The organism is Amycolatopsis vancoresmycina, from assembly GCF_000716785.1.
Classification (GTDB): Bacteria; Actinomycetota; Actinomycetes; order Mycobacteriales; family Pseudonocardiaceae; genus Amycolatopsis; species Amycolatopsis vancoresmycina.
Window position 1 is genome coordinate 562,538 of record NZ_JNYY01000006.1, and the last position, 56,132, is coordinate 618,669.

At 71.5% G+C, this 56,132-nt stretch carries 54 protein-coding genes, 1 tRNA gene and 1 other RNA gene (2 of these 56 running past the window's edge); 19 read left to right on the forward strand and 37 right to left on the reverse strand.

What is annotated here, in order from left to right; translation table 11 throughout:
* From OO60_RS17710 to OO60_RS17745, 8 genes are all read right to left on the reverse strand, one after another.
* Positions 1 to 836: the 5' portion of an ABC transporter permease gene (locus OO60_RS17710; RefSeq protein WP_033261670.1), read on the reverse strand. 166 nt of this gene lie to the left of the window's left edge; 836 of the gene's 1,002 nt are visible here — the first part of the coding sequence; it begins with the start codon at positions 834 to 836; its stop codon lies off the left edge, out of view.
* 88 nt (positions 837 to 924) lie between these two features.
* Positions 925 to 2,604 carry an ABC transporter substrate-binding protein gene (locus tag OO60_RS17715; RefSeq protein ID WP_240490871.1) on the reverse strand — a complete coding sequence of 560 codons (1,680 nt, stop codon included), beginning with the start codon at positions 2,602 to 2,604 and terminating at the stop codon, positions 925 to 927.
* A gap of 328 nt (positions 2,605 to 2,932) precedes the next feature.
* A complete protein-coding gene (locus OO60_RS17720; RefSeq protein WP_240490873.1) occupies positions 2,933 to 3,436 on the reverse strand; it encodes a uridine kinase family protein in 504 nt (167 codons plus the stop codon).
* A gap of 37 nt (positions 3,437 to 3,473) precedes the next feature.
* Positions 3,474 to 3,908, reverse strand: coding sequence for a DUF2304 domain-containing protein (locus OO60_RS17725; RefSeq protein ID WP_004559734.1), 435 nt, complete (start codon positions 3,906 to 3,908; stop codon positions 3,474 to 3,476).
* Between the two features lie 14 nt (positions 3,909 to 3,922).
* Positions 3,923 to 4,624: a glycosyltransferase family 2 protein gene (locus OO60_RS17730; RefSeq protein WP_051767716.1), complete on the reverse strand. Its 702-nt coding sequence runs from the start codon at positions 4,622 to 4,624 to the stop codon at positions 3,923 to 3,925.
* Between the two features lie 59 nt (positions 4,625 to 4,683).
* A complete protein-coding gene (locus tag OO60_RS17735) occupies positions 4,684 to 6,663 on the reverse strand; it encodes a DUF6541 family protein (RefSeq protein ID WP_004559736.1) in 1,980 nt (659 codons plus the stop codon).
* A 61-nt stretch (positions 6,664 to 6,724) separates the two neighbouring features.
* Positions 6,725 to 8,020, reverse strand: a complete 1,296-nt coding sequence (locus tag OO60_RS17740; protein WP_004559737.1) for a lipopolysaccharide biosynthesis protein — start codon at positions 8,018 to 8,020, stop codon at positions 6,725 to 6,727.
* The gene (locus OO60_RS17745) at positions 8,017 to 9,048 is read right to left on the reverse strand and encodes a glycosyltransferase family 2 protein (protein WP_033261672.1); all 1,032 of its coding nucleotides are present in this window, start codon (positions 9,046 to 9,048) and stop codon (positions 8,017 to 8,019) included. Before OO60_RS17745 ends, OO60_RS17740 begins: the two co-directional genes overlap by 4 nt.
* A 71-nt stretch (positions 9,049 to 9,119) precedes the next feature.
* Here OO60_RS17745 and OO60_RS17750 point away from each other — a divergent pair, with 71 nt between their 5' ends.
* Both OO60_RS17750 and OO60_RS17755 read left to right on the forward strand, forming a co-directional pair.
* Positions 9,120 to 10,229, forward strand: a complete 1,110-nt coding sequence (locus OO60_RS17750) for a UDP-N-acetylglucosamine 2-epimerase (protein ID WP_004558723.1) — start codon at positions 9,120 to 9,122, stop codon at positions 10,227 to 10,229.
* Between the two features lie 56 nt (positions 10,230 to 10,285).
* Positions 10,286 to 10,840, forward strand: a complete 555-nt coding sequence (locus OO60_RS17755; RefSeq protein ID WP_004558724.1) for a glucosaminidase domain-containing protein — start codon at positions 10,286 to 10,288, stop codon at positions 10,838 to 10,840.
* Positions 10,841 to 10,882: 42 nt separating this feature from the next.
* Here OO60_RS17755 and recR read toward each other — a convergent pair whose 3' ends face one another.
* Positions 10,883 to 11,479 carry a recombination mediator RecR gene (gene recR, locus OO60_RS17760; RefSeq protein ID WP_004558725.1) on the reverse strand — a complete coding sequence of 199 codons (597 nt, stop codon included), beginning with the start codon at positions 11,477 to 11,479 and terminating at the stop codon, positions 10,883 to 10,885.
* A 5-nt stretch (positions 11,480 to 11,484) separates the two neighbouring features.
* Positions 11,485 to 11,844, reverse strand: coding sequence for a YbaB/EbfC family nucleoid-associated protein (locus OO60_RS17765; protein WP_004558726.1), 360 nt, complete (start codon positions 11,842 to 11,844; stop codon positions 11,485 to 11,487).
* A 78-nt stretch (positions 11,845 to 11,922) separates the two neighbouring features.
* On the opposite strand from OO60_RS17765, the gene OO60_RS17770 reads away from it, so the two are divergent.
* Both OO60_RS17770 and OO60_RS17775 read left to right on the forward strand, forming a co-directional pair.
* Entirely contained in the window at positions 11,923 to 12,774 is an 852-nt protein-coding gene (locus tag OO60_RS17770; protein WP_205624243.1) for an N-acetylmuramoyl-L-alanine amidase, read from the forward strand.
* Between the two features lie 10 nt (positions 12,775 to 12,784).
* Positions 12,785 to 13,216, forward strand: a complete 432-nt coding sequence (locus OO60_RS17775; RefSeq protein WP_004558728.1) for a TIGR03618 family F420-dependent PPOX class oxidoreductase — start codon at positions 12,785 to 12,787, stop codon at positions 13,214 to 13,216.
* Between the two features lie 103 nt (positions 13,217 to 13,319).
* Here the strand turns inward: OO60_RS17775 and OO60_RS17780 are convergent, their stop codons facing one another.
* Positions 13,320 to 15,551 carry a DNA polymerase III subunit gamma and tau gene (locus OO60_RS17780; RefSeq protein ID WP_033261673.1) on the reverse strand — a complete coding sequence of 744 codons (2,232 nt, stop codon included), beginning with the start codon at positions 15,549 to 15,551 and terminating at the stop codon, positions 13,320 to 13,322.
* 43 nt (positions 15,552 to 15,594) lie between these two features.
* Complete coding sequence (locus tag OO60_RS44640; RefSeq protein WP_156081309.1) at positions 15,595 to 17,157, reverse strand: ALF repeat-containing protein; 1,563 nt, start codon at positions 17,155 to 17,157, stop codon at positions 15,595 to 15,597.
* On the opposite strand from OO60_RS44640, the gene OO60_RS17790 reads away from it, so the two are divergent.
* A complete protein-coding gene (locus OO60_RS17790) occupies positions 17,138 to 18,088 on the forward strand; it encodes a spermidine synthase (protein ID WP_240490597.1) in 951 nt (316 codons plus the stop codon). The genes OO60_RS44640 and OO60_RS17790 overlap by 20 nt on opposite strands.
* Positions 18,089 to 18,096: 8 nt before the next feature.
* Here OO60_RS17790 and ffs read toward each other — a convergent pair.
* From ffs to OO60_RS17825, 8 genes are all read right to left on the reverse strand, one after another.
* Positions 18,097 to 18,191, reverse strand: an RNA gene (ffs, locus tag OO60_RS45445) — signal recognition particle sRNA small type.
* Positions 18,192 to 18,212: 21 nt separating this feature from the next.
* Positions 18,213 to 18,806: a GTP-binding protein gene (locus OO60_RS17795; protein ID WP_003061346.1), complete on the reverse strand. Its 594-nt coding sequence runs from the start codon at positions 18,804 to 18,806 to the stop codon at positions 18,213 to 18,215.
* A complete protein-coding gene (locus OO60_RS17800; RefSeq protein ID WP_033261675.1) occupies positions 18,784 to 19,131 on the reverse strand; it encodes a DUF742 domain-containing protein in 348 nt (115 codons plus the stop codon). Before OO60_RS17800 ends, OO60_RS17795 begins: the two co-directional genes overlap by 23 nt.
* Entirely contained in the window at positions 19,131 to 19,565 is a 435-nt protein-coding gene (locus OO60_RS17805) for a roadblock/LC7 domain-containing protein (protein WP_003061341.1), read from the reverse strand. Before OO60_RS17805 ends, OO60_RS17800 begins: the two co-directional genes overlap by 1 nt.
* Entirely contained in the window at positions 19,562 to 22,366 is a 2,805-nt protein-coding gene (locus OO60_RS17810) for a sensor histidine kinase (protein WP_033261676.1), read from the reverse strand. Before OO60_RS17810 ends, OO60_RS17805 begins: the two co-directional genes overlap by 4 nt.
* A 25-nt stretch (positions 22,367 to 22,391) precedes the next feature.
* Complete coding sequence (locus OO60_RS17815; RefSeq protein WP_003061336.1) at positions 22,392 to 23,180, reverse strand: ABC transporter ATP-binding protein; 789 nt, start codon at positions 23,178 to 23,180, stop codon at positions 22,392 to 22,394.
* Positions 23,177 to 24,115, reverse strand: coding sequence for an ABC transporter permease (locus OO60_RS17820; protein WP_033261677.1), 939 nt, complete (start codon positions 24,113 to 24,115; stop codon positions 23,177 to 23,179). The genes OO60_RS17815 and OO60_RS17820 overlap by 4 nt, the downstream gene beginning before the upstream one ends.
* Positions 24,112 to 25,125 carry an ABC transporter substrate-binding protein gene (locus OO60_RS17825; protein ID WP_033261678.1) on the reverse strand — a complete coding sequence of 338 codons (1,014 nt, stop codon included), beginning with the start codon at positions 25,123 to 25,125 and terminating at the stop codon, positions 24,112 to 24,114. Before OO60_RS17825 ends, OO60_RS17820 begins: the two co-directional genes overlap by 4 nt.
* 344 nt (positions 25,126 to 25,469) lie before the next feature.
* On the opposite strand from OO60_RS17825, the gene OO60_RS46485 reads away from it, so the two are divergent.
* Positions 25,470 to 25,724 carry a hypothetical protein gene (locus OO60_RS46485; protein WP_156081310.1) on the forward strand — a complete coding sequence of 85 codons (255 nt, stop codon included), beginning with the start codon at positions 25,470 to 25,472 and terminating at the stop codon, positions 25,722 to 25,724.
* A gap of 53 nt (positions 25,725 to 25,777) precedes the next feature.
* On the opposite strand, the gene OO60_RS17830 is transcribed toward OO60_RS46485, so the two are convergent.
* The 3 genes from OO60_RS17830 to OO60_RS17840 all read right to left on the reverse strand — a co-directional run bounded on the left by OO60_RS17830 (position 25,778) and on the right by OO60_RS17840 (position 30,003).
* On the reverse strand, positions 25,778 to 27,640 hold the full coding sequence (locus OO60_RS17830; RefSeq protein ID WP_244885530.1) for a glycosyltransferase family 39 protein: 1,863 nt from the start codon (positions 27,638 to 27,640) through the stop codon (positions 25,778 to 25,780).
* Positions 27,641 to 27,773: 133 nt separating this feature from the next.
* Positions 27,774 to 29,276, reverse strand: a complete 1,503-nt coding sequence (locus tag OO60_RS17835) for a sensor histidine kinase (RefSeq protein ID WP_209441387.1) — start codon at positions 29,274 to 29,276, stop codon at positions 27,774 to 27,776.
* Complete coding sequence (locus tag OO60_RS17840; protein WP_033261680.1) at positions 29,254 to 30,003, reverse strand: response regulator transcription factor; 750 nt, start codon at positions 30,001 to 30,003, stop codon at positions 29,254 to 29,256. The genes OO60_RS17835 and OO60_RS17840 overlap by 23 nt, the downstream gene beginning before the upstream one ends.
* A gap of 167 nt (positions 30,004 to 30,170) precedes the next feature.
* Between OO60_RS17840 and OO60_RS17845 the strand changes: the two genes are divergently transcribed.
* Positions 30,171 to 30,806, forward strand: coding sequence for a hypothetical protein (locus OO60_RS17845; RefSeq protein WP_033261681.1), 636 nt, complete (start codon positions 30,171 to 30,173; stop codon positions 30,804 to 30,806).
* A gap of 64 nt (positions 30,807 to 30,870) precedes the next feature.
* On the opposite strand, the gene OO60_RS17850 is transcribed toward OO60_RS17845, so the two are convergent.
* Positions 30,871 to 31,524 carry a response regulator gene (locus tag OO60_RS17850; RefSeq protein WP_033261682.1) on the reverse strand — a complete coding sequence of 218 codons (654 nt, stop codon included), beginning with the start codon at positions 31,522 to 31,524 and terminating at the stop codon, positions 30,871 to 30,873.
* The gene (locus tag OO60_RS17855) at positions 31,521 to 32,675 is read right to left on the reverse strand and encodes a sensor histidine kinase (protein ID WP_033261683.1); all 1,155 of its coding nucleotides are present in this window, start codon (positions 32,673 to 32,675) and stop codon (positions 31,521 to 31,523) included. Before OO60_RS17855 ends, OO60_RS17850 begins: the two co-directional genes overlap by 4 nt.
* Before the next feature lie 70 nt (positions 32,676 to 32,745).
* Here OO60_RS17855 and OO60_RS17860 point away from each other — a divergent pair, with 70 nt between their 5' ends.
* Positions 32,746 to 32,943, forward strand: a complete 198-nt coding sequence (locus OO60_RS17860; protein WP_033261684.1) for a hypothetical protein — start codon at positions 32,746 to 32,748, stop codon at positions 32,941 to 32,943.
* Here OO60_RS17860 and OO60_RS17865 read toward each other — a convergent pair.
* The gene (locus OO60_RS17865; protein WP_033261685.1) at positions 32,933 to 33,379 is read right to left on the reverse strand and encodes a nitroreductase family deazaflavin-dependent oxidoreductase; all 447 of its coding nucleotides are present in this window, start codon (positions 33,377 to 33,379) and stop codon (positions 32,933 to 32,935) included. The genes OO60_RS17860 and OO60_RS17865 overlap by 11 nt on opposite strands.
* 126 nt (positions 33,380 to 33,505) lie before the next feature.
* Here OO60_RS17865 and OO60_RS17870 point away from each other — a divergent pair, with 126 nt between their 5' ends.
* Together OO60_RS17870 and OO60_RS17875 are read left to right on the forward strand one after the other, a co-directional pair.
* Positions 33,506 to 34,174 carry a TetR/AcrR family transcriptional regulator gene (locus tag OO60_RS17870; protein ID WP_033261686.1) on the forward strand — a complete coding sequence of 223 codons (669 nt, stop codon included), beginning with the start codon at positions 33,506 to 33,508 and terminating at the stop codon, positions 34,172 to 34,174.
* Positions 34,175 to 34,220: 46 nt separating this feature from the next.
* Positions 34,221 to 35,735 carry a 3-hydroxyacyl-CoA dehydrogenase gene (locus tag OO60_RS17875; RefSeq protein WP_033261687.1) on the forward strand — a complete coding sequence of 505 codons (1,515 nt, stop codon included), beginning with the start codon at positions 34,221 to 34,223 and terminating at the stop codon, positions 35,733 to 35,735.
* Positions 35,736 to 35,790: 55 nt separating this feature from the next.
* Here the strand turns inward: OO60_RS17875 and OO60_RS17880 are convergent, their stop codons facing one another.
* Positions 35,791 to 38,619, reverse strand: a complete 2,829-nt coding sequence (locus OO60_RS17880; protein WP_033261688.1) for a PQQ-dependent sugar dehydrogenase — start codon at positions 38,617 to 38,619, stop codon at positions 35,791 to 35,793.
* Positions 38,620 to 38,730: 111 nt separating this feature from the next.
* Positions 38,731 to 39,390: a L,D-transpeptidase gene (locus OO60_RS17885; RefSeq protein WP_033261689.1), complete on the reverse strand. Its 660-nt coding sequence runs from the start codon at positions 39,388 to 39,390 to the stop codon at positions 38,731 to 38,733.
* Between the two features lie 216 nt (positions 39,391 to 39,606).
* Between OO60_RS17885 and OO60_RS17890 the strand changes: the two genes are divergently transcribed.
* Positions 39,607 to 40,113 (forward strand): hypothetical protein, encoded by a 507-nt coding sequence (locus tag OO60_RS17890; RefSeq protein WP_003056190.1) that lies wholly within the window; start codon positions 39,607 to 39,609, stop codon positions 40,111 to 40,113.
* Here the strand turns inward: OO60_RS17890 and OO60_RS17895 are convergent.
* Positions 40,103 to 40,993 (reverse strand): serine/threonine-protein kinase, encoded by an 891-nt coding sequence (locus OO60_RS17895; protein ID WP_003056187.1) that lies wholly within the window; start codon positions 40,991 to 40,993, stop codon positions 40,103 to 40,105. The genes OO60_RS17890 and OO60_RS17895 overlap by 11 nt on opposite strands.
* Positions 40,994 to 41,001: 8 nt before the next feature.
* Positions 41,002 to 42,696 carry an HsdM family class I SAM-dependent methyltransferase gene (locus OO60_RS17900; protein ID WP_003056184.1) on the reverse strand — a complete coding sequence of 565 codons (1,695 nt, stop codon included), beginning with the start codon at positions 42,694 to 42,696 and terminating at the stop codon, positions 41,002 to 41,004.
* Positions 42,697 to 42,773: 77 nt separating this feature from the next.
* Here OO60_RS17900 and OO60_RS17905 point away from each other — a divergent pair, with 77 nt between their 5' ends.
* From OO60_RS17905 to OO60_RS17935, 7 genes are all read left to right on the forward strand, one after another.
* Complete coding sequence (locus OO60_RS17905; RefSeq protein ID WP_003056181.1) at positions 42,774 to 43,517, forward strand: PP2C family protein-serine/threonine phosphatase; 744 nt, start codon at positions 42,774 to 42,776, stop codon at positions 43,515 to 43,517.
* A gap of 44 nt (positions 43,518 to 43,561) precedes the next feature.
* Positions 43,562 to 43,646, forward strand: a tRNA-Ser gene (locus tag OO60_RS17910).
* 313 nt (positions 43,647 to 43,959) lie between these two features.
* Positions 43,960 to 44,643 (forward strand): hypothetical protein, encoded by a 684-nt coding sequence (locus OO60_RS17915; protein ID WP_003056179.1) that lies wholly within the window; start codon positions 43,960 to 43,962, stop codon positions 44,641 to 44,643.
* 618 nt (positions 44,644 to 45,261) lie between these two features.
* Positions 45,262 to 45,522, forward strand: a complete 261-nt coding sequence (locus tag OO60_RS17920) for a hypothetical protein (protein WP_003056176.1) — start codon at positions 45,262 to 45,264, stop codon at positions 45,520 to 45,522.
* Positions 45,523 to 45,527: 5 nt separating this feature from the next.
* Complete coding sequence (locus OO60_RS17925; protein ID WP_003056173.1) at positions 45,528 to 45,773, forward strand: hypothetical protein; 246 nt, start codon at positions 45,528 to 45,530, stop codon at positions 45,771 to 45,773.
* A 34-nt stretch (positions 45,774 to 45,807) separates the two neighbouring features.
* Positions 45,808 to 48,537, forward strand: coding sequence for an FtsK/SpoIIIE domain-containing protein (locus tag OO60_RS17930; RefSeq protein WP_003056164.1), 2,730 nt, complete (start codon positions 45,808 to 45,810; stop codon positions 48,535 to 48,537).
* Positions 48,534 to 48,941: a hypothetical protein gene (locus OO60_RS17935; RefSeq protein ID WP_003056161.1), complete on the forward strand. Its 408-nt coding sequence runs from the start codon at positions 48,534 to 48,536 to the stop codon at positions 48,939 to 48,941. Before OO60_RS17930 ends, OO60_RS17935 begins: the two co-directional genes overlap by 4 nt.
* On the opposite strand, the gene OO60_RS17940 is transcribed toward OO60_RS17935, so the two are convergent.
* The 6 genes from OO60_RS17940 to OO60_RS17965 all read right to left on the reverse strand — a co-directional run bounded on the left by OO60_RS17940 (position 48,938) and on the right by OO60_RS17965 (position 54,521).
* A complete protein-coding gene (locus tag OO60_RS17940) occupies positions 48,938 to 49,327 on the reverse strand; it encodes a hypothetical protein (protein ID WP_003056160.1) in 390 nt (129 codons plus the stop codon). The two genes, OO60_RS17935 and OO60_RS17940, sit on opposite strands and share 4 nt — an antisense overlap.
* Complete coding sequence (locus tag OO60_RS17945; RefSeq protein ID WP_003056156.1) at positions 49,324 to 49,644, reverse strand: hypothetical protein; 321 nt, start codon at positions 49,642 to 49,644, stop codon at positions 49,324 to 49,326. The genes OO60_RS17940 and OO60_RS17945 overlap by 4 nt, the downstream gene beginning before the upstream one ends.
* Entirely contained in the window at positions 49,641 to 50,216 is a 576-nt protein-coding gene (locus tag OO60_RS17950) for a hypothetical protein (protein WP_240490565.1), read from the reverse strand. Before OO60_RS17950 ends, OO60_RS17945 begins: the two co-directional genes overlap by 4 nt.
* Positions 50,216 to 51,418: a putative T7SS-secreted protein gene (locus OO60_RS17955; protein WP_003056151.1), complete on the reverse strand. Its 1,203-nt coding sequence runs from the start codon at positions 51,416 to 51,418 to the stop codon at positions 50,216 to 50,218. The genes OO60_RS17950 and OO60_RS17955 overlap by 1 nt, the downstream gene beginning before the upstream one ends.
* Positions 51,415 to 51,921 carry a hypothetical protein gene (locus OO60_RS17960; RefSeq protein WP_003056148.1) on the reverse strand — a complete coding sequence of 169 codons (507 nt, stop codon included), beginning with the start codon at positions 51,919 to 51,921 and terminating at the stop codon, positions 51,415 to 51,417. The genes OO60_RS17955 and OO60_RS17960 overlap by 4 nt, the downstream gene beginning before the upstream one ends.
* Positions 51,922 to 52,055: 134 nt before the next feature.
* A complete protein-coding gene (locus tag OO60_RS17965) occupies positions 52,056 to 54,521 on the reverse strand; it encodes an endonuclease/exonuclease/phosphatase family protein (RefSeq protein ID WP_003056146.1) in 2,466 nt (821 codons plus the stop codon).
* Between the two features lie 126 nt (positions 54,522 to 54,647).
* Here OO60_RS17965 and OO60_RS17970 point away from each other — a divergent pair, with 126 nt between their 5' ends.
* Positions 54,648 to 55,568: a CapA family protein gene (locus tag OO60_RS17970; protein ID WP_003056143.1), complete on the forward strand. Its 921-nt coding sequence runs from the start codon at positions 54,648 to 54,650 to the stop codon at positions 55,566 to 55,568.
* A 291-nt stretch (positions 55,569 to 55,859) separates the two neighbouring features.
* On the opposite strand, the gene OO60_RS17975 is transcribed toward OO60_RS17970, so the two are convergent.
* Positions 55,860 to 56,132, reverse strand: partial view of a limonene-1,2-epoxide hydrolase family protein gene (locus OO60_RS17975; RefSeq protein WP_205624086.1) — the 3' portion only. Its footprint extends 174 nt past the window's final position; the window shows 273 of its 447 coding nt (coding positions 175-447); its start codon lies off the right edge, out of view; it ends in the stop codon at positions 55,860 to 55,862.

The window sequence follows — 56,132 nt, forward strand, 5'->3', positions numbered from 1 at the left end:
ACGCGCTCGGTGAGCACCGCGCCGCCGAGCAGCGCGCCGGTCTGCAGGCCGATGGTGGTGACCACCGGCAGCAGGCCGTTGCGCAGCACGTGCCGGCGGCGGACCACCGGCTGCGTGAGGCCCTTCGAGTTGGCCGTGCGGATGAAGTCCTCGTTGAGCACTTCGAGCACCGACGCGCGGGTGATCCGGGTGATCACCGCGAGCGGGATGGTGGCGAGCGCGAACGCCGGGAGGATCAGGTGCTTGATCGCGTCCCAGACGGCGTCCCACTCGCTCGTCAGGATGCCGTCGAGGACGGCGAAGTTCGTGACGGCGGTGGCGTCGAGCCCGGCGGTCTGCCGGCCCTGCGACGGCAGGCCCAGCGGCCCGGCGAGCAGGTCCTGCATCATGTAGCCGAGGAAGAAGACCGGGACCGCGACACCGATCAGCGTCAGCACGATGATCACGTTGTCGGCGGCGCCACCACGGTAGCGGGCCGACAGGTAGCCCGCCGGGACGCCGATGAGCACCGCGATGATCATCGCGGAGATGCCCAGCTCGATGGTGGCGGGCAGGAACGTGCCGATCTCCGACATCACCGGCTGGGTGGACACCAGCGAGGCGCCGAAGTCACCGGTGATCGCGCGGCCGAGGAACTTGAAGTACTGGATGATGACCGGCTGGTCGAGCCCCAGCACGTGGTTGAGGTTGGCGATCTTCTCCGGCGTTGCCTTGTCGCCGAGGAGGGCGGCCGCGGGCCCTCCGGGCAGCGACCGCAGCCAGGCGAAGACCAGGATGGACAGGATGAGCAGCGTCGGGATCGCTTGTAGCAGCCGACGCACGAGAAAACGGAGCACTTGCAGTCCTTAGGGGGCAGCCCGCTGAGTACGGAACATGGGGTGGGCGCGGTAGCACCCACCCCATGCGCCTCGCGGCGTAAAACCGTCAGTTAACGGTCACGGTGTTGAACCGCTCATCGGTCAGCGGGCTGGCGACCAGACCCTTGACCTTCGGGCCGACCACGATCGCGGGCGGGCCGTAGGAGATCGGGATGGCCGGCAGGTAGTCCATGATCTGCTTGTTCACGTCCTGGTACGCCTTGGCGTGCGCGTCGCCGGCGGGCGAAGCGTCCGCGGCGGCCAGCGCCTGGAACAGCTGCGGGTTGTCGAAGCCGAACTCCTTCTTCGTGCGGCCGAAGAAGGTGCCGACGAAGTTCCCGGCGTCGTTGTAGTCACCGGTCCAGCCGAGCAGGTGGAGGTCCTGCTTGCCGAACTTCTGGACGTCGTCCTTGTAGCCACCGTTCCACGGCTTGGCGACCGGCTCGATCTTGATGCCGATGGCCTTCAGGTCCTCCGAGATCGAGGTGAAGACGTCCGCCGGGTTCGGCATGTACGGCCGGGTGACCTCGGTCGGGTAGTAGAACTTCAGCGTCAGGTTCGTCGCGCCGGCTTCCTGCAGCAGCTGCCGCGCCTTCGCCTGGTCGAACGGGTACTTGGTGACGTCGTCGGTGTAGCCGGAGATCGTCTTGGGCACGAACTCGCTGGCCACCTCGGCACCCTCGGGCAGCTTGCTCTTGACGAACTGCTCGCGGTTGATGCCGTAGGCGAGCGCCTGGCGGACCTTGACGTCCTTCAGCTTGTCGCCGGCCGGGCCGGACTGGTTGATGCCCAGGTAGAGCACGTTGAACGGCGGGCGCACCAGCACCTGCTCGCCCTCGTTGCGCAGCAGGCCGTAGTCCGCGGGCGCCGGGTAGTCGTAGCCCTGGATGTCGCCGGCCTTGAGCGCCTGCTTGCGGGCGTTCTCGTCCGGGATCACCTTGAAGATGAGCTTGTCGAGCTTGGCCGTCTGGGTCGGGCTCTGGTCGTTCTTGGACAGGGTGATCTCACCCTTGCCCTGGTCCCAGCCGTCGAACTTGAACGGGCCGGTGCCGACCGGGTGCTTGTTCGCGTACTCGCTGTAGGTGAACGAGTCACCGGACTGGGTGACTTCGTCGGCCTTGTACTGCTTGAGCGCGGCCGGGCTCTGCATCGCGAACGACGGCAGCGTGAAGGCCGCCGGGAACGCGCCCTTCGCCTTGTTCAGGTTCACGACGGCGGTGGCCGGGTCCTTGGCTTCGCAGCTCTTGTAGACCGGGTCGCTGTAGTCGGTGCTCTCGTTCTTGGCGAACCCGCCGAAGACGTCGGCGTAGTAGATCATCTGGCTCTGGGCGGCGGCGCCCTTCATGTTGTACCAGCGGTCGAAGTTGAAGCAGACCGCGGTCGCGTCGAACGGGGTGCCGTCGGAGAACTTCACGCCCTGCTTGAGCGAGAAGGTCCAGGTCTTGCCGTCGTTGCTGGGCTCCCACTTCTCGGCGAGGGAGGGCTCCAGGTCCGCGGTGCCCGGCTTGTTCTGGATCAGCGTGTCGAAGATCTGGCGCGTGATCCGGAAGGTCTCGCCCTCGTCGTTGAAGATCGGGTCGAACAACTTCGGGTTACCGGCCGCGCCGAAGATCATCGTGCCCCCGGAACCACCCCCTGCGCCCTCGTCACGCTTGGATTCCGCACAGGCGGACAGCGAAACCGCGAGCGCGCCGCTCAGCCCGATCAGGGCCACGCGGCGTGTTCGGGTCAGCCGCAATTGCTGCATCTGGCACCCCTTGGGAGATGTTTCGGGTTCAAAGTCACCGTCCGGTCGGTCAGGAACTCGACGGACGATCGGTGTGCCCCGCGACACTAGCGGGAACTTGGCCCAGGCTTAAGTACGTGAGGTTACGATCGCGCTACGTGGGCACCGATTTGACCGCAATGTGTCCATAAAACGCGACAGAATGTGACCGTTTGTGCGCAACGGCTGCGCGCGGTGCCGGATCACTAACTCAGATGGCGGTACCGAGATTAGTCCGCTCGTGTTGCAGCCGCTCGTCGACTTGATCGATCCGGAACGGGTCGGGCACGCAGGGTGACCGCCTGGACCCCTACGAAAGTCGGGTTCCGGCCGCCCCGGGAGTGCCGTCGACGGCGAACCAGCCGCGCTCGAACCGTTGCCAGCGGCCCAGTTCGTTCCGTGCGGCCTCGCCGTCCCTGGCGACGGTCCTGGCCAGCCGACCGGCCGCCGAGCCGCCCTGGACCCAGCAGAGGTGCGAAAGCAGGGGTCTTGCCGAAGCGCGGCCGCTGGAAACGCCCTCCAGCACCAGGACGTCCGGCACGGCCACCCGGACGAGCTCTCCCGGCCGGGGCACCCCGGTGGTCCAGTCCATCTGCCGGTAGGCACCGGGCCGGCCGTCCGCCAGGGGCCGCAGGACGCCGTCGGCGAGCCGCGGCCACCACGCGACCGGGTCGTCCCAGGTGGCGAAGGCGTCGGTGCTCACCAGCTCGGTGCGGCGCCCGCGGGCCCGGAGCCCGGCGACGACCCGAGCGGCCAGGGTGGATTTCCCCGCGCCCGACGGACCGTCGATGGCCAGCACCCGCACCCCGCCCAGCCGCGCGGGGGCGGCGAGCAGGGCTTCGATCAGGGCGTCACTTGCTGACGCGCTCGACCTCGGGAAGTCCTTTGACGTCGTCGGGCGCCGCCGTCTTCGCCTCCAGTTCGGCGATCCGGCCGGTCAGCTCGCGGCGGGTGTCCTCGAGCTCGCAGCGCAGCAGCGCGATCTCCTCGATCGACGTGCGCACCTCTTCCTCGAGGTGCCCGACCTCGGTGGACAGGTGCAGCGACACGAGCGCCAGCACGACGCCGGCGAGGAGGAAGACGAAGTTCGACGGCGTCTGCACGCCGGTGTGCTTGGCGAGGAACTCGGCCGCCTGCGGCAGCACCGCGAGGACGACCACGCCGACCGCGACGACCAGCCACACGCCCGCGTACTTCTCGCGCAGCTTCCGCCGCCGCATCATCTCGATGACGACGAAGAGCACGACGCCGGCGACGACGATGCTGAGGATGCGCCAACCGTCCATGTTCTGCATTCCCCTTACGCCGAGTCGGACGAGTCGACCGCCGGGCGGCGGCGCACCAGCGCCAGCAGCAGCGCCAGCCCGGCCCGGCTCAGGTAGACGGCCGACTTCACGGGCGAGTGGCTGGGCGTGCCGCCCGCCCGCTCCCGCATGACGACCGGGATCTCCTTGATGGTCAGCTTGGCCCGGATGGCCATGACCAGCGACTCCACGGTGTCGCCGAGGTACTCTGCCGGGTAGTAGCCGGCGAAGAGCCGGATCGCGCGCGGCCCCATCGCCTTGAAGCCCGAAGTGACGTCGGTGAGCTTGGTCTTCGCCAGCCGCGAGAACACCAGCGAGAGCGCGACCATGGCGTACTTGCGCGGCCCGCTCGCCTTGTAGGAACCCTTGCCGGCGAACCGGGAGCCGATCACGATGTCCGCGTCGTCCAGGCCGCGCAGCAGGGCGTCGAGCTCGTCGGGGTCGTGCTGGCCGTCCGCGTCCACCTGCACGACGACGTCGTAGCCGCGGGCGGCGGCGTACCGGAAGCCGGTGCGCATCGCCCCGCCGACGCCGAGGTTCACGGCGAGCCGGGCCACCTCGGCCCCGGCCGCGCGGGCGAGCCGGGCGGTGTCGTCGACCGAGCCGTCGTCGACGACGAGCAGGTCGCCGTCCGGCAGGGCGCGTTTCACCTGCTCGATGACCGACGCGACACTCGCCGACTCGTTCAGCGCGGGCATCACGATCAGCACCCGGCGGCTGGTCACGGACGTCCTTGACACGCGATCACTCTAGCCCTTCACTTCCCGTGACCGGCCGCGGACCCTGGCGCCGCACCCGCCGTGACGACGCCCTGCTGGCCCTCGATCTCGTAGACCGACGCGCCGGGGTTGCGGAACACGAGCTTGAAGCCGGGGTCGGACTCCAGGTGGTCGAGGCCGACGCCGTTCTTCGTCGTCGCCGTGACGTGGCCGGAGCCGACGAACACGTACCGGACCTTGAGGTTCGTCAGTTCCTGGCGCACCCGCGGGTACTTGTTGATGTCGTTGAGGAACACGCCGAGGTACCCGGCCGGGGTGTTGGATTCGGCGCCGTAGAAGGTCCATTCGACCGGCTGGACGCCGTTGAGCGCGTACATCCACACCGAGCCGTCGGCCTTGCCGTTCATCACCCGCTCGCCCGGCGCGACGTGCGCGGCGAGCCAGCCGAACGCCTGGCGCTCGTCGTTGCTGACCGTCGGCCCGCCGCTGTAGTTGAGCTGCAGGCGGGCGGCGTTGCGGCCGATGTAGCCGCCGCGGCTCAGGCCGCCGACGACGACGGCGAGCAGCACGACGCCGACCGCGATGAGCGTGGCGGGGCGGACGTTCGGGAGCCGGGAGCCGGCCTTGCCCGCGAACCAGCGGGCCGCGGTGTCGGTGAACTCGCCGAACGCGACCGCGCCGGCCAGCGGGACGAGCGCGCCGATCCGCCAGTGGTCGTTGTAGAAGATGCCGGTCAGGGTGTGGATGAGCGGCGTCTCCAGCGACACGGTGGCCGCGAACAGCCCGCCGAACACGACGTACGCCGCGACCATCCACACCATCCGCCGGTGCTTGGCCAGCAGGAAGATGCCGATGATGGCCGGCACGCCGATCCACCACTGCGGGAACGCCGCCATCGGCGAGAACGTGATCGTCTCGCCGAGGCCGCCGCTGACCGTCGCGTCCGAGGCCCAGAACGCGCTCGTCACGCCGCCCGCGTTGTAGAGCGAAGGCAGCGCCAGCGGCAGCCCGCAGACCACGGCGAGCACCACGGTCGCGGCCAGCGAGGGCGCGGACCGGCGCCAGTCGATGCGCTCGAACTTCAGCAGCACGGCGAACAGGATCAGCAGGAAGTACACGACGACGACGAACGCGACGCTGGTGTGCAGCCCGATCAGGCCCGCGACGGCGACCCCGATCGCCACCGGCCCGGCGAGACCCCGCGGCTCCAGCAGCAGGCGGGCCAGCGCGAGCGCGGCCGGGATCAGCGCGACCCCGGCGACGTACGGCCACAGCGGCCCGCGCCACAGCGAGTCATACGGGAAGTTGGTGAAGGACGCCGAAACGGCCGCGGCGGCGGCGACCGCGAGCGGCGGCATCCGCCACACGTGGCACATCGCGGCGACGCCGATCGGCACGCACAGGATGACGGTGAGCGCCGCCATGTTCAGCGTCGGCATCATCGCCAGGCCGGCCTTGTCGAAGACCAGCGCGAGCAGGGCGTGGTAGGTGTCCGGGTAGAAGTAGTTCGTCTGGCCCGGCAGGTTCGCGATCGTGCCGACGGTCGACGGCCGGGCGTCGCCGTGCTCGGCGATCCAGCGCACCAGGTTGGCGTGGAACGGCGCGTCCCAGCCCTGCTGGACCTGGTTGAGGCCCCGCGCGCCACGCAGGAACGTGACGATGCCGATCAGGCTGCCGACCAGGACACCCGCGCCCATCAGCAGGTGGTCGCGCAGCGACCGGGCGGGCGAGGCCGCGGCGGCGTCCTTTTCGGCCCAGTCCGGGTGCCGTCGCGCGGTGAACCGCAGCACGAGGAACGACAGCCCGAAGCCGACGGCGGACAGGACGAGCGTCCACAGTGCGACGTCGAGGACGTTCCAGCGAATCCCGAGGCCGCCGAGCACCGGCACGGCGAGGCTCACGACGCCGAACGTCAGCAGCGGCGCGGCCGCGGCGAGCAGCCAGCCGCGCAGGCGGATCGCCGCCCCGAAGACGAGGCCAGGCAGCCAGAAGGCGAGCACGACCAGAAGTACGTTCATGGTTTTCCGCTAACCAACCTCACCGGCGTTTCACGCCGACCTGTCCGGGGTACGGCCGGGGTCACCCTACTGGGACGTCCGGAGCGGCCTGCACGTTGCCCGGCCGTCGCAGCACGAACACCAGCACGACCACCAGGCCCAGCGTGGGACCCCCGGCCAGGCCGGCGACGGCCTTGAGGATCGGGTCACCGGGCACGAGCAGCAGGGTCGCCGCGGTGGAGACCGCGACCACCGCCCACGTGACGAGCACCTTGTTCGCCTCTTTGCGGGCCACGAGCACGGCCGTCATCAGCTGCAACGCCGTGAGCAGCACCGCACCCCACACCATCCACGCCACCCACCAGCCCTGGGCGACGAAGTCCCGGCCGTAGAGCAGCGACACCAGCCACGGCCCGATCAGCCAGCCGACCAGGGCGCCGACCGCGCCGAGCACGACCGTGCCGAGCGCGCCGGCCGCGAGCAGCTTCCGCAGCCGGTGGCGGCCGTCCTCGGTGCCCGAAAGCCGGACGACCGTCGGCACGGCGAGCGCCTGCAGCGGAGACAGCAGGAGCAGCGGCACGCGGGACACGGTCAGCGTCGCGAACAGGACGCCGACGCTCGCTTCGGAGCCGCCGGGCGCGAGCAGGCTCACCATGGCCGGGTAGCCGGTGATGACGCTGGCGGTCAGGCCCGCGCCGGCCATCAGCACCAGGATCCGGGCGGTCACCGGACCCCAGCCCTCGCCGTCGGCGTGCGGGTCGACCAAGCCGGCGGCCGGGCGGACGAACAGCAGCCAGGCGAACGAGCCGGTCGCGGCGGCGATCGCGAACGACGTCAGTCCGGTGAGGCCGGCCGCGGCGATGCCGAACAGCACGAGCACGCGGACGGCGGCCTCGGCCACGACCAGGCCCGAGTACGGCTTGATCCGCTGCTGCCCGACGAGCAGGCCGCGGGTGGCGAACTGGCAGGCGAACGCGACCGCACCGCACAGCACGATGACGCCGAGCGCGGTGTGCCCGGCGTAGAGCCGGTCGGACAGCACGGGCACGACCAGCGTGAGCGCCGCGATCACGGCGACGGTCACCGCGCCGACGGTCAGGGACCGCAGCGCGGGCTTGCCCGCCTTGCCGCCGTCGAGCGCGGCCACCGCGGACTGGCGGGACAGCTCCTGCTCCAGCGGCGACAACGCGCTGCCGAGGCCCATCAGGATGCCCCAGAACGAGAGGTAGACCTTGCTGTTCTCCGGCCCGAGCCAGCGCGTGGCGACCAGCGTCAGCACGTACCCGAGGGCGATGGCGACCAGCAGCGAGATGCCGATCTTGCCGGCCGAGCGCCCGGTCTCCTTCGCCAGGCTGCGGCCGTCGGCCTCGTCGGTCATCGGCCCTGCACGCCCCGCCGCCGGCGGGCCCGCAGCGCCATCACCAGGCCGCGGACGGCACCCGCGCCGAAGCCGGCGCCGAACACCGGGGCCAGCTTCGCGACGGCCTTGGCCTCCGCGGTCGTCGCGCCGAAGCGGGTCACAGCCGCGCCGGCGGCGGCCGACCCGGCGACGGCGATCGCCACGGCCGTCCTCGGCCGCTTGGCCGCGACGGCGAGGCCGAGCACGCCGACGCCGAACGCGGCGAACAGGCCGTTGCGGGCCGGGCCCGGCGAGCCGAGGTAGGAGTCCACGAAGGTCGTCCCGCGGAAGTACGACTGGGCGACGAACTTCTTGAAGCTGTCGCGCCCGTTGTAGGTCGCGGAGAACTCCGGGGCCAGGTGGATGCGGTGCCGTTCGGCGATCCAGCGCAGGACGCCGGTGTCGTCGCTGGCGAAGCGGACGTCGTCGAACAGCGAGACGAAAGCGTCGGAGGCCGCTTCGAGCACGGCTCGCGGCGCGAAGAAGAAGCCGGTGCCCTTGGGGAAGAGGTCGAACTCCTCGATGCCGAAGGACATCAGGCGCGGGTTCGCGCAGTACCGGCGCCAGGGGATCTTCACCAGGCCGGCCATGAAGCCGGCGTACGGGTTGTGCTCGGAAGCGACGTTGACGTGGCCGTTCCAGACCGTCCGCTCCGGGTGCGCGACCAGCTGGTCGCGCAGGAAGGACAGCGACCCGGTGTCCATGACCACGCGGCTGTCGAGCAGCAGGATCTGCTCGCCCGCGGCCTTGGCGATGCCCGCCCGCCGGGCCTCGAACCGGCCGGAGTTGACCTGGCTGACGACCGTGATGCCGTGGCGTTCGCGCAGGTCGTCGAGCCGGGAAGGGGTCTCGTCGGTGCTGCCGTCGTCGACCACCACGACCTCGATCGGCCAGCTCGCGGCCGCGGCCGAGGCGAGCAGCGCGCCGACACTGCGTTCGATCCAGTCCTGCTCGTTGTAGACCGGGATCACGACGCTGAGCGAGGGGAGGAGCGGGTTCGCACTCACCGGGCCGAGGCTACCCGGCGGCCCCCGCGGCGGGTCGGCCAGTATCCTTACGCCACCGCACCCGACCAGAAATGGGCTTCACGGTGATTTCCTTCATTCTCGGCACCACCGCGGAACTGATCAAGATCGCGCCCGTCTACCACGGGATCCGCGAGCGCGGGATGCGGCCGAAGATCTGGTTCACCGCCCAGCACGTCGACGAGGTCGCCGACGTCCTCGCCGACCTGAACATGCCGGAGCCGGACGTCTGGCTGGTGCCGGAGGACAAGGCGCACAACCTCGAGTCGCCGGCGCAGGTGCCGGGCTGGGCCGCGCAGGTGCTGCGCACCGCGTGGGGCCGCCGCCACGAACTGCGCGCCGCGCTGACCGAGGACGGCCGTCCCCCGCTGGTGCTGGTGCACGGCGACACGTTCACCACGCCGTACGGCTCGCTGATCGGCAAGCGGATCCTCAAGGCCCGCGTCGGCCACGTCGAGGCGGGCGCGCGGTCCGGCAGCATCCTGTCGCCGCTGCCCGAGGAGCTGAACCGCAAGATCGCGGCGAAGATCGTCGACATCCACTTCGCGCCGAGCATCCGCGAGGTGAACAACCTGCGGCACGCCCGCGGCGTGGTCGTCGACACCGAGGCGAACACGGCCATCGACGCGATGCGGCTGGCCATCAACGGGCCGCTGGACGTGCCGGACCTGCCGGAGAAGTTCGGCCTGGCCACGCTGCACCGCTTCGAGCTGGTCTCGCGCCCGGACAAGTACCGCGAGGCCCTCGAAATCCTGCGCGAGCAGAGCCGCAAGATGCCGATCCTGTACATGGCCGGGGCGCCGGAGCGCGAGAAGATCCGCTCGCTGGGCATCGGGAACATCTTCGACGACCAGTTCATCGTCCAGCCGAAGATGCGGTACCTGAAGTTCCTGCCGCTGGTGGCGCGCGCCGAGTACGTCGTCACCGATTCGGGTGGTCTTTCCGCGGAGTGCTACTACCTCGGCCTGCCGTGCGCGGTGCACCGCGAGCGCACCGAGACGCCGCAGCACCTCGGCGAGACGGTGGTGCTGACCGAGATGCGCGGCGACAAGCTGCAGAACTTCCTCGACACGTACCAGAACCGGCGCGGCGAGTCCTGGATGGACAAGTACCACCCGTCCGAGATCGTCGTCGACACGCTGGCGCAGCTCGGCTACTGCTGAGGTCTCGTTGGGGTGACCCCCGGTTTTTCCGGGGGTGAGCCGGGCACAGTGTCGCCATGATCCACATCGGACTGGCGGCACTGCTGGTGGCGACTCCGCCCATCGATCAGGTGTCGGTTCGGCAGGCTGCGCTCGATTCGGGCTTCCAGGAGGCCTACGTCGGCGCGGCGGGCCCGATCGCGCGGACGATCCACGCGGAGTACGACATCCCGGCGTCGGTGACGGTCGCGCAGTCGATCCTGGAGTCGAACTGGGGCCGCAGCAAGCTGTCGACGGCCGAGCGGAACTACTTCGGCTTCAAGTGCGTGACGCCGACCAGCCCGGGGCCGCTTGCGCTGAAGTGCGCGCAGTACCCGACGACGGAGTGCGTTCCGGCGCCCTGCCACCCGGTGGACGCGTATTTCCGCTCGTACGCCTCGATCGACGACTCGTTCCGCGACTACGGCCGCCTGTTGACGACTTCGCCGAACTACGCGGCGGCGCTGCCGGTGCGCACGGACCCGGACGCGTTCGTCCGGGCGGTGGCGAAGAAGTACGCCACCGACCCGGAGTACGCGAACAAGGTCATCCGCCTGCTGAACCAGTACAACCTGCGCCGCTTCGACTCGTGAGTGTTTAGGCGAGTTAGAACTCGCCTAAACACTCACGACGCTTTAGAGCGCGCGGCGGCCGGAGAGCGCGCGGCCGAGCGTCAGCTCGTCGGCGAACTCCAGGTCGCCGCCCATCGGCAGGCCGGACGCCAGCCGGGTCACGCTCAGGCCCGGGAAGTCGCGCAGCATGCGGACCAGGTACGTCGCCGTCGCCTCGCCCTCCGTGTTGGGGTCGGTGGCGATGATGATCTCCGTGATGTCCGCCTCGCCGATCCGCTTGAGCAGCTCGCGCATCCGCAGCTGCTCCGGGCCGATGCCCGACAACGGGTCGAGGGCGCCGCCCAGCACGTGGTAGCGGCCCTTGAACTCGCGCGTGCGCTCGACCGCCAGTACGTCCTTCGGCTCCTCGACCACGCAGATGACCGTCAGGTCGCGGCGCTCGTCGCGGCAGATGCGGCAGGTCGGCTGCTCGGAGACGTTGCCGCAGATCTCGCAGAACTGCACGCCCTCCTTGACCTTGCCGAGCACGTCCTGCAGCCGCGCGATGTCGGCCGGGTCGGTGGCCAGCAGGTGGAACGCGATCCGCTGGGCGCTCTTCGGCCCGACCCCGGGCAGGCGCCCGAGCTCGTCGATCAGGTCCTGGACGACACCTTCGTACAAGTTCGTCAGCCGCCGAAGCCGAGGCTGCCGAGGTCCGGCATGCCGCCACCGCCGCCGAGCCCGCCGGCCAGCGGGCCGAGCTTCTGCTCGGTGAGCTTCTGCGCGCTCGCCGACGCGTCGCGGACCGCCGCGACGATCAGGTCGGACAGCGTCTCGACGTCGTCCGGGTCGACCACCTTCGGGTCGATGTGCAGGCTCTTCAGCTGGCTGTCACCGGAGACGGTCGCGGTGACCAGCCCGCCCCCTGCCGTGCCGGTGACCTCGGTGTTGGCCAGTTCTTCCTGGGCCTCGACGAGCTTCTGCTGCATCTGCTGCGCCTGCTGCATCAGCTGGGAAAGGTCGAAGCCGCCGCCGGGTTGGGCCATGATCGCACTCGGTCCTCTCTGCACGCCTGTGTCCCCACCAGGGTAGTCGCGCCACGCGCGGGGCCGGGCTGTGGCACCGTGGTCGCCGTGCGACGCGCGATTGCCCCCCTGCTGCTGGCCGGTGCCCTGCTGCTCACCGGCTGCTCCGACGACGCTCCGGCGGCGGTCCCCGTGACGACGCCTCCGCCCACGTCGGCTGCCGTGACGTCGCCGCCTTCTTCGCCGTCACCTTCGCCGTCGTCGGCTTCGCCTTCGTCGTCGGCGCCCGCGGCTCCGGCTGCGGGGAAGGTCGTCGTGCTGGATCCCGGGCACAACGGCGGCAACGCGGCCCACCCGGCGGAGATCAACCGGCCGGTGCCCGCCGGGCGCGGGCAGACCAAGCCGTGCAACACGACCGGCACCGCGACCAACGCGGGCTACCCCGAGCACGCCTTCACGTTCGACGTCGCCCAGCGGGTCGGGAAAGCGTTGGCGGACAAGGGGATCCGCGTTGTCTACACGCGACAGAACGACACCGGCGTCGGCCCCTGCGTCGACCGCCGCGCGGCGATCGGCAACGAGGCGGACGCCGACGCGGTCGTCTCCATCCACGCCGACGGCTCGGAAGCGGCCGGGGCGACCGGCTTCCACGTCGCGTACTCGTCACCGGCGCTGAACGCCGCGCAGGGAGCACCCTCGACGCGGCTGGCGCAGACGTTGCGCGACACACTGCGCACGAGCGGCTTCACGACGGCGAACTACATCGGCGGAAACGGGCTGTCGGCCCGCGCGGACCTGGCCGGCCTCAACCTGTCGACCCGCCCGGCGGCCCTGGTGGAGTGCGGCAACATGCGCAACGCGGCCGAGGCGGCCCGCATGACGAGCGCGGACGGCAGACAGCAGTACGCGGCGGCCATCGCGGCGGCGATCGAGGCGTACCTGGCTGGCTAATCTCGGCACCATGGAACTTCCCGAGAGTTGCCACCGCCTGTTCGAGCGGCCGTTCAACGCCGTGCTGACAACCGTCAACCCGGACGGCTCGCCGCAGACGTCGCTGGTCTGGGCCAGCCGCGAGGGCGACGAGATCGTGATGGGCATGGAGGGCCACCGCCCCAAGGTCCGCAACATCCGCAACGACCCGCGCGTGACGGTGCTGATCGAGGACCGCGACGGCCACAACGCCCTCGGCCTGCCCCAGTACCTGCTGGTCCGGGGCACCGCCCGGGTGATCGGGCCGGACATCGCGGACGAGTTCACGGCGTTGATGGACCGCCAGGCCCGCCGCTACCTGGGCGCCGAGCGGTACGAACTGGGCAACCAGGGCTCCCCGACGGCGGTGATCGTCCGCATCACGGCCGACCGCGTGACCGGCATCGGCCCCTGGGCCTCCTGACCCGCCCCCGAAGGGTCGGCTCGCGTACCTGAACGGTCGGCTCGCGTACCTGGAGCGTCGGCTCGTGAGCCGACCCTCGGGGTACGTGGGCCGACCGTCCGGGTCAGTCGAGGGGGCGGGCGCCCAGGTGCTCGGAGAGGAGTTTGCGGGCCACCTCGTCCGGGTCCTGGTCGGGCGGGGGTGGGGGTGGCGGCGGGGCCGGGCTGGCGTCCTCGTTGTAGAGGTCCTCGTCGTCCTCGTCGGAGGGTTCCGGGGGGAGCGGGATGTCCGGCTCGGTCGTCGTGACCTTGGGCCGCGCCGGGGGCGGCGGGGTCGCGGGGCGGGCCGCCGGCGCGGCGGCAGCCGGGGGCGCGGCCGCCGACTGGCGCGTGAACGACCGCTCCGGCGCCGGTGCCGCCGGCTGCGGGCGGGCGGCCGGTGCCGCCGGTGCGTTGCCGTGGACGCAGCGGACCTGCCAGTCGCCGCCGAGGACGTCGGTCAGGGCGCCGGCGATCTTGCGGGCGTTGTCCTGGTCGGACAGCCGGCGGGCCAGCGGCTCGGACTTGTGGGTCAGCGTCAGTGAGTTGCCCTCGACGCTCGCCACCGTGGCCTGGGTCAGCATCGCCTCGAGGCTGCGACCGCCCGTGAACTTGCGCAACGCGGTCATCAGCTGCGGCCACACGTTCCGGATCGCCGCGGCGTCCATCCCGCCCGGTGCCGCCCCAGCCGGGGCCTCCGGCTCGGCGGCTGCGGCTGCGGCTGCCGGAGCGGGCGTGCCGCCACCGGGCGTACGGACCGCGCCCCAGCCACCGTCACCAGCCTGGGCCGCAGCCGGTGCGCCGCCACCCGAACCAGCCGGAGCGGGCACGCCGCCACCCGGACCGGCCGGAGCACCCCCGCCACCAGCCGGAGCAGCCGCGCCGCTACCCGCGCCAGCCGGAGCACCCGAGCCGCCGACCGGCGTGCGCGGGGCGCCACCGTCGCCACCTTGAGCCGCACCCGTCGAAGCCGCAGCCGGGGCGCCACCAGGCGAAGCCGCGGCCAGCTCAGCCACCCGGGCGGGCGGCTTGACCGGCTCGGGCACCGGCGGCGGACCCGCCGACCCCGCGCGCTGCGACGGCCTCGAAAACTCACGCTCCGGCGCCGCGCGCACCGGCGGCTCGACGCCGCCCTCCGCGGGCGCGCCGCCTCCGCCGGCCAGCGTCGCGCGGCGCTCGAGCCGCTCGATCCGGGCCAGCAGCGCCTTCTCCGCCTCGGTCACCGACGGCAGCAGCATCCGCGCGCACAGCAGCTCGAGCACGAGCCGGGGCGAGGTCGCGCCGCGCATCTCCAGAAGTCCATTGTGGACGATGTCGGCGTAGCGGGACAGCGTGGCCAGGCCGATCCGCTCGGCCTGCGCGACCATCCGCGTCAGCTCCTCCTCCGGCGCGGACACCAGCCCGCCCGCGGACTCCGGCACCGCGCGCAGCAGCACCAGGTCGCGCAGCCGGTCGAGCAGGTCGGTCGCGAACCGGCGCGGGTCGTGGCCCGCCTCGGTGAGCTTCTCCACCGTGCCGAACACCGTCGCCGCGTCCTCGGTCGACAGCGCGTCGACCATGTCGTCGATCAGCGCGACGTCGGTGACGCCCAGCAGCGCGACCGCCCGCGAGTACGAAACGCCTTCCGGCCCGGCGCCGGCGAGCAGCTGGTCGAGCACCGACTGCGTGTCACGCGCCGACCCGCCACCCGCGCGGATGACCAGCGGGTACACCGCCGGCTCGACCTCGACGCCCTCGGCCGCGATGTTGCGCTCCAGCAGGCTGCGCATCGAGCTCGGCGGGATCAGCCGGAACGGGTAGTGGTGCGTGCGCGAGCGGATGGTGGTGAGCACCTTGTCCGGCTCGGTCGTCGCGAAGATGAAGATGACGTGCTCGGGCGGCTCTTCCACGATCTTCAGCAGGGCGTTGAAGCCCTGCGTGGTGACCATGTGCGCCTCGTCGATGATGAACACCCGGTAGCGCGACTCGGCCGGCGCGTAGAACGCCTTGTCCCGCAGCTCGCGGGCGTCGTCGACACCACCGTGGCTCGCCGCGTCGAGCTCCGTGACGTCGACGCTGCCGGGCCCCTCGGGCGCCAGCGCGCGACACGAGTTGCACTCGCCGCACGGGTCCGGCGTCGGGCCCTTGGCGCAGTTCAGCGAGCGCGCCATGATGCGCGCGCTGGACGTCTTGCCGCAGCCGCGCGGGCCCGAGAAGAGGTAGGCGTGGTTGATCCGCCCGGCGGACAGCGCCGTGCGGAGGGGGTCGGTCACATGCTCCTGACCGACGACCTCGGCGAAGGTCGCCGGACGGTACTTGCGGTACAAGGCGAGAGCCACCTCGCGAGGGTACCGGGCACCACCGACAACCTTCGCCGTGCGGTCAGGAGACCAGCGCCGCCGCTTCGGCGACCAGAGCGTTCACCTTGGTGACGTGCGCCGCCGTGAACGCGTCACGCGCCCGCGCCTTCGGCAGCTCGACGTCGAGGTACTGCTGCAGGCCCGAGTCCGGCCCGTCGAGGACGCCCTGCGCGACCGCGACGACCTCCGGGCCCTCACCCAGGGTCCGGGTGGCGTAGATGTCCAGGTCGATCAGGTGCGCGGTGTACCGGCCGTCGGCCAGGAACTCGCGGATGTCCGCGACGGTCCCGTCGAGCGCCTTCTGCGCCCACGACTTCGTCGCCGGGCCACCGGCCGACATGATCTGGCTGACCTCGACGCGGTCGTCGGTGTCCCGGCCCGGGTAGTCCCCGGTGCGCAGCAGCGCGGCAACCCCGGCGTACGGGCCCGCGAGCGCGTCACGGGCCGCCTGGCGCAGGCCCGGGCGGGCCTTCGGGTCCGCCGCGATCGCCGAGACGGCGGCGCGGTCGTCGGACTCCTGCGCGACGGCGAGGCCGCTGCGCACGAACGTGACGACGTCGTCGTCGGAACCGCTGAGCGCGGCGCGGGCGGCGATCTTGACCGCGGCACCGCCGTTGCGCAGCAGGTAGACGGACGCCTTGCGGCCGTTCGGCACGGTCAGCGCCGGATCGGCCGCGTCGGTGAGCAGCTTGCCGTTGTCCGCCTTGGCCTGTGCGGCGCGGGCCGCGGCCTCGCGGGCCTGCTGCTGCGCGGCCGCGTCGGCCGCCGCGGCGGCCCGGCCGTCCTGCTGGTTCTTGGCCTGCTGCGCGGCGAGCCGGTCGGCGTTCGCCTTCCGCGCGTCGGCAGCGAGCTTCGCGGCCTTTTCCGCGGCGAGCTTCACGACCAGGGGCCGGTGGCCGGCCGCGGCGGCCTTGGCGCCGTCGAGCTGCCCCTGGACCGCGGTGAGCTCGGTGTCGTAGTTCGCCGCGACCTGCCGCCAGAGGGACAGGAAGTACCGGACGTCGGCCGGCGTGCCGTCGAGCGCCGTCTGCGCGGCGGCCTGGACCTCCGGCCCGCCGGCGGCCATGGCCTGGTTGACGGTGATCCGGTCGTCGACGTCCTTGGCCTTCTGCAGGCCGGTCTCCAGGAAGGCGCGCACGTCGGCGGGGGTGCCGTCGAGCGCCTTCTGGGCCCGGGCGTTGACGGTCGGGCCGCCGGCGTTCATGGCCTGGCCGACGGCGATCCGGTCGTCGGCGATCCTGGCCAGAGCCAGGCCGTGCGCCAGGTACTCGCGGATGTCGTCCTGGGTGCCGTTGAGCGCTTCCTGGGCGGTGCGCTTGGTGACCGGGCCGCCGGTGGACAGGGCCTGGGTGACGAGGACCCGCTCGTCGTCGTTCTGCGCTTGCTGACGGCCGGTGGCCAGGAAGGCGGCGAGGTCGGCCGACGAGCCGAGCAACGCCGCTTCGGCGGCCCGCGCCACGCCGGGGCCGCCGGTCTCCAGCAGCGAGACGGCCTGCGCCCGGTCGGGCAGTTCCTCGGCGGCCGCGGGTGTCGCGAAGACCCCCGCGGCGAGCGCCGCCGCAACGATTACTGCGTTTGCACGCAAGGTGAAACCCCCTCGATCGATGATCGTCCGTTCCCTTATCGCCGGGACGGTCGGAATGTTTCCGATAACCTCGGATGTCGTGAGTCGTACGCGGAAGGCGGATCCGCAGCCCAGGCGGTACCCGGTGCGCTTCGGCACGGCGGAGCTGGTCCGCGACGCCGACCGCGGCAACGCGTGGCTGGTCTCGGTGGACGGCGTCGCGCAGTCGTACGTCGACCTCGACGACCCGGCCCACCTGGAGTTCGACTACGTCCGCCGGTTCGCCGACGTGGTGGACCGCCTGCCGCCGGGCCCGCTGGACGCGCTCCACATCGGCGGCGCGGCGTGCACGCTGCCGCGGTACGTCGGGGCGTCGCGGCCGGGCTCGCGCCAGCTGGTGTTCGACGCCGACGGCGAGCTGGTGGAGCTGGTCCGCGCGCAGCTGGGCCTGCGGGTCCCGGGCCTGCGCGTCCGGGTGACGGACGGCCGCGAAGGGCTGGCGACCCGCCGTCCCGGGTCGGCGGACCTGGTGGTGGTCGACGCGTTCGAGCGGGCCACGCTGGCCGGCGGCCTGGCGACGCTGGAGGCGACGCGCGCGATCGCGGAGATCCTCCGCACGCGGGGCCTGTACCTGGCGAACATCACGGACGGCTCGGGTCTCCCGTTCGCCCGCCGCTTCCTGGCGACGCTGCTGGCGGTGTTCCCGGAGGTCATGCTCCTGGCTGACCCGGGAGTGCTGCGCGGCCGCCGCTTCGGCAACCTGGTGCTGGCGGCCTCGGCGGCGGAGCTCCCGACGGCGGAGATAGCGCAGCGGACGGCCTCGGCGGCGTTCCCGGCGCGGTGCGTGTGGGGCGCGGAGCTGCGGAAACTGGCGGGCAAGGCGGCGCCGATCACGGACGGGGACGCACCACCGCCCCCGAGCCCGCCGGACGACGTCCTGGGCCTGTTCTGAGGGCCAAAAAAAGGGGACCCCGCGCACCCGTCAGAGCCTGCTTATCCTTGCTGCCTTCCGGCCCTGGGGAGGTTCACAGGGTGGACGCCGCGCGGGGTCCGTGGATCAGTGTAGCGGGCTCTCCTCAGGCCCCCGCACCAGCCTGGGCCCGAGCCCGCTTGAACGTGTTGTGCAGCACCGCCAGCAGCGCGTCCCGCACCGACAGCTTCTGCCGCGCGTCGAACGTGATCAGCGGGACGTCCTCGCTCACCGCGAGGGCCCACCGCACGTCCTCCAGGTTGTGGCCCAGCGAGCCGTCGAACATGTTCACCGCCACCACGAACGGCAGGCCCGCGTTCTCGAAGTAGTCGACCGCCGGGTAGCAGTCGTCCATGCGGCGGGTGTCCACGATCACCAGTGCGCCCAGTGCGCCGTGGACCAGGTCCTGCCACATGAAGCCGAAGCGGTCCTGGCCGGGCGTGCCGAACAGGTACAGCTTGACCTCTTCGTCGATCGTGATGCAGCCGAAGTCCAGTGCCACCGTCGTCGTGGTCTTGGACGGGACGTGGCCGGTGTTGTCCGCGGACATGGACGTGATCGCCGCTTCGGTCGTCAGTGGCTTGATCTCCGAGATGGACGACACCGCCGTCGTCTTGCCGACGCCGAAGCCGCCCGCGATGACGATCTTGACCGGGGCCGGCGGCCGGGCGCCCGGTTCAGTGAATGGCTTCGAGTCCACGAATGACCCTTTCGATCATGCCGAGGTCGTGCGAGTTGTGGTTGCCGGGGCGGCGGACGACGACGTAGCCCAGTTCGGCGAGGTCGGCCACCAGCACCCTGGCCACGCCGATGTGCAGGCCGAGCATCGCGGCCACCTCGGCGACGGACATCGTGTTCCGGCAGAGGGAAACGATTTCCTGACGTTCGAACGTGAGCTTCGGGTGCGACGCCGCCCCGAGGCGGGACGTCATGACCTGCGCCTCGATCTCGAGGCTCTGGTCGACCGGCTGCGCCCGTCCCGAGGTCATCAGGTACGGCCGCAGCAGCGAAGGCTCTTCGGACATCACGACCCCACGGTGTTCTTGAGCTCCTCGATCAGGCCCGGCGTGAGAACTTCCGTGGCGCGGTTGGCGAACATCGCCATTTCGTAGGCGATCGTGCCGAGGCTGGCCTGCTTGTTGGCCAGCACGCCCAGCGAACACCCGATGCTGATCGTGCAGACGAGCAGGTAGCCGTGCTCGAGCTCGATGATCACCTTGTCCGGTGAGCCGAGCGGGTGGCTTTCGGAGACGCCGTGGGCGAGGCCGAGCATCGCGGAGGAGATCGCCGCGAGCCGGTCGGCGTTGGAGCGCTCGAGCTCCGTCGACATGGCGATCAGCAGGCCGTCGGCCGAGACCGCGATGGCGGCTATCGCGCCCGCGGTGTGCTGCGCGAAGCGGCTCACCAGCCAGTTGAAGTTCTGGGCTTCGACACTGACTCCAGGTGCGGGGATGCTCATTTCCTGCTCTCTTCTCCTCGTTCCATCACACGACCGGCGACCACGCCTTGGGGCGGGCTGTCTGCCGTCAGGTCCTCCGCCTTGGCCAGGCCGGCGGCGAACGCGTCGAACGCCGCTCGCTCGGCCGCCGGGTCCCGCCGGGTGCGGTGGGCGACGGCTCGGGCGATCGGCCGCCCCGCGGGCTGCTGCCGCAGGCCGGGGGCGAGCTGGGCGCCGGGGACGCGGCGGATCAGGCCGTCCCGCGACGGTGGCGGGGCCGCGGCGATCGGCGCGGTGGCGACCGGCACCGCGGACCACGTGCGGCCGGCGGGCATCGCCGACTCCCCCGGCACGCGCACCGGCAGCCCCGAGCCGTCGTCCGGCGACGGGACGGGCACCGGCGGCGGCACGGGTGCGGTGACGAGGGTGGGCGGCGCGGACGGCGGTTCGGCCGCCATCGCGCTGACCTCGGCGGCCTTGGCGAACGCGCTCTCGAAGCCGTCCATCGCGGCCTTGGTGGCTTCGGGGTCGTGGCGCGGCTTGTCCTCGGCCACCGGGGCCGACGTGCCCGGGCTGGGCAGCTGGGCGCCGCGGACCCGGCGGCGCAGGCCGCCGCGGGACTCGGAGGTGGCCGGTTCCGGTTCTTCGGCCGGCTTGACGTCGGGTTCGGCGTCCGGCCACACCGGTTCCAGCTCGCGGAACCAGCGGAAGCCGTTGCCGGGGCCGAGCAGCGCCGGGATGGCCGGCGCCGGCAGCTCGGCGGGTCGCGCGCGGACCGGTTCGGGCGCGGGCGGCCGGAAACTGTCCAAATCGGACAGTGTGGTGGGCGCCGCGTGCCGCGGCGCCGAGACCGCCGGCGCGGCCTGCGCCGGGATCACCGGCGTCGGCTCGGCCTTCGGGCGCAGCGCGGTGCGATGGGTGAACAGGGCGGGCGGGATGGTCAGCCGCGCGGTCACGCCGCCGGTGGTCGGCGTCGCGAGCAGCTCGACGCCCAGTTCGTGGCGCCGGGCCAGCCGGCCGACCACGAACAGGCCGAGCACACTGGTCGGTGCGAGCTCCAGGCGTTCGCGTTCGACGAGCCGCTGGTTCTCCTCGGCCAGCTTGTCCGCGGTCATGCCGATGCCGTGGTCGACGATGCTCACCAGGCAGGCGCCGTCGGCGAGCAGCATCGTGTCGACCTCGACCATCGAGCCCGGCGGCGAGAACGACGTCGCGTTCTCCAGCAGCTCGGCGAACACGAGCACCAGGTCGGCGCCGAGGGCCGACGACAGCAGGATTTCCGCGACGACGCCGAGCTTGACGCGCTGGTAGTCCTCGATCTCGGCGAGCGCGGACCGCAGGGCGGTGGACAGCTCGATCGGGCCGGCGATCCGGGTTTCGTCGCGGGTGCCGGACACGACCAGCAGGTTGTCGGCGTTCCGGCGCAGGCGGGTGGAGAGGTGGTCGAGCCGGTAGAGGCTGGCCAGCAGCCGGGTGTCCTGCTCGTTGCGCTCGACCTCGTCGATCAGGGCCAGCTGGCGGCCGACGAGGTTCTGCGTGCGCTTCGCGACGTTCGCGAACATCAGGCTGGTGTTGCGCCGGGTGAGGGCCTGGCGTTCGACCAGCTCGGCCGCGGTGGTCTGGACCCGGTTGAACGCGGCGGCCAGCTTGCCGAGCTCGTCGCCGGAGACGACGTCGATGGTGGCCAGCCGCGGGACCTGCGCCTCGGCTTCCTCGGTGTCGGTCACGCGGACGAGCTCGGTGCCGGCCAGGTCGGCGACCGACGTCGCCGCGGTGGTCAGCTGGCGCAGCGGCCCGGCGATCGAGCGGGACACCGCGACGGCGAGGAAGGCGACCAGCAGGAACAGCCCGCCGGCGCCGAGGCCGACGGTCCAGGCCAGCCGGGTCGCGTCGGCGGCACGGCCGTTCGCGGAGTCGGCGATCTCGCCGATCACCCGTTCCTGCACCAGTTTCCGCTGGCTCGCCTGGCTTTCCGACGACGCGAGGACGTCGGCGACGTACTGGGTGGTGCCCGCGGTGGTGCGCGGGTTGCCGATCTGGGCGGCGAGGTCCTCGATCCGGCGGCCTGCCTCGCTCGCCTCGACGTTGACCACCAGCGACGCCTGTTCGCTGTCGGTTTCGTCGTCGGCCTGCTGGACGAACCGGTCGGTGAAGATCGGCGCCTGCTGGGTGGCGTCGTCCAGGATCGGCCGGCCCGCCTCGGGCGACACCGCGGTCACGATCAACGCCATGCCCCGCAACGAGTTCTCCTCGTTCGCGCGCAGCAGCGCCTCCAGCGCGGACAGCTCCCGGGTGCCCTCCGCGTCGTCGGTCAGCTGCGGGACCAGCCGCAGCGAGTCGATCACCGCGCCGATCACCGCGTGGTAGGTGCGCGCGACGCTGTCGAGCGCGACGCCGCGGCGTTCGGCGTTCTGCCGCAGCTCGGCCAGCGAGCCGATCCGGGTCAGCGCCGCGGACAGCTCGTCGGGCGCGTCGGGCCCGAGCGAGGACCGCACCTGCTCGACCGCCGCGTCGACCGTCTTCCGCTGCTGGAGCATCTGGTCGGCGGGCATCGACGGCGTGGCGACGAACGCGCCGGTCTGCAGCCGTTCGCGCTGCAGCTGCCAGACCAGCCCGCCCAGCTGCTGCGTGTACCGCGCCACCGTCGCCGACTGGTCGGCCGCGCCGGCGCTGTTCGCCTGCGTCAGCACGAACGGCACCGACACCAGTACCACCGCGACCAGCGGCGGCAGGAGCAGCAGGTTCAGCTTGCCGCGAATGCCGAGCCGGGCGAGGAAACCCCCGCCGCCCGCCGGTTTCGCGGTCGACCTGCCGTGCCTCATCCCGCCACCTTCCCGTCTTGCGTTCTCACTCGACCGCGGCCACCCGGCTGACGTGCCCCCGGTGCTGCTCCCGGACCAGGTCCTCGATCCGGGCGCGCAGCGCGAGGAACCGCGGTTCGCGCTTCACCGCCAGGTCGCGTCCGGCGGGCAGCGCCACCTCGACGTCCGCGGCGATCCGGCCCGGGTCCGAGGCGAGCACCACCACCCGGCCGCCGAGGAAGACCGCTTCCTCGACGTCGTGGGTGACCATCAGCACCGTGGTGCCGGTGTCGGCCCACACCTGGCGGATCAGCACCTGCATGTCCTCTTTGGTCTGGACGTCCAGCGCGCCGAAGGGTTCGTCCAGCAGCAGAACTTCCGGTTCGCACGCCAGGGCCCGCGCGATCGCGACGCGCTGCTTCTGGCCGCCGGAGAGCTGCTTCGGCAGCGACTTGCGCACGCGGTCGAGCCCGGTTTCGGCGAGGTACCAGCTCACCCGCTCGGCACGCTCGGCCGGGTCGATCGAGAGCAGCTCGAGTCCGAACGCGACGTTCTTCTCGACGGTGCGCCACGGGTAGAGCGCGCCGGCCTGGAAGACGAGCCCGCGGTCCGGGCCGGGCCCGGTCACCGGGACGCCGTCGAGCACGATCTCGCCTTCGGTCGGCCGGGTGAGCCCGGCGACCAGCGACAGCAGCGTCGACTTGCCCGAGCCGCTCGCGCCGACGACGCAGACGAACTCGCCGCGCAGGACTTCGAGGTCGACGCCGTCGAGCGCGCGGGTGACCTTGCCGCGGACGGTGTAGTCCTTCGCGACGTTCCGCAGTTCCAGCGTCATGCCGCCCACTTCCCGACCCGCGTGCGCAGCAGGCGCAGCAGGACGTCGATCAGGAGCCCGGCGAGCCCGATGACCACGAGCACCGCGAAGATCTTGTCCGTCTGCAGGAACCGTTGCGCGCGGACGATCCGGTAGCCGAGGCCGGCCGAGGAGTTGATCAGCTCGGCGACGACCACGAAGTTCCACGCCGCGGCGGCGTTGACCCGGATCGCGTCGATCATGCCCGGCAGCGAGTGCGGCACGACGATCTTGCGCAGCACCTCGCCGCGGCGCGCGCCGAGCGTGTAGGAGACGTCGAGCAGCGCGCTGGGCACGCCGCGGACGACGTCGGCGGTCATCAGCGTGTTGAAGAAGACCGTCCCGATGAACAGGATGGCGATCTTCGACGGCTCGCCGAGGCCGAGCCAGATGATCAGCAGCGGGATGAACGCGCTCGCCGGCAGGTAGCGCAGCAGCCCGATCAGCGGCTCGAAGAACGCCTGCCCGGCGGTGAAGGTGCCCATCAGGATGCCGAGCGGCACCGAAACCAGCACCGCGAGGCCGAAGCCTTCGAGCACCCGCTGGGTCGTCGCCCAGAGGTCGTCGAAGAGCTCGCCGGTGCCCGCCATGTCGAGCCCGGCCCGCAGCACGGCGGCCGGGGACGGCAGGAACGTCGAGTCGACGGCGCCGCTGACGCTCAGCACGACCCACGCGAGGAACGGGATCGCGAACGACAGCGCCGCCAGCGTCCAGCGGGCCGGCGCGGAAATGGGCGCCCGCAAGGAGAACAGCGGCGACGCGGGCTTCGGCGCGGACCGCCGCGGCAGCGGTCCCCACGCCGGGCGGCCGCGGCCGGCCGCGTGCTCCTCGGCGAGCCGCTGCTCGGCTTCCAGTGCCTCGGCGGCTCGCTCGTCGGCCGCCGAGGCCGGGGTGGTGCGCTGGGTCGGACCGGTCACTGGGGCGCGGCCTTCACGAACTGGTCGTCGAACAGCCCGTCGAGCGACGGCCGCTGCTGGGCGAGCCCGGTGCCGACGATGAAGTCGACGATCTTGTTCGCCTGGAAGTCGAGGTGCTGCGGGGTGACGCCCGGGGTGAACGCGTCGAGGTTCTGCTGGCGCGTGAAGATCGTGGTGCCGGCGTCGTAGGACTTGTAGTCCGCGTCGGAGACGCCACCGCGCTTGGCCATGATCTTGACGGCCGCGTCCTTGTTGGCCTTGATCCAGGCCAGCGTCTCGAACCAGGTGTTGACGAGCGCCTGCACGTCCTTCGGGTGGTCCTTGACCAGCTTCTGCGACGTGACGAGGTGGTCGGGGATGGCGCCCGGGAACTCCGCCGACGACGAGATCGCGCGGCTGCCGGGGCGCTCGAGGGCCTTGGAGGTGAACGGCGCGAACGCGGCGACCGCGTCGACCTGGCTGCCGGCGAACGCGGCCGCCGCGGCGTCGGTCGGGAGGTTGACGAGCTGGATGTCCTTTTCGGTCAGTTTCGCCGACTGCAGCGCGAGCAGCAGCAGGTAGTGGTCGACCGCGCCCTGCTCGACGGCGACCTTCTTGCCCTTGAGGTCGGCGATGCTGGTGATCCCGTCCCGCGCGATGATCTTGTCGTTGCCGGTGGAGTTGTCGTTCACCAGCACGATCGACAGCTTGGCGCCGCCGGAGACCGACGACAGCGTGTCGTTGAGGGTCTGGCTGTTGGCGTCGATGGCGCCGCTGGAAAGGGCGTTGATGCTGTCGGTGTAGTTGTCGAAGTACTTGAGGTCGACGTTCACGCCGTTCTTGGCGAACAGGCCCTGTTCCTGCGCCACCTGCCAGGGGAACCAGCCCGGCCAGGCGCTGAACCCGAGGGTGATCTTGCTGCCGCTGCCCGAGGCGGAGCTGTCACTGCAGCCCGAAAGCGCGGTGACCCCGGCGAGGGTCAGCAAGGTCAGGAGCACCGTCAGCAGACGGGGGCGGGAACGGGAAATCACAACGAACTCCAGATGGCGGGGGAAGTGGAGTGGTGCCGTACCAAAGGGGGAATTGCGGTGCTCAGGGCCACGGGCGGTGACGACGGGAAGGGTCAACGGGTCGAGCTGCGCCACCGCGCACGGTCATCGCTGCTCTCTTCCGGCCGCACCTGATCGGGTCATTGCGGGAGAACGCGGACAGGAAGCACCTGACGCCCAGTGAAATCCAGCCCTCAACGCACCGGATCAGCCACCCCTGTCCCTCTCCCGGGCGAGAGCCTAGCGAGTGACACAAGATCCCCACAACGTCCGTCCATTGCAGCCGAACGAGTGACCACCAACCGGCGTAACCTGCATGATCACCGTTGTTCAAGATCAACTTGAGCCGAGTTTCTGTCGGCCGCCCGGCCAAGATTTCCGGTGCGCCGCAACCGGATGGTGTGCAGCGCCCAGGAAGATCGCCCCTGTTCGTTACCGCGGCAGCGGGGAGTACCGAGATCATCACCGACAGCGATCCGGCAGTGGCGAACGATCGTTCGGAATACGCCGGCCGCACCGGCCGAATTCGAACACGTGTCCGCATCCGCCGTTATCGCACCGACCCCCCGCACGCCGAATGATTCCCGGACTGTTTACACGCCCGAAACAATTCGGCCGGGCCACCTAATTTCTGTCAACCGATCGATTTTGTCAGGTCGTAAACCGTCGTGCCGCCGACGGTCACCGGCGCGAAGTTCTGCTCCACCCAGGACTCGATCTCCCCCGCGGTCCCGCGGCCGCCCCCGAAGCCGCCGCGGCCACCCGCGACGTAGTAGCGGATGTCGCCGTCGGCGACGTACTGCTGGAACCGTTCCAGCGTCGGCGCCGGGTCGCTGCCGCTGAAGCCGCCGATCGCGAGCACCGGGCGGCCGCTCGCCAGCGCCAGGCCCGCCGACTGCATCGCGCCGCTCTGCGCCGCCGCCCACTTCGTCGTGGTGCCCTTGAGGAGGTCGATCACCGCGCTGTCGGCCTGCCCCGCGCCGAAGCCGCGCGGGCCTCGTCCACCCGCGACCGCGGGACCGGACGACGGTGTCCCGCCGGAGTGCGCGGTCGCCGCCGTGGCGAGCGTGAAGGACGCCGTCCCGAGCAGGGCGCCGCAGAGGCCGAGCACGGCCACGGCCGGGCCGAGCCGCCGGAACCGGTCGGCCCCGAAGAGCAACCCCGCGACGGCGGCGGCGCCGACCACCAGGAGCGTGTACCGCAGCCACGGCTGCCAGTCCGGCGTGCGGGCGAGGAGGACGAACCCCCAGACGGCGGTCACCGCGAGCATGACGGCGAGCACCGCGCGCGCCGCGAAGTTCGCCCGGCCGCGCCAGAGCTCCCGCGCGGAAATCCCGAGCGTGGCCGCGGTTCCCGGGGCCAGGGCGACGGTGTAGTACGGGTGGATGATGCCGCTCATGTAGCTGAACACCAGCGCGGTGACGACCAGCCAGCCGCCCCACAGCAGCAGCGCCGCCCGCGTCCGGTCGGTGCGGGGCGCGCGCCGGGTGAACCACAGGCCGGCGGCCAAGCCGATGACCGCGGCCGGCAACAGCCACGACGCTTCCGCGCCGAACTCGCCGCTGAACAGCCGCGTCAGGCCGGTTTCGCCGCCGAACCCACCGAAGCCACGGCCGCCACCGGTCGGGGGCGTGAACGTCCCGCCGCCGCCACCCCGGCCCTCACCGAAGATCCGGCCGAGCCCGTTGTAGCCGAACGCCAGCTCCAGCACGGTGTTGTCGGTCGAGCCGCTGATGTACGGCCGGTCCGCGACGGGCCACAGCGCGACGGCGGCGATCCACCAGCCGGCGGAGACGACCACCGCACCGGCCGCGGCGACCAGCTGCCCGATCCGCCTGCCGAGCGAGGTCGGCGCCGCGACCGCGTACACCAGCACGAACGCGGGCAGCACGAGGAACGCCTGCAGCATCTTGTCGAGGAAGCCCAACCCGATCGCGACCCCGGCGAGCAGCAGCCACTTGGTGCTCCCGCGCTCGAGGGCGCGCACGACGCAGTACGCGCCGGCGACGAGCAGCAGCACGAGGAAGGCGTCGGGGTTGTCGTAGCGGAACATGAGCGCGGCGACCGGCGTCAGCGCGAGCCCGGCCCCGGCGAGCAGCCCGGCCCCCGGCCCGGACAGCCGCCGCACGGCGAGGTAGAGCAGCCCGACCGAGGCGACCCCGGCCAGCGCGTCGGGCACCAGCAGGCTCCAGCTGGAGAAGCCGAAGAGCCGGCCGGACAACCCCATCACCCACAGGGAAAAGGGCGGTTTGTCGACGGTGACGACGTTGCCCGGATCGAGCGAGCCGAAGAACAGCGCCTGCCAGCTCCACGTCCCGGCCTGCACGGCCATCGCGTAGAAGTCGTTGGCCCAGCCCGTCTTCGCCAGGTCCCACAGGTAGAGCAGCCCGGTGCCGAGCAGCAGCGCGGCCACGGAAGGGTTGACCCACCGGGGTTTCGGCGGCGCGGCGGGCGGCTGGGGCTGGGCGTGCTCGGGCGCCGACAGCGTGGTCGTCATGGCGTTCACCGTGTCGGCGCCGCATGTGGTGAACTTGTGCCGAAGCTGTGCGCCAGCTGTGCATCGCCCCCGGCCGGGTGGTCTGCCGCGGCTGGTCGTGAGTGGTAAGGCGAGTTAGAACTCGCCTTACCACTCACGACCGCGCGGCCGGGAAGGCGATCTCGAACTCCGTGCGGCCCGGCCGGCTCTGCACCCCGACCCGGCCGCCGTGCGCGCCCACCACCGCGGCCACGATCGCCAGGCCCAGCCCCGTGCTGCCGGCCGCGCGCGAACGCGAGTTGTCGCCGCGGGCGAAGCGCTCGAAGATGTCCGGGAGGATTTCCGGCGGGATGCCGGGGCCGTCGTCGGCCACCCGGAGCCGGACAATTCCGTCCGAAGTGGACAGTGTAGTCGTCACCGTGGTGCCCGGCGGGGTGTGCGTGCGCGCGTTGGCCAGCACGTTGATCACCACCTGGTGCAGCTGGCCCGCGTCACCGAGGACGCCGATCGGCTCGCCGGGGACGTCCATCAGCCACTTGTGGTCCGGGCCGGCCACGTGCGCGTCCGCGACCGCGTCGGCCACCAGCCGGCACAGGTCCACCCACTCGTGCACCACCGGCCGGCCCGAGTCGAGCCGCGCCAGCAGCAGGAGGTCCTCCACCAGCGTCGTCATCCGGCGGGACTCCGACTCGACGCGGCTCATCGCGAAGGCGACGTCCGGTGGCACCTGCTCGCCGCCGCGGCGGGTGAGCTCCGCGTACCCGCGGATCGCCGCCAGCGGCGTCCGGAGCTCGTGACTGGCGTCCGCGACGAACTGGCGGACGCGGTTTTCGCTCGCGTGCCGCGCGGACAGCGCGTTCGCGACGTGCTGCAGCATCCGGTTCAACGCCGAGCCGACCTTGCCGACCTCGGTGTTCGGGTCGGTGTCGGCCTCCGGGACCCGTTCGGACAGCGCGACTTCGCCGCGGTCCAGCGGCAGCTCGGAGACGCGGGTCGCGGTCGCGGCCAGCCGGTCGAGGGGCTGCATCGTGCGGCGGATCGTCGCCGCGCCGACCGCGCCCGCCACCAGGATCCCGGCGAGCGCGACGCCGCCGAGGATGAAGCCGAGCTGCCAGAGCGTCTCGTTGACGTCCTTCAGCGGCAGCCCGATGACCGTCTTTTCGCCGCGGGGCGACGTCGTCGAGACGACGCGGTACTCGCCCAGGCTGCCGCCGAGGTCGATGCTGCGCTGCTTGCCGTCCGACGGCAGCGCGAGCAGCGCCAGCACTTCGGCCTTCGGGATGTCCTTGAACGGCGCCTTGCGCCTCGACGGACCGGCCGCGCTCGAGTCGAGGACCCCGGCGGAGGCCTTCGACCCGATCTGGACGACGGCGAGGGTGCCTTCGCCCTGGCCGAGCACGCGCAGCGGGTCCGGGGGCGGCGCTTCGCCGTAGGTCCACGGCGGGGGCCGTTCCGAGCCGTGCGCGGCGCGGTCGCTGGCCGCGGCCAGCCGCTTGTCCTGCTGGCCGACGAGGAACTCGCTCAGCGCGAACTCCGTCACCACGCCGACGACCAGGCAGACGAGCGCGAGCAGCGCGGCGAGCTGCACGATCAGCCGCCGCCGCAGCGACCACGGCCGGCGCACGCGCTTCGGTTCAGCCTGCGGGCTTGAGGACATACCCGGCGCCCCGCATGGTGTGGATCATCGGCTCGCGGTCGGCGTCGATCTTCTTGCGCAGGTAGGAGATGTAGAGTTCGACGATGTTCGCCTGGCCGCCGAAGTCGTAGCTCCACACGCGGTCCAGGATCTGGGCCTTCGACAGCACCCGCTTCGGGTTGCGCATGAGGTAGCGCAGCAGCTCGAACTCGGTCGCGGTCAGCGGCACCAGGTCGCCGCCGCGGTGCACCTCGCGGCTGTCCTCGTCCAGGGTGAGGTCGCCGACGACGAGCGTCGACCCGCTCGCGCCGGTGACGCCGCCCGCCCGGCGCAGCAGCGCGCGCAGGCGCAGCGCGACCTCTTCGAGGCTGAACGGCTTGGTGACGTAGTCGTCACCGCCGGCGGTGAGCCCGGCGATGCGGTCCTCGACCGCGTCCTTCGCCGTCAGGAAGAGGACGGGCAGGTTCGGCGCTTCGGACCGCATCCGGCGCAGCACTTCCAGGCCGCTGAAGTCGGGGAGCATGACGTCGAGGACGACGGCGTCGGGGCGGAAGTCGCGCGCGATCCGGACGGCCTCCGTGCCGTCGCCCGCGCTGCGCACCTCCCAGCCCTCCATCCGCAGGGCCATCGACACGAGCTCGGCCAGCGTCGCCTCGTCGTCGACGACGAGGACCCGGACGGGGCTCCCGTCGGCGCGGCGCAGGTCGGCCTTTCCGGGGCCGGGTGACGTGGCGTTCATAGCGGTCATGGTGCCACCTTCCCGGCCGCGCGTCGGTGTTCGCTGTGTGATCGCTGTGCGTTTGCTGTGAGGTTCGCACGATCGAGGCACAGCGCCCGCTGACGCCCCGCACAGCTCAATCACAGCCGTGGCCGCGAGCCTGGTCGGGACCAGTGTGGGTACGACCGGAGGACACGATGACTACCGAGCCGACGCCGACCACCCCGCCGCAGGGCGCCAACTGGGGCGACCCGGCCCCGGCGAACTGGGGCGACCCGGCCACGGCCGCCCCGAAGAAGGGCTGGTCCGGCAAGAAGACGGCGATCGCGGCCGGTATCGCGGTGGTGATCGCGGCGGGCGGCGGAGCGGCGATCTGGGCGGGCACCAGCAGCGCCGGCAACACGGCACAGGGCCCCGGCGGCTTCGGCGGACCGGGTGGCGGGCCGGGCGGCGGCCAGTTCCGCGGCCAGGGAATGCCGGGCGGCGGCTTCGGCGGCGGGATGGCGGCGTTGCGCGAGGCCCTGCACGGCGACTTCGTGGTGGCGAACGGCAACGGCGGCTACACGACCGAGCGCCTCCAGACCGGCGACGTGACGGAGCTGAGCGCCACCTCGGTCACGCTGACCAGCAAGGACGGCTACAAGCAGACGTACACGCTGAACTCGTCGACCCAGAAGACCGGCGACGTGAAGCAGGGCGACGCGAACGTGACGGTGGTGGCGAAGGTCGACGGCCAGACGGCCACGGCGACGACGCTCGGCCAGGGCTTCGAGCCGGGCCAGCGCCAGCCGGGTCAGCGCCGGGGCGGCTATTCGGCCCGCCCGACGAGCTGAGCGCCTCCGCTCGGGCGGAGACCGCCCCGGGTGCCGCGTCCCCCTCCCGCCGCACCCGGGGCGGTCAGCCGTCCGGCACGAGTTTGTGGCGGTAGGCGTAGACGACGGCGTGCACGCGGTCGGGCAGGCCGAGCTTGCTCAGCACCCGCGACACGTGCGTCTTGACCGTCTCCTCGCCGACGTGCAGCTTCCGCGCGATCTCCGCGTTGCTGCACGCGCCGGCGAGCAGCAGCAGGACCTCGCGCTCGCGTGAGGTCAGCCTGGCCAGCTCGGGGGGTTCGGCCGCCGGTTCGAGGACCGTCGCGAACTTCGCCACCAGGCGCCGCGTCACCGAGGGGTCGATCAGGGCGTCGCCGCGGGCCGCCACGCGCATCGCCGCCACCAGTTCCTCCGGGGCCAGGCTCTTCAGCAGGAAGCCGCTCGCTCCCGCGCGCAGCGCGCGGTAGACGTACTCGTCGGCGTCGTACGTCGTGAGCACCAGGACGCGGGTGTCGTTGCCCGGTGCGGACAGGATCGCCTCGGTCGCGGCGAGGCCGTCGAGGCGGGGCATCCGGACGTCGAGGACCGCGACGTCCGGGCGCAGGCGCGCGGTTTCGGCGACGGCTTCGCGGCCGTCGGACGCCTCGCCGACGCAGGTGAAGTCGGGCTGGGTGTCGAGCAGCGCGCGCATCCCGGACCGGAACATCGCGTGGTCGTCGGCCAGCAGGACGCGGATCATGTGCTCTCCACCGGGAAGGTCGTGCGCAGCTGCCAGTGGCCGCCGGTCTCGCCGTAGGACACCTGGCCGCCGAACAGGCTGACGCGCCGCCGGATGCCGGCCAGCCCGCGGTGCGCGTGCCCGCCCTCGTCCCGTCGGTTCGCGCGCAGGCCGTTGGTCACCGTGAGCACGACCTCGGTGCGGCCGTGGTTCAGCTCGACCTCGACCGGGCCCCGGCCGTGGCGCAGGGCGTTGGTCAGGGCTTCCTGCGCGATCCGGTAGAGGGCGACGTCCAGCGAGCCCGGCAGCTCGCGGGGCTCGCCGAGCAGCGTCAGCCGGGTGGGCAGGCCGGCCGCGCGGACCGTCTCGGCCAGCTCGTCGAGGTTGTCGAGCCCGGGCTGTTCGGCGTCGGGTTCCGCGTGCAGGAGGTCGAGCAGCCGGCGCAGGTCGGCCATCGCCGAGCGGCTCGCGGACTCGACCGCGCCGAGCGACTTCCGCACCGGCCCGGCGCCGTCGGGCAGGCCGAGCCGGGCCGCGCCGGCGTGCACGCCGATGGCGCTGACGTGGTGGGAGATCACGTCGTGCAGGTCGCGCGCGATCGTCGTCCGCTCTTCGAGGACGGCCCGGCGCACGGCTTCTTCCTCGTGCTGGCGGCGTTCGTCGGCTTCGCGTTCGAGGTCGGCGATGTAGGCGCGCCGGGCGGTGGTGTACCGGCCGACCAGCCACGGCAGCAACGCGGAGACGCCGACGTTGATGCCGATCAACCGCCAGTCGCCCGCGACGCGCCCGCCGCCTTCGAGGCAGCCGGCGGTGACGCCGAGCAGGAGGGCACCGAGCGCGAGCACGGCGGGCCGCGGCCGCAGCCAGGCACCGGCGCGGTAGCCGGCGATGAGGATCCCGGCGTTGTTGCCGACGACGTACCACTGGCAGGTGCACAACAGCACCGGCGCCGCCGCGTAGAGCACGGCGTGCGCGAGCGCGACCCACCCGGAGTACCGCGCGGCCCCGGCCAGCGCGGCGTTGACGGCCACCCCGCCGAGCAGCACGACCCAGGCAGCCCACCCGCCGCCGGGGAAGGGGCCGCGAAGGAGGAAGAGGGCGGCGTCGCACACCACGCAGACGAGCGCGACCAGCAGTGACTGCCGCCTCAGTGACCCTCTGATGTCCGGCACCCCGCAACTGTGCCGCAACCGGCGGGGTGAACGCGACGTACCGGCCGGTCCGCGCGCCTAAGCTGGGCCGATGAAGCGGTGGATCACCCTCGCGGTCGGGGTCGTGCTCGTGCTCGTCGGCGCCGTCTGGGTGCTGCAGGGCATCGGTGTCCTCACCGGGAGCTTCATGACCGGGCAGAAGCTCTGGTTCCTCATCGGGCTCGCCGCGTTCCTGGTCGGCATCGTGCTGGTGGCGGCGAACCTGACCCGGCGGAAACCTACTTCGTGAAGATCTCGAAGATCGGGTAGCCCGGCGCGATCTCGCGCAGCTTCTCGTCCGAAGCCTTCGCGTCGACGCCGTCGAAGAACACGCCGACCTCGAACTTCCAGCGCTTGAGGTACGCGCGGAGGATGCCCGGCTTCTCGTCGTCGGCCAGCTCGCGGAAGGTGAACGCCTCGACGCGGCGCCCGACGCGCAGCGTGCCCTGCTCCGCGGCGCGCAGGTTGCGCACCCACTGCGTCTCGCCGCGCGGGGCGACCAGGTAGCGGACGCCGTCGACGGTCAGCAGGTTGACCGGCACCGAGCGCGGCTCGCCGCTCTTGCGGCCGACCACGGTCAGCACCCGGCTGCCCCAGACGCTCAGGCCCAGCTTGGTCAGCTTCGCGACGACCTCGTTGAAGAAGCTGGTGGACTTGGCGGGCTTGATGTAGCGGGTGTCGTTCACGGTGTCCTCCGAAGTTTGGGAGAGCAGTGCTCTCGGTTAAGAGCAGTGAACACGAGAGCGCCGCACTCTGTCAAGAGCACTGCTCTCTTTTGTGCGCACCGCTCTCGTCGTGGCACACTGATCCGCATGACCACCTCCCGCACCGCACGCGAACGTGCCCGCGCCGAACTGACCCAGGAGATCAAGGACGAGGCCCGCCGCCAGCTCGCCGAAGTGGGCGCGCACGGGCTGTCGCTGCGCGCGGTGGCCCGGGAACTGGGCATGGTGTCGTCCGCGATCTACCGGTACTTCCCGAGCCGCGACCGGCTGCTGACCGACCTGATCGTCGACGCCTACAACGCGATCGGCGAAGCGGCCGAGCGGGCGGACCCGGGCACCGGCGACCCCCGCGAGCGGTGGCTGGCGATCTGGCAGGGCACCCGCGACTGGGCCCGCTCGCACCCCCACGAGTACGCGCTGATCTACGGCTCGCCGATCCCCGGGTACGCGGCCCCGCAGGACACCGTCGTGCCCGCGTCCCGCGTCGCGCTCGCCCTGGTCAAGACGCTCACGAACACCAAGCTGCGGGCCGAGGGCGAAGTCCCGCCCGAACTGCGCGCCCAGGCCGAGACGCTCACGAAGGCCCTCGGGATCATCGCCGGCCCCGAAACCGTGTCCCGGCTGCTCATGGCGTGGACCCAGCTGTTCGGCGCGATCAGCTTCGACCTGTTCGGCCAGTACGTCGGCAGCGTCGACCCGGCCGACGCGTTCTTCGCCCACTCGGCGAGGCGGATGGCGGAGTTCGTCGGCCTCTAGGCTGAGGCGCTGAGGCGGGAAGTCCAACGGCGGAAGGCGGCGCGACGTGACGGGGTGGGCCGGGAAGGTCGGCAGGATCCGGGTGATCGGCACCGGGGTGATGGGCCGCGGGATCGTCCAGCTGGCCGCGACCGCGGGAGTGACCGTCGAGCTGGCCGACGTCCGGCGCGAGGCCGTCGCCGAAGCGATCGAGTACGTCGGCGGCATGATCGACAAGCTCGCCGCCAAGGGCAAGCTCACCGGCGAGCCGCAGGCGGTGAAGGACCGGCTGGTCCCGGTGGACGCGCCCGACGCCCCCGCCGACGGCGTCGACCTCGTGGTCGAAGCCGTCCGGGAAGACCTCGCGACGAAACGCGCCCTCTTCGCCGGCCTCGAGCGCGTCTGTCCACAGGAGACGATCTTCGCGACGAACACGAGTTCGCTGTCGGTCACCGAAATCGCCGCCGAGCTGGCCGACCCCGGCCGGCTGGTCGGCCTGCACTTCTTCAACCCGGTGCCGCTGATGCGGCTGGTCGAGGTCGTGCCGGGCGCGCGCACGCACGACTGGCTGCCCGGCCAGGCGCTCGAGCTGGTCCGGAGCTGGGGCCACGAGCCGGTGCTGGCGAAGGACGCGCCCGGCTTCCTGGTCAACCACGCCGGCCGCGGCCTGAACACCGAGGCGCTGCAGATCCTCGCCGAGGCGCTGGCCGGGCCGGCCGACGTCGACCGCATCGCCCGGGACGTGCTCGGCCTGAAGCTCGGCCCGTTCGAGCTGCTCGACCTCACCGGCCTCGACGTCTCGCACGCCGTCCTCGAAAGCATCTGGACCGGCTTCCACGGCGACCCGCGGCTGCGGCCGTCGTGGCTGACCCGGCCGCGCGTGGCCGCCGGGTTGTTCGGGCGCAAGAACGGCGAGGGCTTCTACTCCTACGCCGACGGCAAGCAGCAGGTCGCCGACGAACCGGCGGCCCCGCCGAAGCCGTCGAGCCCGGTGTTCGCCGCCGACGAGCACCTCGCCCGGGTGCTGTCCGCGGCCGGCGTGCAGGTGGTGCCGGACGCCTACCCCGACGCCGTCCTGCTCGTCCCGCTCTACGGCGAGTCCACAGTGGACGCCGCGGTCCGCGCCGGGCTGCCGCCCGCCCGCGTCGCCGGCGTCGACCCGCTCGGGGGTTACGAACGCCGCCTGACCATGTCCGTCCACCCCGGACTCGACCCGGCGGCGGGCCGCGCCGCCTGGGGCGCGCTGGCCGCCACCGGACGGCCCGTCACGGTCGTCCGCGACGGGCCGGCCCCGATCGCGCAGCGGCTGCTGGCGTCGATCGTCAACACGGCGTGCTTCATCGCGGGCCAGCACCTGGCCACGCCGCCGGACATCGACACGGCGGTCCGCCTCGGCCTCGGCTACCCGCGCGGCCCGCTGGCCTGGGGCGACCTCGTCGGCGGCGACGTCGTGCTGCGCATCCTGCGCGGCCTGACGGCGGCCACCGGCGACCCCCGCTACCGGCCGAGCCCGTGGCTCACCGAGCGCGTCGCCCTCGGCCTGCCGCTGACGGCGGCCGGGACCACACCCGCGGACCTCTGACACGAACGCGGGCCGGCTCCCGGAAGGAACCGGCCCGCGTCGGTGCTGCTCAGCCTCACCAGGGGCGGTCGACCGCCCCGGTGGCGAGGGTGAACGTGATGTAGCCGCCTTCGAAGTCGCTGCGGTACACCCCGTTCGTCACGTACTCGTCCGTCCGCGGGTAGTGCAGGTAGGAGTACTCCCACCCGAGGGCCGCCCACCGCTTCCGGATCTCGCCCTTCACCATGTGCGCGCCGGTCGCCACGGTGTAGTAGATCGAGCCGCCGAGGCTGAAGTGGTTGTACCGGCCGCGGCCGTCCGGCGTGCCGAGCTCGTCGGTGGCCGGGTAGCCCAGGCCACGCTCGTAGTCCAGCGCCGCCCACTTCTTCCGGATCTCACCGTAGATGGCGTGCGCGCCGGTCGCGGACGTGTAGTAGATCGAGCCGACGTTGCCACCCTTGATGAAGTGGTTGTAGCGGCCGACCCCGTCCGGCGTGCCGAGCTCGTCGGTCGTCGGGTAGCCGAGGCCACGCTCGTAGTCCAGCGCCGCCCACTTCTTCCGGATCTCACCGTAGATCGTGTGCGCGCCCGTCGCGGACGTGTAGTAGATCGAACCCACGTTGCCGTTGTTGTTGAAGTGGTTGTACTGCGCCACCCCGTCCGGCGTCGTGGCGGTGTCGGACGTCGGCGGGCCGAACGCGTTGGACCCGCCGACGGCGAGGTACTTGTCCAGCACCGGGCCGCTGACGTACACCGTGCCGCCGACGGGGCTCCAGTACAGCCGGCCGTTCATGTAGGCGCGGTAGTGGACCGGGCCGTCGGTGACCTCGAACGCCGTCGGCAGGCCGAGCTTCGCCCGCAACGCCGGGTCGCTGTCGTAGCGCTGGTCGATCGGGGTCGCGTAGTTCGCCGTCAGCGTCAGGTCGCTCGTGCCGACGGTGACGACCCACGTCGTGTCCGACGGGCCGCCCTGCCAGCCGGTGAACTTCGAGACACCGTCGATGCCCAGCGGCGCGGCTTCGACGTCGAAGGACGCGCCCTCGGTGACCATCGCCGAGCTGACCCCGCCCTCCACCGGGATGCTCAGCGCCGCGGGCTGCGTGCTGAGCAGGGTGATCCGGTGCTGGCGCGGCATCGCGGTGTACGTCCGGGACGTGGTGACGCCCGCGCTGTCGGTCACCGTCGCGGTGAACTCCATCCGGGAGTCCGGGTGCTCGGTGAACGGCTGCGAGAAGGTCGCCCCGGTGCCGCCGACGCCCGGGTGCGCGTGGCAGGTCGCCTCGCTCGGGCAGTGCCGCACCGCCGTGGTCCAGGTGACCGGCAGCGAACCGTCCTCGGCGTCGGTCGCGCTGGCGCTCAGCGCGACCTGCTGGTCCACCGCGAACGTGGCGTCGTTCCGGGGCGTGGTCAGCGTGAGCTCCGGGGTGTGGTTGCCGGGCGCGACCGCGATGGTCGCCGAACCGGTGGCGCCCAGTGGGTCCCGGACGGTCAGCGTCGCGGTGAACGCCTCGGTGCCCGCCGCGTACGGGTGGGTCACCTTCGGGCCGGCGTCGGTCACGACGTTGCCGTCGCCGAAGTCCCAGTCGTACTTCAGCGCGTCGTTGTCGTAGTCGACCGACGGGGAGCCGTCGAACGACACCGTGCGGGTGTCCGGGTCGGTCGTCGTCGTGGCCTTCGCGACCGGCGCGGTGTTGCCGCCCGGGTAGCTCAGCCGCCGCAGGCTGCCGGAGAGGATGTCGGCGTAGACGATGTCGCCGTTCGGCGCCGCGGCGAACTTGACCGGGCCGCCGATGCCGGTGAAGACCGGCGGGTTCTCCGGGGCCTGCGTGAGCTTGCCCTGGTCGTCGTAGCGCAGGGTCCAGATCTTGTTCGTCACGTAGTCGCCGAAGAAGAACGAACCGCGGTAGGACGCCGGGTAGCTGGATCCGTTGTAGACGATGCCGCCGGTGACGCTGTTGCCCTGCATGACGCCGCTGCCGTGCTGGTAGGCGTAGATCGGCGGCTGGTTCGCCACGCCGGTGCACTGCGCGAGCGTGCTGTAGCCGGACGTCGGGTTGTTCCCCTCCCAGCACGGCCAGCCCTGGTTGGAGCCGCGCTGCACGACGTTGACCTCTTCCCAGGTGTTCCAGCCGACGTCACCGGCGACCGGCAGGCCGAGGTTCGGGTCGATGCTGAACCGGAACGGGTTGCGGAAGCCGCGCGCGAACACCTTGCTCGCGGTCGAACCGGGGTTCGTGCCGTCGTAGTACGGGTTCCCCGGCACGCCGTTGCCGTCGGCGGTCAGGTGCAGGATCTTGCCGTTCGGGCTGGTGATGTCCTGGGCGCGGAGTGCGCCCGGGTCGACCTTCCGGAAGTCGCCGTTGTCACCGATCGACAGCCAGAGCGTGCCGTCCGCGGCCGCGACGACGCCGTCGATGCCGTGGACGTTGGAGATGCCCGGCACCTCGAACAGCGTCTTCTCGCCGCTCAGCCCGCTCGGCGCGCCCGCCGCGTCCACGGTCACCGTGAACCGCGCCAGCCGCATGACGAAGCCGCTGCCGACGTTGATCGAGCGCGTCAGGTAGATGTTGTGCGACGTCGCGTAGTCCGGCGCGACCGCGAGCCCGACCAGCCCGAGGTCCTCGTTGGTGCGGACCGGGAGCGTCGTGAGCGTCCGGCCGGCGCCGTCGACCGGCAGCCAGCGGACGGTGCCGTTCTTGCCGATGACGAACGTCGAGTTGTCCGGCAGGTACGCGAAGTCGGTCAGCGGGTCGTCCCCCAGACCCGTGGCGGTGTCCTGCAGGACGAACCCCTGCGGCAGGGTCGCCGCCGACGCCACCCCCGTGGACACGACCGGCAGCAGCGCCCCCGTCAGAACCGCCGCCACCAGTATGTGGCGTCGTGCGCGAAGTTTTCGCAAGGCCATCTGGCCCCCCTTCCCAAGCGATCATCTATCGCGGGGGAAGGGGGGCCAGTTGCAGTCGGCGGGTGGATTTTACCCGACCGTGACCTACGGTCCGTGATCGATCGGACGTCGTTACGGAACAACCTGCACGACGTCGCCGATGTGCAGCGTGTTGAAGAACTTCAGCGACGCGCCCGCCGAGAGGTGGATGCAGCCGTGCGAGTACACCGAAAGGCTGCCCTGGTGGAAGGCGTCGCCCGGGTAGAAGAAGACCGAGTTCGGCATCTCCGCGTTGTCGAATTCCTTCGACAGGTGCATCTTCTCCTTCGAGTACACGTGGAACGTGCCCGTCGGCGTCGGGTTGCTCTTGCGGCCCGGCAGCATCGGCACCGGACCGTAGACGACGTTGCCGCCCTGCAGGATCCACGCCTTGTGCGCCGAGAGGTCGACGCAGGCGGCGGTGCCCGAGGCCGCGGCGGCCGCCGCGCACGGGACACCCGGGTCCGGCTGCGGCTGCGGCTTGGGCGTCGGGGTCGGCTTGGGCTTCGGCTTGGCCGAGGTGCTGGTCGGCGTCGGCTTCGGCGTGGTGGAAGCCGGCGTGGTCGTCGTCGGCGCGGCCGTGGTCGTGGTCGGCGCCGCGGTGGTGCTGGAGGTGGTCGGCGCCCCGCCGCCGGTGCCCGCCGCGACGGCCCCGCCGCCCGCGTTCGCCCCGGGTGCCGTGCCCCCGCCGGAGCAGGCGGCCAGCACGAACGCGGTGGCCAGCGCGGCCGCTCCCGCCAGAAGCCTCTTCACGATCCGGTACCCCCAGCTGTCTCGATCATCGCCTTTGGACACCGGTAAAGACGGCGTTCACCCGGTCGAGGTTCGTCGGCGAAGGTCACGATTCGGTCAGCGGCGGTCAACCCGCGGGTGGAGCCGGGGATCCACCCGGGCCCGGTCCGCGGGCCGACGCGCCCGGGCCGGCGCCGGCCGAAGCTGGGTGGACCATCGAACCGGGGGGAGCCCGCCATGCCCAGCGCCGCCAACGTCCTGCTCTACGTCGCCATCGCCGGCCTCGTTCTCTACAAGGTCGTCTACCAGCAGATCCGCGGCACGCTGCTGAACCGCCGGACCCTGCTGACAATGCCGCTGCTGCTCGTCGCGGTGGGCGGATACCTGACGCTGAAAGCCCTGCCCGGTGCCTCCGCGGACGAACTGGGCCTGCTTGCCGCCGACCTGATGGTGCTCGCCGGGCTCGGCGTGCTGCGCAGCACCACGACCACCCTCACCGCGCGCGGTGGCACGACGTTCCAGAAGGGCTCGGCCGTCACGATCGGGCTGTGGGTGCTGACTGTTGCCGTCCGGATCGGGATGGTTGCGCTGGGTACCGCACTGGGCGTGGCGGGCCCGCTGACGTCGGCGTCGGTCGCGCTCAGCCTGGGCGTGAGCATCGCGGTGCAGAACGCGACGACCTACCGCCGCATCCAGCGTCGCGGCCTGCCGCTCGCCGAACGGCGTCCGGCGCTCAGCCGCTGACCCGGCCCAGCATCCGCGCGTACATCCGGCCGGGGCTGGGCACCGACGGCGGCACCAGGAACCCCGGCAGCGGCGGCAGCCCGCCGACGAACGCGCCGAGCCGCTCGTACAGCACGGCGGCCCCGGCGGGCCGGGCTTCGGGGTCCTTCGCCAGCATCTCGGCGAGCAGCCGGTTGAGCGGTTTCGGGATCCCGGCCACCGGCGGCGGCAGCTCCTTGACCTGCCGCTCGAAGACCGCGTACGCCGTGGGCCCGTCGAAGAGCCGCCGCCCGGTGAGCATCTCGTGCAGCACGCACCCGAGCGCGTAGAGGTCGCTGCGCGGTTCGGCGCCGCCGCGCTGGATCTGCTCCGGTGCCATGTACGACGGCGTTCCCAGCAGCTGGCCGGCGCGGGTGAACTGCGCCGCGTCGGCTTCGCGGAGGACGGCCAGCCCGAAGTCCATCACCTTCACGCCGCCGTCGGGCCCGAGCATCAGGTTGGACGGCTTGAGGTCGCGGTGGCAGACGGCGAGCGCGTGCGCGGCGGTCAGCACCGCGCACGCCTGCGCCGCGATCGCCGCGGCCCACGGCACCGGCAGCGGCCCGTGCTCGGCCAGCAGGTCGGCCACCGTCACGCCCTCGACGAACTGCATGACCTGGAACAACCGGTCGTCGTGGGTGCCGTAGTCGTACAGCGTCGGGACGCCGGGGTGGTCGAGCGTGGCGAGGATGCGAGCTTCGCGCGCGAAGCGGGCTTCGAGCTCTTCGTCGCGGCCCGGCAGCCTGAGCAGCTTGATCGCCACGCGGCGGCCCAGCCGTCGGTCGTACCCGCCGTGCACCGCACCCATCCCGCCGCGGCCGAGGGGCAGCTCGTCGAGCTCGTAGCGGTCGGCGATCAGCATCCGTTCCCCTAGTGGCCCGGCTCGAGCCGTCCTTCGACAAGTCCCGCGAAGCCTAGCCGGACCAGGTCACGGCCGATTTCCGCCGCCTCGCGCAGGACTTCGTCGAACTCGGCGAGCCGCCGGAAGACCCGGCCGTACTCGCGCTGGACAGCGAGCGGGACGCGCGGGATCCGCACGCGCCTGCCGTCGATCCGCGTGGACGCGGAGGTGGCGGGCAGGTCGGCCGCGCGCAGGCAGCCGGCCAGGAAGGCCGCGTCGAGGCGGGCGGGGTCGACGCGGTACACGGTGAGCCCGGCCCCCACCGGCCGCGTTGGTCCACTGTGGACGTACGCGATGCCGGTCACCGACGCGACGACGTCGCCTTCTTCGGCGAGCGGGTGGTCGGCGTCCGCGCGCACCCCCGCGTACCTGACCTCGACCACGCCGGCCTTCACCAGCTCGCCGATCGTCGTGAACGCCGGCTCGTCGTCCGCCGGTTCGAGCGGCGGCAGCTGCGGGATCAGCTCGGCGAACCGGGCCCGCACGGCCAAGAACGCCTGCCCGGGGTCCTCGTCCCTGGCGCGGCGGCGGGCCGGCGTCAGGTCGACGTCGTCGTCGAGCAGGTCGATGATCCGGACACCGGTTTCGGGGCGCGCGAGGAAGTCCCGCCAGTGGTCTTCCACTGTGGACAGATCGTCGCCCGCCTCGGCGAGCAGCACGGTGGACGGCGGGCGCTCGCCGGGGGCCAGCCGGTTCAGCAGCCACAGGTCGGGCCCCGCCGGCGCCAGCGTCACGACGGCGCGGATGGCGCCAGCGCGCAGCAGGTTGCCGCGGATGCGTTTCCCGCCGCGCCGCCCGGCCGCGGCGCCCGGCATCAGGATCGCCACCGTGCCGCCGGGTTCGACGTGGGCGAGGCAGTGCTGCACCCAGGCGAGCTCGGGCTCGCCGCGCGGGGGCAGGCCGTACTCCCAGCGCTCGTCGCCGACCAGCTCGTCGTGCCCCCAGGCGCGTTCGTTGAACGGCGGATCGCACAACACGGCTTCGGCGGTCCGGCCGGCGAAGGCGTCTTCACGCAGCGCGTCGACCGCGTAGACCTCGGCCTCGATGCCGCGCAGCTTCAGGCGCAGGGCGGCGATCGACGCCGTCATCGGGTCGCTGTCCTGCCCCAGCACGGTTTTCGCGCCGCTCGCCAGCGCGAGCGCGCCGAAGCCGCACGCGGGGTCGAGGATCGTCGACACCGGGCCGGCCAGCCGGGCCATCAGCTCGGCGACCGGCTCCGGCGTGGCCGACAGCCGCCGCGAGTGGGCCTCGAAGTACCTGCGGCACAACAGTTCGAACCCTTCGACCGGGCCCGCCTGGTGCGTCAGCTCGCTGAGCAGCGTGAGCAGCTCCGGGTCGTCGAGCGCGCGGTCGAAGGTGTCGGAGATGCCCGCCTGGAAGGCGAGGAAGACCCCGGCGCGGCTGACGCGCTCGGCGAGGTCGAGGTCGTCGCCGAGGGCGCGCAGGCGCTGCCACGCGCGTTCGCCGGCGCTCAGCTCGAACTTCTTGCCGCGGGCGCGGAACCAGCCGGCGACGGCGGACAGGCCGAACAACGGGCTCGACGCCGTCCCGCCGACCGGCTGCGGGAAGTCCGGGTAACGGCGGCGCCAGTTGCTGACCGCGGCCCGGCCGACCCCGGCGAGCCGCGCGATGTCGGCCGCGCTGACCGTGGCGTCGTCGTCCATGGCGAGGACTGTATCGGAGGATGGTCCATTCAGCCGAGTTGCTTGTGAACTCAGTCAACCAATGCTTTCATGGGGGCATGACAGAAGATCGGTACGTCCTGCGGTACGCCGCCGGGTCGGACGTCGGGCAGCGACGCCGGATCAACGAGGACTCGGTCTACGCGAGTTCCCGCCTGCTGGCCGTCGCCGACGGCATCGGCGGTCAGCCGCACGGCGAGGTCGCCAGCGCGACGGCGGTCGACGTGCTGCGCGAGCTCGAGGTCGACCTGCGCCGGATGGACCTGACCAGCGTCGACCTGGCGGCGACGCTGTCCGGCGTGGTCAAGTCGATCGCCGAGCGCCTGCTCGAGGTGGCGTCGCAGGAGCCGACGACCGAAGGCATGGGCACGACGCTGACGGCCCTGCTGTTCGACGGCATCGAGTTCGCGGCGGCCCACATCGGCGACTCCCGCGGCTACCTCCTGCGCGACGGCGGCCTGCGCCGCCTGACCCGCGACCACACGCTGGTTCAGGCCCTGGTCGAGGACGGCCGTGTCGCGGCGGAGGACGCCGAGAAGCACCCCCGCCGATCACTGCTGATGAAGGCGTTGCAGACGACGGGCTCGGGCGACCCGGACATCTGGACGTTCAAGGCCAAGCCGGGCGACCGCTACCTGCTCTGTTCGGACGGACTGAGCGGCCCGGTCTCCGAAGCAACCCTGCGAGACGTCCTGGCGGCCGGCGCGGAGCCGGCGGAGGTGATCCCGGAGCTGATCCGCCTGGCCAACGAAGGCGGCGGCCCGGACAACATCACCTGCGTGGTCGCCGACGTCACGAGCTGACCCACCTTCCGAAGCGGCCGGAGCCATCCGGTATCGTCTCCTGCGGAGGATTGGCCGAGCGGCCTAAGGCGCACGCTTGGAAAGCGTGTTGGGTTCACGCCCTCGCAGGTTCGAATCCTGTATCCTCCGCCGCAGTAACCAGGCAAACGCCGGGTGCCCCGCTTCGGGACACCCGGCGTTTCCGTCTTGGTCCCAGTTCTGGTCGTCCGGCGGCGCCCGGAGCAGCCCGCCGATCCGGCAGGGCCGTGGCCGTGCCATGCGAGCAACCGCGAATATCAGCGGAGAATAGTCGCTCCCGGTAAGCGGTCGCGAGAACACCATACACTTTCGAGTCGTAACGACCAGGCCGCGCCCGACGACTTCGATTGTATATCCCGGGACACGGTGGATCGAGGTCGACATGACAACTCGGGGCGGACCGGGTGTCCGCAGTCCCCTCTGGGTGATTTCTTTGTTCCTCGGTCTCTCCGAGACCGTCGTAACCGTCGTTCTTCTGCAAGCCTCAGGCTGGGTCCAAGGTCTGCTCACCGTATTCGCCACCGGGTTTCCGATTCTCACGGCAATCGGCTTCTTCGTCCTACTCTGGTGCAAGCCCGAGGTTCTCTACGCACCGGCGGACTTCGCCGCCGGAACAACAGTGGCCGAGTACACAGAGGCGATGACCCGACGCACCCGGAGAGAAGTCCAAGTCGCCGAGTCGATCATCCGATCGGCTGCCAATTCCCTGAAGGAGGATCTCTCGAAGCTAGGGGCGGACACGCCCGCACAGGATGTGATCATCGACAATGTCGCCAATGCCATCAGGAACAACGTCGTTCACATCGAGATCGACAACATCGTGCCAGGCAAAAACGTGGTCGCGGAGATGCTCGTCAACGAGACGACGACAGTTCAGGAACTTCTCGACTTCACCTACTACTCGCTGGAAGACTTCGTCGACGTCTACACCTACGGGATCAGCTGGCAGCTGATCAACTCACGCACCGAAGAAGTCATCGAGGTCGCAGAACGCGAACACCGGATCATTCATGGCGACCTGCGCCCCTTGAAGGATGCCGAAATCCTGCCGACCGACAGACTGGTCGCCGCTCGGATCCCGCACTCTGCTCGACGTGGTCGTACGTGACCAGGGCGCGCACAGCCGGCGCCTGACCTCCAGCCGAACCACGGCGGCGAGCGCATGGTGATCCTGGTCACCACGGCTGGCCCCCCTGCCGACATCATCCGCCTGCGTTCGAGCCGACTACCACAGGCCGCCTGGCGTTTTGTCGCTTTGCTCCCCTTCGTCCCCACCGCCCGGCCCGGTCCCCTCGACCCACCGTCGGTATGTCCGCGACACCTTCGCCCGGCGCTTTCGGCCGAATGGAACATGAAATGCCTTCGGTGCCGGGGAATTCTTTGCCTGTACGCGGAGTTACGAACAGGGCTGAACGCAGGCCGTTACTCCGGTCGCGCTAGTCTCAGCGTCGCCTCGCCCGCCCCTGTCGAGAAAGGCCAGTAGTGGCACGAAAACCGCTCTGACCTGGGGTAGCGCTGGCCAGCGACTTCAGTGTGCGGTACCGGTGGCGGGACACCCCCGCACGGACCGTGATCGGCCCGGCCCCGGACGTTCCCACGTCCGGGGCCTTGCTGATTCCGGGCCCGCGATCACTCGGCAAAGTCTGATGATCACGCTCAGTCGCTGGATCTGTTTCAATGGAATCCGTCCCCGTACGACCACCAGATTTCGAGGAGTAGAGGCCCGATGGCCGGAGTCGAAGAGATCCGCGCTGGCATCGCGCTCGCCAACGAGAAGGCGTCCGCGAGCATCGCCGCCCTGCAGCAGGCAGCGCAGTCTCTCGAAGAAGCCCAGCAGTCGCTCGCACAGGCGACCCAAGGGAGCAGCCAGCACGAAGTGAGCCAGGCGCACGGACTCCTGGCGGAAGCCCTGCAAGGCATCAACGGCTTGCAGAGCACCGTCCAGGCCAGCATTTCCTCCGCCGACTCCTACTCGGCGCGTCTGTAAGCCGGATGACGCTCGCCGAACTCCACCAGCTGCTCACCGCTGCCGTGACCGGGCTCGCTGACGCGCGCGCCCACTCCGAACGGGCCACAAGCCTGCTCGGGGAAGCCCGGCAAGCTCTCGTGGATGCCCAGGCCAAGGCCGATCCCTGGCTTCCTTCGCAGTACGCACAGGCCGGCGAGGGGCTGGACCAGCTCCTCGTCCGCCTGCACGCCGCCGAAGATCTGGTGAGCGGATACCGGTCGCGCCTGTAATCCTTGTAGGGGACACCTTTTCTTGGGGACGCCGATGGCCAACAAGTCAGCCGAGCAACGCAACCGCGTCGAAACCGCCCTCGACCGGGTCCGCCATCAGATCGGACTGGTGCTGGGCGCGGCGGCCGGGGCGCGCCAGGCCGCGGAGGCCGACCTCGCCAAACTCCGGCTGGAGCAGGACATCGTCCGCGTCGGCCTGAACCACGCCAGCACCGAGCAGCAGAACGAGTGGGCCCGCCACCCTGCCGCGCACGAGGTGTTCGGCGCGCTCGGCACCGTGCGAAGCGCTTTCTACACCGACTGGAGCCAGGGTCCCGCGTCGCTGCGGGAACTGGTCACGCAGAACGCACCCGGCCCGGCCGGGCTGCCGCCGGGTGACTGGCTCGGCACGGTCGGGCACAACCCCGGGCTGACGTCGCCCGGGCTGTGGCGCGTCGGCTCCGCCACGGCCGCCGGCAGCGACGCCACCCGCACCTTCGACGTCGCCGTCCCGCTGCTCGACGAGTCGCACCTGGCGATCACGTCCGCGCCCAAGACGCGGCCCGTCATCGACGGCATCGTGCAGAACCTGCTGCTCCGCGTGCTCTCGACGTTCGAGCCCGGCGCGGTGCGCGTGCACCTGTGGGACATCGGGCAGCTGACCGCGATCCTGCCCGACCTCTACCCGCTCAGCCAGACCAGCGCGCTCTCGCTGTACGACCCGGGCCGGCTGGAAGACCTCCTCGACGAGCTCGCCGGGCACATCCGCCGGATCCACGCCAGCTGCATGTCCGCCGGGTTCACGTCGCTGCGCGAGATGCGCGGGCAGACCGGGCAGCGGGGCGAGCCGTACCGCATCGTCGTGCTCTACGGCAACGGCGAGACGCTCGAACCCGAGCGCGCCCGCGACCTCAAGCGCGTCGCGAGCGGCGCGCTGGCCGCGGGCATCTGCCTGCTCATGGTCGACGTGCCGACCGCGGTGAGCGCGCCGGTCGAGACGCTGAGCCTGGTCGACGACCGGCACGCGATCAGCAGCATGACCGGCACCGACCTGGTCGTCGACCTCGATCCCGCGATGCCGTCCGCGCAGGTGATCCGGGCGGTCGACAAGATCGCCAAGGCGCTGATCGCCAAGCAGGGCGGGCCGCGGTCGTTCGACGACCTGCTGCCTGCCGAGCTGGGCCGGGAGAGCTCGGCGCGGGAACTGCGGGCCCCGGTCGGGTTCTTCGAAGGCGAGCCGGTCGAGGTCGTGATCGGCGACGCGAGCCCGCACGCGCTGATCGGCGGCCCGTCCGGCTCGGGCAAGACGAACTTCCTCTACGCGCTGCTCGGCAGCCTCGCGGCGCGGTACACACCGGAGGAGCTGGCGCTGTACCTGCTGGACTTCAAGGAAGGCGTCTCGTTCGCCGGCCTGGCGCCGGGCCGGAAGGACGCGAGCTGGCTGCCGCACGCGCGGCTGGTCGGCGTCAACGTCAACACCGACCGCGAGTTCGGCCTGGCGCTGCTGCGGTTCCTCGCCGACGAGCTGCGCCGCCGGTCCGCGGCCGCGAAGGAGCACGAGGTGACGAACCTCGCCGACCTGCGCGAGGCCGACCCGGGCGGGCACTGGCCGCGGATCGTCGCGGTGATCGACGAGTTCCAGTACCTGTTCGCCGGCCGCGACCAGGTGACGGCCACGGCCACCCAGCTGCTGGAGGACATCGCGCGGCGCGGCCGGTCGCAGGGCATCCACCTGGTGCTGGCCAGCCAGGACGTCGCCGGCATCGAGGCGTTCTGGGGCAAGCCGGCCGTGTTCGAGCAGTGCACGCTGCGGATCGCGATGCCGAAGGCGCGGCGCGTGCTGGCCGAGACGAACAACGCGGCGGTGTCGGCGCCGAAGTGGCACTCGGTGATCAACCACGATTCCGGCGTCGCGCACGGCAACCAGCTGGCCCACATCCCGGACGCGAGCAGCAAGAACGTGTTCGTCCGGCTGCAGCACCGGCTGTGGGAGGAGTATGCGGGCCACTTCCCGCGGCCGCGCCTGTTCGACGGCGCGCACCAGCCGATCCTGGAACAGTTCCCGGCGTACCTGGACCTGAAGCCGAACTCGAAGCCACGGGCCCTGCTCGGCCAGTCGATCGACGTGACGGAGACGGCGTGCGGCGTCGACCTGCCGCGCGCGCCGGGCCGCAACGTCGCGGTGCTCGGCTCGGCCACGGCCGAGGCACTATCCATCATGGACTCGGCGGCGCGGTCGCTGTCCCGGCAGTACGAATCCGGCGAGGTCGAGTTCATCCTGAGCTGCCCGATCGAGGCGTGCGCCGACGCGGCGATGGAGCTGGCCCTGCGACTGCGCGATGAGGGCCATGCAGCGTCCCTCGTGGACGACCTGACCGGTGTCCTGGAGTCGATCACCGGCTCGATGTCGGGCGGGGCGAAGGTGCTGCTGCTGTACGGCGTCGACGCGGCTTTGCCTTCGCTGGAGGCGAAAGCGGTCGGCCAGCTGAAGAGCGGCCTCGACCACCTGCGGGTGGTCCTGAAACAGGGGCCGGGCCACGGCATCCACACGATCGGCTGGTGGCGCAGCATCGCCCGGCTCAAGGACACCCTGGGGTTCGCGGGCACCGACGACATCGGCACGTGGGCGGCGCTCGACGTCCAGGGCAACGAGCTGTCCCCGTTCGCGGCGGGCCAGGTGGTGCACTGGTCGCCGCGCCCGGGCCGCGCGTTGTTCTTCGACCGCACCACCCACGGCGCGCCCGAAGTGATCATCCCGTTCCAGCGTCCGGAGAACGTGCAATGACCGACGACGGCGCGACCGCGGCCATGCGGTACAAGGAGATCATCGCCCTGTCCCGCGGCTCGGCGGACAACCTGCGCCAGTGGGAACTGGCCCGCGTGGAGGCCCTCGACGCGGAGATCGAGGCAGCGACGGCCGCGATCGAGGTGGCCACCGAGCGCGAGGCCCGCGCGGCCGAGCGGGCGACGCGCTGGTGGAAGATGGCGCTGCACAACATCCAGGGCCTGACGTGGCTCCCACCCGGCGACGACCCCCGCCCGGTGTCGACGGCCCGGGCGGCGTATCTGGAGCGGTACCTCGAGGAGGTCAAGCCGAGCTACCAGGAGCTGGTGCAGGCGGTCCTGGCGTTGGGGTGGCGCGCGAAGCGGGCGGCAGCCAAGCGGGGAGAGCAGCCGCCGCCGGTCTAGACGTCGAAGACGGTGTCGTAGGGATCTTCGTCGTCGGCCGGGGTCGGTCTGCTTCGCCGAGGCTGCGGCGCCGGTGGCCGGGGCGGCTGAGCCGCCTGCGGCGCCCCGATCGCCGGCCGTCCCCCGGCGGCCACGGCTTCCCGGACGGCGGCGGTGATGGTCCGGCTCAGCGTGCCGGCGTCGAGCCGCATGGCTTCGGGCGCGAGCCGGACTTCGCTGATCCCACCCGGTCCGGCCAGGACGGTGACCGACCGGTCCGGCGAGACGACGGTCGTGTGGTTACCGGCCGTGATTCCGTCGAGGAGGCGCCGGTTCTCGGCCTTGCGGTCCTCGATCTGCTTGAGCTGCCAGCGCATTTCCTCGATGAGCTGCGTGTTGTCGGTCATGCGAATCTCCCCGGCTGGTACGGCGTGTACACGAACTCGTAGTACTTCCCGACCCGGTGATCGATCAGCGAGTAGCCCCGGCTGTACGCGACCCGGAGCAGGTCTTCCTGGGACAACCTGATCTCCATCTTCCGGATGTACACCCTGTTCCGGCCGTCGAGCTGTGCGGCCAGACGCGCCATTTGCTCCTCGGGCGGCTTCGTCGAACGAAGGGCACGGACGATCGTCAACGTCAGGCCTGCGGCGACCACGACGCTCATCAAGACGAGGAAGGTCGTACGCATGGCCGGTGATTCGGCTGCCAGCGTGCTGATCACGGCGTTTCCCCAGCCCGGAGGCTCCAGGCGACCTTCGCCGTGGCCTCGGCCACCGCGGGCCATGCGTCGTCGGACTCCGCGACGACCGAGAGGATCACCACGGACCGGCCGTCCGGAAGGGGGATCTGGTACTCCGCCTTGATCTGGGTGCGGACGTCTCGTTCCGGCAGGTGGAACTCCCCACCGCTGATGGCCAAGACGGCCGGGCCGATGGGCAACCGCACCGGCTGCACCACCGCCCCCTTGTGGCGGCCCCGGTACTCCTCGGCCATGGCTGCGACCAGGGCGTCCCGGCTGCCGGGCGCTGGGTCCGGCCACTGCACCACGCCCAGCGTCAGAGTCGCGACGTCTCCCCTGCGCCGGCCGACCGCGAACTTGCCGAACACCCGGATGCCGTTCGCCTGCATGGTCGGAACCAGGGCCATCAGGTAGCTGCCGAACTCTTCGACGGACTTCCCGGCACCGCCCGCCAGGTTCCCGGCCATGGTCCAGGCGTGGCCGCGGTTCATCATGTCGTCGGTCCCGACGGGCATACCCGAGAACCCGGGAGGGAGATCGATCTGCAGCGGCATCAGTTCCACACCTCGTCTTCCGCACGCTCCCGCTGCCGCTCCGGCGCGTTGTCGGCCTGCACCCCTGCATCGGCCGCATTCCCCATCGCCACGACCGCCCACGGCGCGGGCCCGGCGACGAGCGTGCCGGCGACCACAGCCGCCTGCCCCCAGTCCTTGGGCACCCAGTAGTTCTTGAAGTCGTCCCAAGGGCTCTCGAAGTCCTTGCCGCCCACCCGCTCACCGAGTGCCTGGTCGGCGAGCATCCCGTAGGTGGCGACCTTGATCGCGGCATCCGGAACCCCGGGCACCAGCCCGGCCAGTGAGGTGCCCGCGCCCGCCACATCGAAGATCAACGTCTCCGGCGCCACGTCCGCTCCGGCCGACTTGGCGAGAGCATGACCGCCGAGCGCGCCGAGACCCAGACCAGTGGCCACGGCACTCGCGACTTCGTCGGCCGGGGGCGGCAGGAAATCGCTCATGACGCCGAGACCGTTGCCGATGTCACCCACGACGTCCGAAAGCTTCGCGATCAGCTCGGCGTGGTCCTGGACGAAGTTCCACGCTTCGTCCACCCCGTCCGCGAGGGTGTTCGTCAAGTCACCCAAGGCGCCGCCGATCGCGTCGCTCAGCTGGTCGAGGACGTCCGGCTCGTCCGGGGCCAGCTCCTTCGCCTTCCGCAGCAGCTCCGCCACCCGGGCCGCCGCTTCCGTGTGCTCCTGCTGAAGCTGCTTCGCCGCGTCCTGGACGTTCTGGCAGCCTTCGACAGCGGCCTGGAGCTGCTGACCGGCGTTGTCCAGGAGGCGCTGGGCGATCTGCAGGGACTGCTGGTCCGGGAACGTCCGGTTGGCCAGCGCGAGGTCCGGGTTCGCCCGCGCCTGCTCGGCCGCGCGAGCCGCCGCTTCCGCGCGGGCCTCCAGATCGGCCGCGCGTTTCTGCAGGTCACCGAGGCTGTGCGCCCAGCCTTCGAGCGCGTCGGCGGCTTGGCCCATCGACTTGGCCGCGTCGTCGAGGTAGCCCGGCAGCGGACCGATCCGCCGGGCGAATGCCTCGCTCGCCTCGCCCTGCCAGATGCCCTGCTTCCGGACGATCCGGCGCAACGAGTCATCGGCCTCGGTCAGGTCCGCACTCACCTCGCGGTACTTGCCGGCCAGGTCGGTGATGCCGTCGAGATCGCCCGGCGCGGGGTCGAAGCCCAGGGCCGGGAAGTCGCGGGCGCTCATCGGTCGAGGCCGTTCAGGAGGTCGGTGATGCCGCCGGTCGCGCCGCCACCCACCGGCCCCTCGCCCGGCTCTGGCTTCGAAGCCAGGCCGTCGATCCCCGGGACGCCGCCGGTGTAGCCACCGCCCACTGGGCCGCCAGCCGGCGGCCCGATCCGCGGGTGGTTGCCCTTCACCCCACCAGGGGGTTCACCACCGTCTCCCAGCACCGCCGACCCGAACCTGCCCAGCTGGTCGCCGAACTGAGCCTCGATCTGCTCGTACTTCTGCTTCGCCGCCTTCAGCCGCTCCGTCACGCCCGAAGCCGCGTCGCCCAAGCGGCCGATGCCGAAGCCCCACGCCTCTTCGAACTCGACGCCGGCCTGGCCCAGCTCCGCCGTCCCCAGCGACCCGAACGCCCCACCGCCGCCGAGCTTCTTGTTGGCGTCGGTCATCTTGCCCGCCGCCGTGTCGAGGTCGGCGATGAGCTTGCCCAGCTCGTCGACCTTCACCGCGTACCCGTCCACGCCACCTCCCCTGTGGTCCCTTCCACCGTAAGACGGCCGTCAACGCTCCGAGGTTCCCCGATCACCCAAAGGAGTGGGAACGCAAAAGGCCACTCCCGGGCGAAGTGCCCGGAAGTGGCCTCAGTGCAGGAAAACTACTTCCCGAAGACCTGCTCCAGCCAGTCGAGCAGGTCGTACAACCCGTCCAGCACCGCGTTCCCCGCGCCCGGCCGGAACCGGATCACCTGCGGGTCGTGGTCGCTGGCCTGGTCGGCGAACTCCGCGTTGATGTGGACCACGTCGTAATCCACGCCGCGGGGGGCCTTCGACGCCAGGATGTGGTCCAGGACCTGGGACTGACCCTCGAAAACGTAGCTGTACCGCTCGGCTTCGGGCACCGACGCGATCAGGTCCGTCAGCGCGCCACCGGCGGTGAGCGTCTGGACCGCCGGGGAGAACGGGTAGTCGTTCAGGTCACCCGCCACCACGATGTTCGCGCTGCGATCCGCCGCCAGCAGCGAATCGACGAACCCGCGCAGCACCGTCGCCTGCTTCGCCCGCTGCACCTCGGAACTGCGCACCGGCGGCTGGAACCGCCCGTGCGTCGGCTGGTCGCCGCCCTTGGAGTTGAAGTGGTTCGCGATCACGAACACCGTGCGGCCCTTGAACACGAACTCGCCGGCCAGCGGCTTGCGGCTCGTCGTCCACGCCTCGTTCGCCGGGTCGACGCGGCCCGGTGACGCCGTCAGGTGCGTCTTGCCGTGCTCGCGCACCACGCCGACCGCGGTCGTCGACGACCCGCCCGGACGGTCCACAAAGGACACGCGGGCCGGGTTGAACAGGAACGCCACGCGGATGTTCCCGCCCGGCTGACCACCGTCCTGGTCGTTGACCGGGTCGATAGACCGCCACTCGTAGCGCGGGCCGCCCTTGGCGACGATCGCGTCGGTGAACTTCTGCAGCGTCTGGTCCGCCGCCACCGTGCCGTCGTCGGTCGCGCCCGAGTTGTCCTGGATCTCTTCCAGGTTCACGATGTCCGGCGTCGCCAGGTGCGTGACGATCGCCTCGCCGAGCCGGTCGTACTTCGCCTGCGGGTCGCCCGGCGCCAGGTTTTCGACGTTGTACGTCGCGACCGCGAGCTCACCGGTCCGCTGCTTGCGCGTGGTCTCGGCCTGCAGCCCGTTGTCCTTTTCGGTCCCCAGCACGCTGGCGAACAGCGTGTAGCCGCCGAAGTTGCTGTATTCGACCGGGCCGGACGTGGTGCCGGTCAGCACGTCGCCGACGTTGAGCTTCGGGAACGGCCGCTGGTCGAACGGGATCAGCGACGACACCTTCATGACCCCGCTGTTGAGCTGGTCGTAGCCCAGGTAGACGCTGCCGCCGCGGACCGACTTGTGCTGGTCGGGCTTCGACGTCACGTACAGCTCGTTGAACGAGTTCGACGGGCCGACGACCCGCGCGTCGGTGACCGAAACGATCTCGCTCTCGTGGGACTCCCAGAAGTCCAGCGCGTACTTCGTGGGCTCCAGCGGGAGCGACTCGATGTTGCCGCCGGGCGACGGCGCGTACGTCGTCGGCACGGTGTCCGGGTTCAGCACGGTCGGTGCCGGCAGGGCGTTCCCGTGCGAGCCGACCGTCCACTGTGCACTGCTCAGCTCGGTGAGCGACTGGTAGTTCGACGTCGCCGGCGCGTCCGGGTAGAACTCGCGAACGGTGCCGGTCGCGGTCACCGCGTCGCCGACCGCGACGGCCGGGCTCGTCGAACCGGTGAAGACGAACAGGCCCTCGCTGGTGCGCGGGTCGCTGTCCGGGTTCGGGTCGGTGAGCCAGAAGCCGCGCGAGGAACCGAACGTCCTGGTCGCGGTGACGACACCGGTGACGTCGCCGACCTTCTTGTCCTTGAACGGCGAAATGCGCGTGGTGCCCTGGATGTCGTGGATCTTCGCCGGGGTCGGCGCCGGGCCCGTGTCGCCGCCGGTCGACTCGCCCGCGGTGTTGGTCGGGGTCGGCGCGCCGACGGTGAAGTCGGCGGCGTTGTCGTCGGTGTCGGCCAGCGCCGTGCCGCGCGCGACGGACGTCGTGTTCGACGGCGCCGCGGTCGGGCTGCCCTCGCGGACGGTCGCCGCGCCGAAGCCGACGAGGTCCTTGATCCGCGTGTCGGCCGCGCAGTCGGCGGCGGTCTTGCAGGTCAGCGCGGTGGTGCCGGAGACGAGGGCGATCGTGCCGGCGGTGGCCGACATCGCGATCGTGCCGGTCGCGTCCGGGGTGGGCAGCTCGACGGTGCCGCCGGAACCCTTGCTCTCGGCAACGAGGTAACGGCCGCCCGGCGCGACGCTGCCCGCCAGCGGCGTCACCTGCCAGGTGCTCGACGGGCTCGCCGAACCCGGCAGGTACTGGACGCTGAAGCCGGCCAGGCTCGCGGCCGCCGCCCCGCGGTTGGCGAGCTCGACGAAGTCGCTGGTGAGCGTGGCCCCGGAGTTGCCACCGCCGCCGTAGACCTCGGCGATGACCGCGTCCGCGCTGGGCGTGGCGAGCGCGGCGGGTGCGGCCACGCCGCCGAGCACCAGGCCCGACGTGACGGCCACCGTGAAGGCGGCCTTGGATCTGTGGGTCTTGGTCACCCTGAGTCCCCTTTGTGCTTGAACAGTCGTGGCATAGTCCCCCGAACAAGTGAGGAGGAGGAAGACAAAGATGCAACGATTCGTAACAACTACTTTCGTCGTCACTCACTCGGCAGAGCAGGTTTCGTGATCACGCTGGTACTGGGCGGAGACGTCAACCTCCACGGCCGCGCGAAGTCGGCCTTCGGGCAGCTGGAACCGCTGCTCAAGGGCGCCGACGTCCGGTTCGTGAACCTCGAAGGACCCTTGGAAGCGGCCACGGCCGAAGCGCTGACGTCGGCCGGCATCGACGTCGTTTCGTGCGCCAGCGACGCTTCCCACCCGGCGGCGACGCTCGGCGTCCTCGACCAGGCCGGGATCGCGCACTGCGGCGCGGGCGCGAACCTCGACGCCGCGCACGCGCCCGCGGTGGTCGAGCGATCCGGCAAAAAGGTCGCATTCCTCGCGTACACGTCACTCCGCCTGCCCGGCCAGGTCGCGCAACCGGCCGCCCCGGGCATCGCGCAAGCGTTTGCGACCACGGCGTACCAGCCCGATCCCCGGGTCGCGGAGATCCCGGGCCGCTCGCCGCTCGTCCGCACGGCACCGGTCCCCGAGCACCTCGACCGGCTCATCGCCGACGTGAAGCGCGCGAAGGCCGCCAACGACCACGTCGTCGTCTCGATGCACTGGGGCCTGCCGGGCGCGGAAATCGCCGAGTACCAGGTCACCTACGGGCGCGCGGCGATCGACGCCGGCGCCGACCTGGTCGCCGGGCACGGGCCGCAGACCATCCAGGCCGTCGAAGTGCACCGCGGCCGGCCGATCCTCTACAGCCTCGGCAACCTCCTCGCCGACCGGCCGGACGGGCTGCTCGCCGGGTGCATGCTCGGCGACGAACCGCGGCTCGAGCTCATCCCGGTGCGGCGGACCGCCGACGGCGAGAGCCAGGCGCTCGCCGGGGACGACGCGGACAAGGTGCTGCGGTACGTCGCGGACGTCTCGGCGCTGCGGGCCACCAAGGTGACCGTCCAGGCGGGAATCGCGTCCGTAGCCGTTGGCGCGTAACGGATTGCGGTTGATCTGTGACAGCCGGACACGGCCTTGTCACCCATCCGGCGCATCTGCCTTAAATGCAGCTCAAGGACCGGAACAACCCGTGTCAAGCGGCGGTACGGTCTGCGTGAGCCGCCGGAAAAGTGGCAAAGACCACTCCCCGACAGCTCTCGGTCGGCACGACACGGGGGGAGGGGGAACGATCATGTGGGGGCTGATTGTTCTCAGCTGCGTGTTCGTGCTGGTGCTGGGGATAGCCGCGGTCGTGGACCTTCGGGACCACGACCGCGGCGAACACCGGGTCTAGCGCACCGACTGCCGCGCCTTGTACCGGCCCAGCAGGGTCCGCGCGCCGGCCAGCGCGACGCGGCCCGCGCCCTTCGCGCTCGCGGCCAGCACCGTCGTCCAGTCGAAGTAGTCGCGCCAGAGCACGATCCGGCCGCCTTCGACCTCGAACGTGCCGCACACCCAGAACTCCGCTTCCCACGCGCCGCGGCGCAGCACGTCCGTGCGCTCGGTGAGCACGACGTTGCCGTCCGCGGCGATGTGGTGCGTCCGCGCCTCGAACCCGGAGCC

Coding starts and splice junctions, on each gene's coding strand:
- OO60_RS17890 (WP_003056190.1), top strand. CDS start 39,607: ATGCCCAGCGCCGCCAACGTCCTGCTCTACGTCGCCATCGCCGGCCTC.
- OO60_RS17715 (WP_240490871.1), bottom strand. CDS start 2,604: ATGCAGCAATTGCGGCTGACCCGAACACGCCGCGTGGCCCTGATCGGG.
- OO60_RS17835 (WP_209441387.1), bottom strand. CDS start 29,276: ATGTCCTCAAGCCCGCAGGCTGAACCGAAGCGCGTGCGCCGGCCGTGG.
- OO60_RS17950 (WP_240490565.1), bottom strand. CDS start 50,216: ATGCCGCTGCAGATCGATCTCCCTCCCGGGTTCTCGGGTATGCCCGTC.
- OO60_RS17860 (WP_033261684.1), top strand. CDS start 32,746: ATGAAGCGGTGGATCACCCTCGCGGTCGGGGTCGTGCTCGTGCTCGTC.
- OO60_RS17935 (WP_003056161.1), top strand. CDS start 48,534: ATGACCGACGACGGCGCGACCGCGGCCATGCGGTACAAGGAGATCATC.
- OO60_RS17750 (WP_004558723.1), top strand. CDS start 9,120: ATGGGCTTCACGGTGATTTCCTTCATTCTCGGCACCACCGCGGAACTG.
- OO60_RS17895 (WP_003056187.1), bottom strand. CDS start 40,993: ATGCTGATCGCCGACCGCTACGAGCTCGACGAGCTGCCCCTCGGCCGC.
- OO60_RS17810 (WP_033261676.1), bottom strand. CDS start 22,366: ATGAGGCACGGCAGGTCGACCGCGAAACCGGCGGGCGGCGGGGGTTTC.
- OO60_RS17815 (WP_003061336.1), bottom strand. CDS start 23,180: ATGACGCTGGAACTGCGGAACGTCGCGAAGGACTACACCGTCCGCGGC.
- OO60_RS17765 (WP_004558726.1), bottom strand. CDS start 11,844: ATGGCCCAACCCGGCGGCGGCTTCGACCTTTCCCAGCTGATGCAGCAG.
- OO60_RS17850 (WP_033261682.1), bottom strand. CDS start 31,524: ATGATCCGCGTCCTGCTGGCCGACGACCACGCGATGTTCCGGTCCGGG.
- OO60_RS17925 (WP_003056173.1), top strand. CDS start 45,528: ATGACGCTCGCCGAACTCCACCAGCTGCTCACCGCTGCCGTGACCGGG.
- OO60_RS17920 (WP_003056176.1), top strand. CDS start 45,262: ATGGCCGGAGTCGAAGAGATCCGCGCTGGCATCGCGCTCGCCAACGAG.
- OO60_RS17735 (WP_004559736.1), bottom strand. CDS start 6,663: ATGAACGTACTTCTGGTCGTGCTCGCCTTCTGGCTGCCTGGCCTCGTC.
- OO60_RS17730 (WP_051767716.1), bottom strand. CDS start 4,624: ATGCCCGCGCTGAACGAGTCGGCGAGTGTCGCGTCGGTCATCGAGCAG.
- OO60_RS17755 (WP_004558724.1), top strand. CDS start 10,286: ATGATCCACATCGGACTGGCGGCACTGCTGGTGGCGACTCCGCCCATC.
- OO60_RS17940 (WP_003056160.1), bottom strand. CDS start 49,327: ATGACCGACAACACGCAGCTCATCGAGGAAATGCGCTGGCAGCTCAAG.
- OO60_RS17840 (WP_033261680.1), bottom strand. CDS start 30,003: ATGACCGCTATGAACGCCACGTCACCCGGCCCCGGAAAGGCCGACCTG.
- OO60_RS17805 (WP_003061341.1), bottom strand. CDS start 19,565: ATGAGCATCCCCGCACCTGGAGTCAGTGTCGAAGCCCAGAACTTCAAC.
- OO60_RS17775 (WP_004558728.1), top strand. CDS start 12,785: ATGGAACTTCCCGAGAGTTGCCACCGCCTGTTCGAGCGGCCGTTCAAC.
- OO60_RS17900 (WP_003056184.1), bottom strand. CDS start 42,696: ATGGACGACGACGCCACGGTCAGCGCGGCCGACATCGCGCGGCTCGCC.
- OO60_RS17830 (WP_244885530.1), bottom strand. CDS start 27,640: ATGACGACCACGCTGTCGGCGCCCGAGCACGCCCAGCCCCAGCCGCCC.
- OO60_RS17740 (WP_004559737.1), bottom strand. CDS start 8,020: ATGACCGACGAGGCCGACGGCCGCAGCCTGGCGAAGGAGACCGGGCGC.
- OO60_RS17930 (WP_003056164.1), top strand. CDS start 45,808: ATGGCCAACAAGTCAGCCGAGCAACGCAACCGCGTCGAAACCGCCCTC.
- OO60_RS17905 (WP_003056181.1), top strand. CDS start 42,774: ATGACAGAAGATCGGTACGTCCTGCGGTACGCCGCCGGGTCGGACGTC.
- OO60_RS17800 (WP_033261675.1), bottom strand. CDS start 19,131: ATGTCCGAAGAGCCTTCGCTGCTGCGGCCGTACCTGATGACCTCGGGA.
- OO60_RS17880 (WP_033261688.1), bottom strand. CDS start 38,619: ATGGCCTTGCGAAAACTTCGCGCACGACGCCACATACTGGTGGCGGCG.
- OO60_RS17845 (WP_033261681.1), top strand. CDS start 30,171: ATGACTACCGAGCCGACGCCGACCACCCCGCCGCAGGGCGCCAACTGG.
- OO60_RS17955 (WP_003056151.1), bottom strand. CDS start 51,418: ATGAGCGCCCGCGACTTCCCGGCCCTGGGCTTCGACCCCGCGCCGGGC.
- OO60_RS17870 (WP_033261686.1), top strand. CDS start 33,506: ATGACCACCTCCCGCACCGCACGCGAACGTGCCCGCGCCGAACTGACC.
- OO60_RS17725 (WP_004559734.1), bottom strand. CDS start 3,908: ATGGACGGTTGGCGCATCCTCAGCATCGTCGTCGCCGGCGTCGTGCTC.